This is a genomic window from Streptomyces griseochromogenes (genome assembly GCF_001542625.1).
GTDB lineage: Bacteria > Actinomycetota > Actinomycetes > Streptomycetales > Streptomycetaceae > Streptomyces > Streptomyces griseochromogenes.
Genome location: NZ_CP016279.1, coordinates 10,103,958 through 10,159,574 on the forward strand (window position 1 = coordinate 10,103,958; position 55,617 = coordinate 10,159,574).

52 protein-coding genes and 2 pseudogenes (2 of these 54 running past the window's edge) are annotated in these 55,617 nt (G+C 70.5%); 26 read left to right on the forward strand and 28 right to left on the reverse strand.

All coding sequences use genetic code 11. From position 1 onward, the window contains the following. Positions 1 to 545, reverse strand: the beginning of a protein-coding gene (locus AVL59_RS44030) for an MFS transporter (RefSeq protein WP_067315612.1). It extends 664 nt beyond the left edge of the window; only the first 545 of its 1,209 coding nucleotides appear in the window; the start codon lies at positions 543 to 545; its stop codon lies beyond the left edge, outside the window. Between the two features lie 125 nt (positions 546 to 670). Between AVL59_RS44030 and AVL59_RS44035 the strand changes: the two genes are divergently transcribed. Both AVL59_RS44035 and AVL59_RS44040 read left to right on the forward strand, forming a co-directional pair. Next, positions 671 to 1,684: an ArsR/SmtB family transcription factor gene (locus tag AVL59_RS44035; RefSeq protein WP_067318488.1), complete on the forward strand. Its 1,014-nt coding sequence runs from the start codon at positions 671 to 673 to the stop codon at positions 1,682 to 1,684. Further along, positions 1,681 to 2,187 (forward strand): glutathione peroxidase, encoded by a 507-nt coding sequence (locus AVL59_RS44040; RefSeq protein ID WP_067315615.1) that lies wholly within the window; start codon positions 1,681 to 1,683, stop codon positions 2,185 to 2,187. Before AVL59_RS44035 ends, AVL59_RS44040 begins: the two co-directional genes overlap by 4 nt. Positions 2,188 to 2,317: 130 nt before the next feature. Here AVL59_RS44040 and AVL59_RS44045 read toward each other — a convergent pair whose 3' ends face one another. The 3 genes and pseudogenes from AVL59_RS44045 to AVL59_RS44055 form a co-directional block, all read right to left on the reverse strand. Further along, complete coding sequence (locus AVL59_RS44045; protein ID WP_067315618.1) at positions 2,318 to 2,509, reverse strand: DUF397 domain-containing protein; 192 nt, start codon at positions 2,507 to 2,509, stop codon at positions 2,318 to 2,320. A 191-nt stretch (positions 2,510 to 2,700) separates the two neighbouring features. Beyond that, positions 2,701 to 3,559: pseudogene (locus tag AVL59_RS44050) on the reverse strand (helix-turn-helix domain-containing protein). A 240-nt stretch (positions 3,560 to 3,799) separates the two neighbouring features. Then, positions 3,800 to 4,555 carry a GOLPH3/VPS74 family protein gene (locus tag AVL59_RS44055; protein ID WP_067315620.1) on the reverse strand — a complete coding sequence of 252 codons (756 nt, stop codon included), beginning with the start codon at positions 4,553 to 4,555 and terminating at the stop codon, positions 3,800 to 3,802. A 181-nt stretch (positions 4,556 to 4,736) separates the two neighbouring features. Between AVL59_RS44055 and AVL59_RS44060 the strand changes: the two genes are divergently transcribed. Together AVL59_RS44060 and AVL59_RS44065 are read left to right on the forward strand one after the other, a co-directional pair. Then, on the forward strand, positions 4,737 to 7,187 hold the full coding sequence (locus AVL59_RS44060) for a D-alanyl-D-alanine carboxypeptidase (RefSeq protein ID WP_067318490.1): 2,451 nt from the start codon (positions 4,737 to 4,739) through the stop codon (positions 7,185 to 7,187). A 185-nt stretch (positions 7,188 to 7,372) separates the two neighbouring features. Then, on the forward strand, positions 7,373 to 9,334 hold the full coding sequence (locus tag AVL59_RS44065) for an MFS transporter (protein WP_208870550.1): 1,962 nt from the start codon (positions 7,373 to 7,375) through the stop codon (positions 9,332 to 9,334). Between the two features lie 3 nt (positions 9,335 to 9,337). Here the strand turns inward: AVL59_RS44065 and AVL59_RS44070 are convergent, their stop codons facing one another. Then, complete coding sequence (locus AVL59_RS44070) at positions 9,338 to 10,177, reverse strand: hypothetical protein (RefSeq protein WP_067315623.1); 840 nt, start codon at positions 10,175 to 10,177, stop codon at positions 9,338 to 9,340. A 72-nt stretch (positions 10,178 to 10,249) separates the two neighbouring features. Between AVL59_RS44070 and AVL59_RS44075 the strand changes: the two genes are divergently transcribed. The 3 genes from AVL59_RS44075 (at position 10,250) to AVL59_RS44085 (ending at position 13,180) form a co-directional block, all read left to right on the forward strand. After that, on the forward strand, positions 10,250 to 11,038 hold the full coding sequence (locus AVL59_RS44075) for an SDR family oxidoreductase (RefSeq protein ID WP_067315625.1): 789 nt from the start codon (positions 10,250 to 10,252) through the stop codon (positions 11,036 to 11,038). A 103-nt stretch (positions 11,039 to 11,141) separates the two neighbouring features. Next, positions 11,142 to 12,707, forward strand: a complete 1,566-nt coding sequence (locus AVL59_RS44080) for a sodium:solute symporter family protein (protein WP_067318494.1) — start codon at positions 11,142 to 11,144, stop codon at positions 12,705 to 12,707. A 110-nt stretch (positions 12,708 to 12,817) separates the two neighbouring features. After that, entirely contained in the window at positions 12,818 to 13,180 is a 363-nt protein-coding gene (locus tag AVL59_RS44085; protein WP_067315627.1) for a hypothetical protein, read from the forward strand. A gap of 13 nt (positions 13,181 to 13,193) precedes the next feature. Here AVL59_RS44085 and AVL59_RS44090 read toward each other — a convergent pair whose 3' ends face one another. Together AVL59_RS44090 and AVL59_RS44095 are read right to left on the reverse strand one after the other, a co-directional pair. Then, positions 13,194 to 14,309 (reverse strand): ADP-ribosylglycohydrolase family protein, encoded by a 1,116-nt coding sequence (locus AVL59_RS44090; protein WP_067315630.1) that lies wholly within the window; start codon positions 14,307 to 14,309, stop codon positions 13,194 to 13,196. A 95-nt stretch (positions 14,310 to 14,404) separates the two neighbouring features. Next, entirely contained in the window at positions 14,405 to 15,145 is a 741-nt protein-coding gene (locus AVL59_RS44095) for a TetR/AcrR family transcriptional regulator (protein WP_067315632.1), read from the reverse strand. A gap of 105 nt (positions 15,146 to 15,250) precedes the next feature. Here AVL59_RS44095 and AVL59_RS44100 point away from each other — a divergent pair, with 105 nt between their 5' ends. Further along, positions 15,251 to 16,276 (forward strand): alpha/beta fold hydrolase, encoded by a 1,026-nt coding sequence (locus AVL59_RS44100; RefSeq protein WP_067315634.1) that lies wholly within the window; start codon positions 15,251 to 15,253, stop codon positions 16,274 to 16,276. A gap of 18 nt (positions 16,277 to 16,294) precedes the next feature. On the opposite strand, the gene AVL59_RS44105 is transcribed toward AVL59_RS44100, so the two are convergent. Next, the gene (locus tag AVL59_RS44105; protein ID WP_067315637.1) at positions 16,295 to 16,795 is read right to left on the reverse strand and encodes a MarR family winged helix-turn-helix transcriptional regulator; all 501 of its coding nucleotides are present in this window, start codon (positions 16,793 to 16,795) and stop codon (positions 16,295 to 16,297) included. A 95-nt stretch (positions 16,796 to 16,890) separates the two neighbouring features. Here AVL59_RS44105 and AVL59_RS44110 point away from each other — a divergent pair, with 95 nt between their 5' ends. Next, positions 16,891 to 17,343: an SgcJ/EcaC family oxidoreductase gene (locus AVL59_RS44110; protein WP_067315640.1), complete on the forward strand. Its 453-nt coding sequence runs from the start codon at positions 16,891 to 16,893 to the stop codon at positions 17,341 to 17,343. Between the two features lie 170 nt (positions 17,344 to 17,513). On the opposite strand, the gene AVL59_RS44115 is transcribed toward AVL59_RS44110, so the two are convergent. Next, positions 17,514 to 18,296, reverse strand: a complete 783-nt coding sequence (locus tag AVL59_RS44115) for a DNA-binding protein (protein WP_067315643.1) — start codon at positions 18,294 to 18,296, stop codon at positions 17,514 to 17,516. 227 nt (positions 18,297 to 18,523) lie between these two features. After that, positions 18,524 to 18,703 carry an ATP-binding protein gene (locus AVL59_RS44120; RefSeq protein WP_208870551.1) on the reverse strand — a complete coding sequence of 60 codons (180 nt, stop codon included), beginning with the start codon at positions 18,701 to 18,703 and terminating at the stop codon, positions 18,524 to 18,526. A gap of 263 nt (positions 18,704 to 18,966) precedes the next feature. On the opposite strand from AVL59_RS44120, the gene haaT reads away from it, so the two are divergent. The 4 genes from haaT (at position 18,967) to haaN (ending at position 23,818) form a co-directional block, all read left to right on the forward strand. Next, positions 18,967 to 21,744 (forward strand): cyclophane-containing RiPP biosynthesis TPR protein HaaT, encoded by a 2,778-nt coding sequence (gene haaT, locus AVL59_RS44125; RefSeq protein ID WP_067315646.1) that lies wholly within the window; start codon positions 18,967 to 18,969, stop codon positions 21,742 to 21,744. Between the two features lie 125 nt (positions 21,745 to 21,869). Then, the gene (gene haaA, locus AVL59_RS52895; RefSeq protein WP_067315648.1) at positions 21,870 to 22,073 is read left to right on the forward strand and encodes a HaaA family cyclophane-containing RiPP peptide; all 204 of its coding nucleotides are present in this window, start codon (positions 21,870 to 21,872) and stop codon (positions 22,071 to 22,073) included. 13 nt (positions 22,074 to 22,086) lie between these two features. After that, complete coding sequence (locus tag AVL59_RS44135; RefSeq protein WP_067315651.1) at positions 22,087 to 23,247, forward strand: FxsB family cyclophane-forming radical SAM/SPASM peptide maturase; 1,161 nt, start codon at positions 22,087 to 22,089, stop codon at positions 23,245 to 23,247. Between the two features lie 91 nt (positions 23,248 to 23,338). Continuing rightward, positions 23,339 to 23,818 carry a cyclophane-containing RiPP N-acetyltransferase HaaN gene (haaN, locus tag AVL59_RS44140; RefSeq protein WP_067315653.1) on the forward strand — a complete coding sequence of 160 codons (480 nt, stop codon included), beginning with the start codon at positions 23,339 to 23,341 and terminating at the stop codon, positions 23,816 to 23,818. A gap of 12 nt (positions 23,819 to 23,830) precedes the next feature. Here the strand turns inward: haaN and AVL59_RS44145 are convergent, their stop codons facing one another. Then, complete coding sequence (locus AVL59_RS44145; protein ID WP_237281818.1) at positions 23,831 to 24,238, reverse strand: ATP-binding protein; 408 nt, start codon at positions 24,236 to 24,238, stop codon at positions 23,831 to 23,833. Between the two features lie 113 nt (positions 24,239 to 24,351). On the opposite strand from AVL59_RS44145, the gene AVL59_RS44150 reads away from it, so the two are divergent. Together AVL59_RS44150 and AVL59_RS44155 are read left to right on the forward strand one after the other, a co-directional pair. Beyond that, positions 24,352 to 25,164 carry a helix-turn-helix domain-containing protein gene (locus AVL59_RS44150; protein WP_067318496.1) on the forward strand — a complete coding sequence of 271 codons (813 nt, stop codon included), beginning with the start codon at positions 24,352 to 24,354 and terminating at the stop codon, positions 25,162 to 25,164. Then, positions 25,161 to 25,346 (forward strand): DUF397 domain-containing protein, encoded by a 186-nt coding sequence (locus AVL59_RS44155; protein WP_067315658.1) that lies wholly within the window; start codon positions 25,161 to 25,163, stop codon positions 25,344 to 25,346. Before AVL59_RS44150 ends, AVL59_RS44155 begins: the two co-directional genes overlap by 4 nt. On the opposite strand, the gene AVL59_RS44160 is transcribed toward AVL59_RS44155, so the two are convergent. Further along, complete coding sequence (locus AVL59_RS44160; RefSeq protein ID WP_079147284.1) at positions 25,324 to 27,723, reverse strand: tetratricopeptide repeat protein; 2,400 nt, start codon at positions 27,721 to 27,723, stop codon at positions 25,324 to 25,326. The genes AVL59_RS44155 and AVL59_RS44160 overlap by 23 nt on opposite strands. A gap of 87 nt (positions 27,724 to 27,810) precedes the next feature. Here AVL59_RS44160 and AVL59_RS44165 point away from each other — a divergent pair, with 87 nt between their 5' ends. Then, on the forward strand, positions 27,811 to 28,326 hold the full coding sequence (locus tag AVL59_RS44165; RefSeq protein ID WP_067315661.1) for a DUF2165 domain-containing protein: 516 nt from the start codon (positions 27,811 to 27,813) through the stop codon (positions 28,324 to 28,326). On the opposite strand, the gene AVL59_RS44170 is transcribed toward AVL59_RS44165, so the two are convergent. The 3 genes from AVL59_RS44170 to AVL59_RS44180 form a co-directional block, all read right to left on the reverse strand. Continuing rightward, positions 28,319 to 28,885, reverse strand: coding sequence for a hypothetical protein (locus AVL59_RS44170; RefSeq protein WP_067315664.1), 567 nt, complete (start codon positions 28,883 to 28,885; stop codon positions 28,319 to 28,321). The two genes, AVL59_RS44165 and AVL59_RS44170, sit on opposite strands and share 8 nt — an antisense overlap. Positions 28,886 to 28,954: 69 nt before the next feature. Beyond that, on the reverse strand, positions 28,955 to 31,540 hold the full coding sequence (locus tag AVL59_RS44175; protein ID WP_067315667.1) for a bifunctional FO biosynthesis protein CofGH: 2,586 nt from the start codon (positions 31,538 to 31,540) through the stop codon (positions 28,955 to 28,957). Positions 31,541 to 31,582: 42 nt separating this feature from the next. After that, positions 31,583 to 32,443, reverse strand: a complete 861-nt coding sequence (locus tag AVL59_RS44180) for an LLM class F420-dependent oxidoreductase (RefSeq protein ID WP_067315669.1) — start codon at positions 32,441 to 32,443, stop codon at positions 31,583 to 31,585. 158 nt (positions 32,444 to 32,601) lie between these two features. On the opposite strand from AVL59_RS44180, the gene AVL59_RS44185 reads away from it, so the two are divergent. Next, positions 32,602 to 33,993 (forward strand): CehA/McbA family metallohydrolase, encoded by a 1,392-nt coding sequence (locus tag AVL59_RS44185; RefSeq protein ID WP_079147285.1) that lies wholly within the window; start codon positions 32,602 to 32,604, stop codon positions 33,991 to 33,993. Here the strand turns inward: AVL59_RS44185 and AVL59_RS44190 are convergent. Continuing rightward, positions 33,986 to 34,498 (reverse strand): PadR family transcriptional regulator, encoded by a 513-nt coding sequence (locus tag AVL59_RS44190; RefSeq protein WP_067315673.1) that lies wholly within the window; start codon positions 34,496 to 34,498, stop codon positions 33,986 to 33,988. The two genes, AVL59_RS44185 and AVL59_RS44190, sit on opposite strands and share 8 nt — an antisense overlap. Before the next feature lie 100 nt (positions 34,499 to 34,598). On the opposite strand from AVL59_RS44190, the gene AVL59_RS44195 reads away from it, so the two are divergent. After that, the gene (locus AVL59_RS44195) at positions 34,599 to 35,159 is read left to right on the forward strand and encodes a DUF3159 domain-containing protein (protein ID WP_067315676.1); all 561 of its coding nucleotides are present in this window, start codon (positions 34,599 to 34,601) and stop codon (positions 35,157 to 35,159) included. After that, positions 35,156 to 36,463 carry a carotenoid oxygenase family protein gene (locus AVL59_RS44200; RefSeq protein WP_067315679.1) on the forward strand — a complete coding sequence of 436 codons (1,308 nt, stop codon included), beginning with the start codon at positions 35,156 to 35,158 and terminating at the stop codon, positions 36,461 to 36,463. Before AVL59_RS44195 ends, AVL59_RS44200 begins: the two co-directional genes overlap by 4 nt. Here AVL59_RS44200 and AVL59_RS44205 read toward each other — a convergent pair. From AVL59_RS44205 to AVL59_RS44220, 4 genes are read right to left on the reverse strand one after another with little or no spacing between them, the layout of a single operon-like run. Next, complete coding sequence (locus tag AVL59_RS44205; RefSeq protein ID WP_067315681.1) at positions 36,460 to 36,864, reverse strand: hypothetical protein; 405 nt, start codon at positions 36,862 to 36,864, stop codon at positions 36,460 to 36,462. The genes AVL59_RS44200 and AVL59_RS44205 overlap by 4 nt on opposite strands. Before the next feature lie 22 nt (positions 36,865 to 36,886). Continuing rightward, positions 36,887 to 37,357: a protease inhibitor I42 family protein gene (locus tag AVL59_RS44210; protein ID WP_067315684.1), complete on the reverse strand. Its 471-nt coding sequence runs from the start codon at positions 37,355 to 37,357 to the stop codon at positions 36,887 to 36,889. Positions 37,358 to 37,369: 12 nt separating this feature from the next. After that, complete coding sequence (locus AVL59_RS44215; RefSeq protein WP_067315686.1) at positions 37,370 to 38,962, reverse strand: peptidoglycan-binding protein; 1,593 nt, start codon at positions 38,960 to 38,962, stop codon at positions 37,370 to 37,372. Positions 38,963 to 38,975: 13 nt separating this feature from the next. Further along, positions 38,976 to 39,356, reverse strand: coding sequence for a hypothetical protein (locus AVL59_RS44220; RefSeq protein ID WP_067318500.1), 381 nt, complete (start codon positions 39,354 to 39,356; stop codon positions 38,976 to 38,978). Positions 39,357 to 39,515: 159 nt separating this feature from the next. Between AVL59_RS44220 and AVL59_RS44225 the strand changes: the two genes are divergently transcribed. Next, complete coding sequence (locus AVL59_RS44225; RefSeq protein WP_067315689.1) at positions 39,516 to 39,911, forward strand: nitroreductase family deazaflavin-dependent oxidoreductase; 396 nt, start codon at positions 39,516 to 39,518, stop codon at positions 39,909 to 39,911. 49 nt (positions 39,912 to 39,960) lie between these two features. On the opposite strand, the gene AVL59_RS44230 is transcribed toward AVL59_RS44225, so the two are convergent. The 6 genes from AVL59_RS44230 to AVL59_RS44255 all read right to left on the reverse strand — a co-directional run bounded on the left by AVL59_RS44230 (position 39,961) and on the right by AVL59_RS44255 (position 47,414). Next, positions 39,961 to 41,412, reverse strand: coding sequence for an aldehyde dehydrogenase family protein (locus AVL59_RS44230; protein ID WP_237281819.1), 1,452 nt, complete (start codon positions 41,410 to 41,412; stop codon positions 39,961 to 39,963). Further along, positions 41,409 to 43,139, reverse strand: coding sequence for an N-acyl-D-amino-acid deacylase family protein (locus AVL59_RS44235; protein ID WP_067315691.1), 1,731 nt, complete (start codon positions 43,137 to 43,139; stop codon positions 41,409 to 41,411). Before AVL59_RS44235 ends, AVL59_RS44230 begins: the two co-directional genes overlap by 4 nt. 94 nt (positions 43,140 to 43,233) lie before the next feature. Beyond that, complete coding sequence (locus AVL59_RS44240; protein WP_079147286.1) at positions 43,234 to 44,352, reverse strand: LLM class flavin-dependent oxidoreductase; 1,119 nt, start codon at positions 44,350 to 44,352, stop codon at positions 43,234 to 43,236. Positions 44,353 to 44,451: 99 nt separating this feature from the next. After that, a complete protein-coding gene (locus tag AVL59_RS44245; protein WP_067315697.1) occupies positions 44,452 to 45,222 on the reverse strand; it encodes an SDR family NAD(P)-dependent oxidoreductase in 771 nt (256 codons plus the stop codon). A gap of 9 nt (positions 45,223 to 45,231) precedes the next feature. Then, entirely contained in the window at positions 45,232 to 46,158 is a 927-nt protein-coding gene (locus AVL59_RS44250; RefSeq protein WP_067315700.1) for an LLM class F420-dependent oxidoreductase, read from the reverse strand. After that, the gene (locus AVL59_RS44255) at positions 46,155 to 47,414 is read right to left on the reverse strand and encodes an amidohydrolase family protein (protein WP_067315703.1); all 1,260 of its coding nucleotides are present in this window, start codon (positions 47,412 to 47,414) and stop codon (positions 46,155 to 46,157) included. The genes AVL59_RS44250 and AVL59_RS44255 overlap by 4 nt, the downstream gene beginning before the upstream one ends. Positions 47,415 to 47,603: 189 nt before the next feature. On the opposite strand from AVL59_RS44255, the pseudogene afsR reads away from it, so the two are divergent. Then, positions 47,604 to 50,575: pseudogene (gene afsR / locus AVL59_RS44260) on the forward strand (SARP-family global regulator AfsR). Positions 50,576 to 50,789: 214 nt separating this feature from the next. Then, positions 50,790 to 51,014: a hypothetical protein gene (locus tag AVL59_RS44265; protein ID WP_067007106.1), complete on the forward strand. Its 225-nt coding sequence runs from the start codon at positions 50,790 to 50,792 to the stop codon at positions 51,012 to 51,014. Between the two features lie 100 nt (positions 51,015 to 51,114). On the opposite strand, the gene AVL59_RS56245 is transcribed toward AVL59_RS44265, so the two are convergent. Continuing rightward, a complete protein-coding gene (locus AVL59_RS56245; RefSeq protein ID WP_067315705.1) occupies positions 51,115 to 51,732 on the reverse strand; it encodes an ATP-binding protein in 618 nt (205 codons plus the stop codon). Between the two features lie 119 nt (positions 51,733 to 51,851). Between AVL59_RS56245 and AVL59_RS44275 the strand changes: the two genes are divergently transcribed. The 4 genes from AVL59_RS44275 (at position 51,852) to AVL59_RS44290 (ending at position 54,093) form a co-directional block, all read left to right on the forward strand. Next, entirely contained in the window at positions 51,852 to 52,706 is an 855-nt protein-coding gene (locus tag AVL59_RS44275) for a helix-turn-helix domain-containing protein (RefSeq protein WP_107407411.1), read from the forward strand. Then, positions 52,684 to 52,890, forward strand: coding sequence for a DUF397 domain-containing protein (locus AVL59_RS44280; RefSeq protein WP_067315707.1), 207 nt, complete (start codon positions 52,684 to 52,686; stop codon positions 52,888 to 52,890). The genes AVL59_RS44275 and AVL59_RS44280 overlap by 23 nt, the downstream gene beginning before the upstream one ends. Positions 52,891 to 53,018: 128 nt before the next feature. Further along, entirely contained in the window at positions 53,019 to 53,723 is a 705-nt protein-coding gene (locus AVL59_RS44285) for a DUF4232 domain-containing protein (RefSeq protein ID WP_067315709.1), read from the forward strand. Positions 53,724 to 53,835: 112 nt separating this feature from the next. Continuing rightward, positions 53,836 to 54,093 carry a DUF3592 domain-containing protein gene (locus tag AVL59_RS44290; RefSeq protein WP_159400215.1) on the forward strand — a complete coding sequence of 86 codons (258 nt, stop codon included), beginning with the start codon at positions 53,836 to 53,838 and terminating at the stop codon, positions 54,091 to 54,093. 6 nt (positions 54,094 to 54,099) lie between these two features. Here the strand turns inward: AVL59_RS44290 and AVL59_RS44295 are convergent, their stop codons facing one another. Next, positions 54,100 to 55,617: the 3' portion of a FadD3 family acyl-CoA ligase gene (locus AVL59_RS44295; protein WP_067315715.1), read on the reverse strand. Its footprint extends 90 nt past the window's final position; the window shows 1,518 of its 1,608 coding nt (coding positions 91-1,608); its start codon lies off the right edge, out of view; it ends in the stop codon at positions 54,100 to 54,102.

The following is a 55,617-nucleotide window of genomic DNA, read 5'->3' on the forward strand; positions in this document are numbered from 1 at the left end:
TACAGGGCTGCCGCGAGGAGCAGACAGGCCCGCGGCGACAGGGCGGTCAGCAGGGCGCCGCCGGTGGCATACCCGGTGATCTGCGCCAGACCGCTCATCATGTTGAACAGCGAACGCCCGAGCAGATAGCCGTCCTTGGCGAGGATCTCGTTCAGCAGGCCCCAGCGGATGCCGCCGCCGAGTGAGGCGACCAGGCCCAGCGGCAGGACGACGGTGAAGAGGGCGCCGGTCGCGAGGCCGGGCAGCGCCTGCGCCGCCGTACCGGCCGCGAAGGTCAGTGAGACGGCCACGAGGGCCGTGCGAGGGGGCAGTCGGTCGGCGCCGGAGAGCAGGAAGGTCGCGCCCAGCATCTGGGCCAGCGACGGGCCGAACATGCTCACCGCCGACAGCAGCGGGGAGCCGGTCGCCCGGTACACGAGCGTTCCGAGGGCGAGTCCGCCGACCGTCTGGGCCGCGGTCTGCACGGCCGCGCCGAGGAACAGCGGGGTGAACTCCGGGACGCGGAACAGGGATCGGTAGCCGGGCGTGGATCGGTGACTGGGCATGCCCCGGAGTCTCGGACGGGCCCGGCAGGCCCCGTTATCGTTTCGCCGTCGTGCGAAAGGTCGCGGAAGCGGTCGATGAAGAGATCACCGAAGAGATCGCGGAAGGGCCGCGGGAGGAGGGTGCCGTGGGCTGGTGGCAGCTGAACGCGGACACCCTGGCCCGCAGCCGGTTCGTCCTCTCCCCGCTCGCCGAGACCTTCGCGAGCCTGAAACTGCTGCACTCGGGGCAGGGCGCGCATCCCGGTGAGCGGGAGTGGCTGCGCGCGCATCTGCCCGGCTACCGGGCACGACTCGCGGCCGACCCGGTGACGGCCCGCCTGGTGCGGGCGGGACTCGGCCGGGACTGGATCGCCGACTTCCTCACGCCCACGCCCCGCGCCGGGGAGGGCTTCGCCGACGAGGTCGCCCGGGTGCGCGCGGTGGGACCCGCCGCCGCCCGTGCCCATCTGCGCCTCTCCCTCGCCGGACCGCTCCCGGCCGCGCTGGACCGGGACGACCTGCCCGAGCGCGCGGCCGCACTGCTGGAGTGGGTGTGGCAGGAGACGGTGCGGCCGTACTGGGAGCGGCGCCGGCGGGTGCTGGAGGCCGATGTGATGGCGCGGACCGCCCAGGTGAGCCGGGGCGGCTGGGCGAGCGTGCTGGACTCTCTGCGGCCGGGTGGGACGCGGTGGCTCGGGGACAACCGCTTCCAGGTCAATCTGCACGAGTATCCGCCCCGCGAGATCTCGGGCGCCGAGCTGCTCCTGGTGCCGGTGACCCCGCAGCGGACGGGGTGGGTGGCCTGGGAGGAGGGGGAGCGGTACGCCGTGGTCTATGCCTGCGACGGCGTCCTCGCGGGTGAGGGTGAGCGTGCCGTGCCCGAGAGTCTGGGCGCGCTGCTCGGGCCCGCCCGGGCCGCGGTCCTCGTGCTCCTCGGCTCTCCCATGAACACCACCCAGCTGACCGCGATCACCGGGCAGGGGCTGGGCTCGGTGGGCCGGCATCTGAAGGTGCTGCGGGAGGCGGGGCTGGTGCGGCGATGGCGCGCGGGGCGGTCGGTGCTCTACGCCCGGACGGCGGCGGGCCAGGTGCTGCTGGAGGCCGGAAAGGGGCCCGTGGCCCTGGGCCGTAACCCGCCGGGGCTAGCATCCGCACCATGACGACTCATGACCACAACGGCTCTGTACTGAACACCGAGATCGGGGCCCTCAAGGGCGGCTCCGCGAACCTGCCGCAGTACGCGGGCAAGGCCGTGCTCATCGTGAACGTGGCCTCCAAGTGCGGCCTGACCCCCCAGTACTCGGGTCTGGAGCGGCTGCAGGAGCGATTCGCCGGGCAGGGCTTCACCGTGCTCGGGGTGCCCTGCAACCAGTTCCTCGGGCAGGAGCCCGGCACCGCCGAGGAGATCGCCGAGTTCTGCTCGGCGACCTACGGTGTGACCTTCCCGCTGACCGAGAAGGTCGAGGTGAACGGAGAGGGCCGGCACGCGCTGTACGAGCGTCTGACCGGCTTCGCCGACGCCGCGGGCCACAGCGGTGACATCCGCTGGAACTTCGAGAAGTTCCTGATCGGGCGGGACGGCGAGGTCGTCGCCCGCTTCTCGCCGCAGACCGAGCCGGAGTCCGCCGAGGTCGTCGCCGCGATCGAGAAGCAGCTGGCCTAGCCGATCGCCCCGTAGGAAGAGAGCCGAGCCCCCTCGGCAAGGACGGCGACTCGTCGAGAGGGCTCTGCGGGGGTGGTGCTTGTGCAGTTGTCGTCGGACGGGCCTACGAGGGAGCGTCAGAGAAGGCTCCCTACGCCTTGACCGAGGCCACGAAGGCGTTCCACGCGTCGGCGGGGAAGGCCAGGGCCGGACCCTCGATGACCTTGGAGTCGCGTACGGCGAGTTCCGCGGTGGTGGGCGACTTGACCTCGACGCAGGCGCCGTTGCCCGCGGAATAGGAGGACTTCATCCACGTCTCCGAAGCGCCCTGAATCAGTGCCATGTCCACTCCTGTTGCGAGTTGCTGGTGGTGCGGTTCACGCCAACCTTGTTGTCTGATTGGCGTGATCGACGCTACCGGGCAACCGCCCTTGCTGGAGTAGTCGTTCACTCAAGCGGATGGCATATTCCGGGTGGGCCTTCCGTTGAAGCGGAACAACGGTGTACGATCCGGCGCTTCCTGTGGAGCCGGGTTCAATCGGCGTAGGTTTTCGCCACATCGGAAATGTATTGCCGGGATTGCTCCACATTGAGGGACTGCGCCCGCAGATGCTCGTACATCACGGCGTACTTCTGGACGTCCTGCGCCTTCTCCAGGTACAGATCGCTGGTGACGCCCTCCAGGTAGACCACACTGGAGTCGGCCGCGTCGGTGAACTCCAGGATCGCGTACTGCCCGTTGAGCCCCGGGTGCGCGCCCACCTCGAACGGCAGCACCTGCACGGTGACGTGCGGCAGCTGGGACATCTCGATCAGATGCTCCAGCTGCTCCCGCATCACCAGCCTGCTGCCGACGACCCGGCGCAGCGCCGCCTCGTCCAGCACCACCCACAGCCGCAGGGGGGGTGCCCTCGGCGGTGATACGTTCCTGTCGGCGCATGCGCACCTGCACGCGCTTCTCGATCTCCGCCGTCGACGTCTCCGGCAACGCGCCCTGCACCAGGGCCTCCGCGTAGGCGCGGGTCTGCAGCAGTCCCGTCACCAGCTGGGGCTCGTACACCCGCAGCGACTCGGCGTCCGTCTCCAGGCCGATGTAGACGCTGTAGGGGATGTCCCCGAACGTGTGCCACCAGCCCTGCTGACGCGAGTCCCGGGCCATTTCCATCAGCGAGTCGACGATCCGCTGGTCCTCGACCTCGTACACCCCGCACAGGTCGCGCACATCGCGCTGACTGATACTTCTGCGGCCGTTCTCCAGCCGACTGATCTTCGACTGCGACACGAGCAGCCGCTCCGCCACTTCTTCGGCCGTCATGCCCTTGAGCTCGCGGAGCCTGCGCAGCTCCTGGCCCAGCCGGCGTCGCCTGACGGTGGGATTGACATTGGACGCCACGGGACGTGCACCTCCGGCTGCCTGCCTGTACCTGACACTTTGTGTATCTGCCGTTGAGCAGACTGCCACCAAGGTGGTTTCTACCGCTGGGAAACCGTGGATATGCGGCGCGTACGCGTCAGTTCGGGCACGGATTTGCGGGTCCGGACGCGGTCGAGCGGGGCGGTGGGACCACGAGGGTCTCACCGCCCCGCTCGAACCAGCGGCTCCCGTACCGGGTCTTGCTGCCGACGGTGCGGCTCAGTGGGCCACGGCGCGCGCCATGGACCCTCGGCGCGGCTGCATCGGAACCCCGCGTGCGGGTTCCGCCGTGGCCCTGACAGCGGGCCCCGCCTGGCGGCCGGCCGTGGCCGGACCGCGCCGCGGCTGGGCCGCCGCGCCGTTCTGTACGTCCATCACGGCATGCGCGACCAGCCCGCCCATGGGGTCGTGCCGGATCAGATCCCGCAACCGGGACCGGGACGAGCGCCCCTCGTTCCCCGGATACAGGTGCTTGCCGAGGCCGACGGCGTGTGCCAGGGCGGCGAGCGCCGCGGTCCGCGGGTCCGGCGGTACGCCGGTGCGGATCGCGGAATCCAGCCGGGACCGGATCTCCCGGCTGATGGCGGTGTCCGTCGCCTGGTAACGAGTCGTCGGCAATACTCCGCACATCTGCCCCGGCACGGCGGCAACCATGCCGCACCGTTCGAGATGCGAGAGGTAGACCTGACGCAGCCCCAGTCGGGGCCCGCCGATCCAATGGACCGCCCGTACGGGAGCGCCGCGCCTTCGCAGCAACTCCAGCGCACAGTCCAAAGTCGGATCTCCAGTCGGCCGTGGTACCACCACGGCGATACGATCCCCGTCTGGGGCTATCCGTCCGGCCAGCGCCAGCTCCACTAGCTGCGCTCCGGCCAGACCGAGGTCGAGCGACTGCGGCTGTGCAGTGGTACCCGTGGCCGGGTCCAATGCCAGCAGCAGAAGCTCCTCCGGAAGTGTTCTGCGGCTCCTGCCCATCCATGCCTCCCCGCGTGGATGAATGACAGGGTGACCCCTCTCACATTGGTCTGTCGAGGGTGCGTGACCGGTTCGTGAGGGAACCGGTAGGTATGTCGTTCTCGTCTAGCACAGGGGCCAAGCCCTCACACAGGACACTGGTACATGGTTCGGACAGGGCGCGCGCGTGGGCGTGCGGCGCATGGAGGAGGCATCGGTGGCGGGCGAGTCCCCCGACAGGTCGAAGCAGCACGAGTCGTCGGCGGAACCGACGCCGGGGAGCGCGGGTTCGGTTCCCGAGACTCTCGATCCGCGTCTGACCGTCTCCCGCGAAAAGGATTCCTCGGGCGCCGCGGTGGACACGGCGACGAAGGTCCTGTCGGTACGGGACGTGAAGGAAGCCGCCAAGTCCGCCAAGGGCGAGGACGAGGACGCCGACCTCCGCGAGGCGGTCTCGGCATGGGTCCGCTCGGCGGACGACCCGGAGCAGCCTAAACCCGAAGCCGACGCAACTGCAAAGAAGCCGGCGAAGCCCGAGGCCTCCGAGCCGCAGACCGACTCCGCGGCCGACGAGCCGAAGAAGAAGGCGGAGACCGAGCCCGAGCCCGAGCCCGCGGCGGAGCCCGAGCCGAAGGAGAAGGCCGATGCGAAGGCCGAGTCCAAGTCGGAGGGGAACACCGACGCGTCGGCCGGCACCGACGCGGAGTCGAAGACGGGCGCGGACACGAACGCGGACGCAAAGGCGGACGCGGACGCGGTTGCAAAGGCTCCCGCCGAGGACGAGACGAAGACCACCGACGCGGACAAGGCCGAGCCGACGGCCGCCGACGCGGACGAGTCACATGCCGCCGACGCGGACGAGCCGTCGGCCGCCGACGGCGAGGACGCGGCCGAGGACGAGTCCCGCACGGGTCGTACGGGCGGGAACAAGGCCGAGGCCGAGAGCGAGGCCGAGGCGGAAGCCGCCGACGGCGAGGACGGCCCGCAGAGCCCCGTGGCCGGGGACGAGACCCCCGCCCGCGGGAACAAGGCCGAGGGCGAGGGCGAGGCGAAGGGTGCCGACGGGGACAAGCCGTCGGCCGCCGGCGGCGGGAAAGGCATACAGGGGCCACCCGCACCCGACGACGAGACTCGTAGGGGTGGTGCGGGTGGGAACAAGACCGACGCCAAGGCCAAGCCCCCCGTCGACCAGCCCACCACCGTCATCAAGGCCGTAACGCCCAAGCCGCCCAAAGCCCCGCAGGGGAAGATCGACCAGCCCACCACCACCCTCAAGGCGGCCGGCAGCAAGTTCGTCCCGCTGAAGAACCCGGACGTCACCACCGCCGTCCCCCAGATCGGCCCCGAGCGCACCACCCAGCAGCCCCTTCCGCCCAAGCCCCCGCTGGACCTGCTGGCCGAGCTGACGAACACGCCTCCGCCCCCGGAGACCGTGGTCCGCACGTTCGTCCGCCGGGTCAAGATCTGGACCCCCCTGGTCCTCCTCCTGGCGGTCGTCTTCGCGGTCGTACAGACCTTCCGCCCGCTGCCGTCGCCCGCTCTCGCGCTGACCGCCAAGGACAGCTACACGTTCGGCGGCGACAAGCTGCAGCTGCCCTGGCCGGCCGAGGGCCAGGGCTGGATCGACGGCGACGGCATCGGCAACATGGGCAACTTCGGCAAGCAGTCGCCCGTGGCCATCGGCTCGGTCGCCAAGACCATGACCTCGTTCATCATCCTCAGGGACCACCCCCTCAAGCCGGGGGAGGAAGGCCCCAAGATCAAGATCGACGCGACGGCCGAGAAGGAGGGTGGCTACAGCAAGAGCGGCGAGTCCACCGTCAACACCCTCAAGGCCGGCCAGTTCGTCACCGAGAAGCAGGCCCTGTCGGCCGTCATGATCCCCTCCGCCAACAACATCGCGCGTCTGCTCGCGCGCTGGGACATGGGCTCGGAGGCGGCGTTCGTCAAGAAGATGAACGACACCGCCAAGGAGCTGGGGATGACCAACACGACGTACACCGATCCCTCGGGCCTGAAGGAGACCACCATCTCCACCGCCGAGGACCAGGTGAAGCTCGGCCGCCTGGTCGTGAAGAACCCGGCCCTGGTCGCCATCACCAGCGCGGCCAGCTGGACCGACCCCACCGGCCACAACTATCCCAACTGGAACAAGCTGCCGTTCCAGATGGGCGCGATCGGCATCAAGACCGGCAGCACCACCGCGGCCGGCGGCAACCTGCTCTTCGCCTCTCGCAAGACGGTCGGCGGGCAGACCGTGACGATCGTCGGCGCGATCCTCGGCCAGCACAAGGGAACGTCGATCCTCGACACGGTCAACGCGGTCAGCAGGACCGCGCTGACCGCCGCCCAGGACGCGCTGACCTCGTCGAAGATCCTGAAGAAGGGGGACGTGGTCGGCTACGTGGACGACCAGCTCGGCGGCCAGACCCCGATCGCGATCACCAAGGACGTCACCATGCCCGGCTGGGCGGGCCTGAAGGTCAAGCTGTCCTTCGCCTCCGGCACCGTCCCGCACACCGCGAAGGCCGGCACCAAGGTCGGCACGCTCACCGTGGGTGACGGTTCGGCCGGTGCCGTGAAGGTGCCGGTGGCCCTCCAGCAGGATCTGGCCGAGCCCGGCTTCACGGACAAGCTGACCCGCCTCGGCTGAACCGGGCGCCCGGTTCAGCACCAGCGCACCCCGCCGACGGAGCCCCGCGGCGGGGTGCGTGCTAGCGTCACGAATCGGGGCAGGTCGCCGGTCACGGGACAGGGCCGCGAACTGGACGGGAAGCGGCCGGGAACACCGAGGGAAGCGGCCGAGAACAGAAGACGGGACACGGGGAGTGCCTTCAGGTGGCCACAACCGAGCCGACACGCGCCGACGACGCCGATCCGGACCCGGGATCCGGCCCGCGAATATGCCTGTCCGCGGCTGACACGGACGGTCATCAAGAGGAGGACCGCCCGGACGGCCGTGACGACAGTCACACGGACGACCACGCCGGCGACCGCGCCGACGGTCGGGACGACAGCCGTACCGACGGCCGTCCCGGCGCACGTCCGGACGGCAGACTCGCCCGCCTTCTCGCCGCCGCCGAACCCCTGCGGCAGCGGCTCCTGCTGCACCCCGCGCTGTCCATCACCGCCCTCGCGGGCGTCCTGCACATCATCTGGCTCTTCACACTCGCGAACAGCGGTGGCGATCTCGCGGCCCAGGACGCCTGGGCGGAGTTCGTCGGCCGGCACCCGGACTCGGCGTACAACCTCGCCTGGTACGGGGGCATGCACCCGGTCTCGTACAGCGTGGTGTCGCCGTATCTGATGTCGGTGCTCGGCGTCCGTACGACGATGATGATCGCCGGAACGGTCTCGGCGGGCCTGCTGACGATGGTCCTCATCCGCAGCCGGGCGGTGAAGAACCCGCTGTGGGCCGCGCTCGCCGGGGTCTTCGCGCTGATCTGCAACGCGCTGTCCGGACGGGTGACCTTCGGGCTCGGCACGCTGTTCGCGCTCGGCGCGGTCGCGGCCGTCTTCTGCTGGCCCTACCGGTGGCGGTACAAACGCTGGGCGAAGGCCCTGGTCGCCGGCCCGCTCGCGGCGCTGGCCACGATGGCCTCGCCGGTCGCGGGGCTGTTCGTGGGCCTGATCGCGGTCGCGCTGTTCCTGCAGAAGCGGCGGCCGGGCGCATGGGCGCTGGGGCTCGCCCCCACGGCGGTGGTCGCCGTCTCGGCGTGGCTGTTCCCCTTCTCCGGCACCCAGCCGATGAAGTTCGCCTCGGTGATACTGCCCCTGCTGTACGGCCTGCTGTGCCTGTTCCTCGTCCCCAAGGAGTGGATCACCGTACGGCTGACGGCCGCCGTATACAGCCTCGGCACGGTCCTGGTGTGGCTGATCAACTCGCAGATCGGCTCGAACATCTCGCGGCTGCCGATGCTGTTCGCGGGTGCGACGCTGATCGCCGCGCTGCCGTACACGGTGCCGCGCTCGCGCAAGTGGTACGTGACCGTGCTGGCGTTCCTGGGCTTCGCCGGCTGGATCGGCTTCAAGTCGGTCGACGACATCGTGATCACCACCCCGACCGCGTCCTGGGCCCGTGAGCTGGCCCCGCTGGTCAACCAGCTCCAGCGGGTCGGCGCGGAGAAGGGCAGGGTCGAGGTCGTCCCGGCGAGCTCGCACCGCGAGGCCTCCGCGCTCGCGCCGTACGTCAACCTGGCCCGCGGCTGGAACCGGCAGGCCGACATGGAGCGCAACCCGCTCTTCTACGACGACACGCTCAACTCGGCGAACTACCACGAGTGGCTCCAGCGGTGGGCCGTGCACTTCGTCGTGCTGCCGAAGGACAACCCGGACGGGGACGGCGGCGAGCGCGAGCGGGCGCTGCTGCGGCGCGGGATGCCGTACCTGACGCAGATCTGGGGCGATGCCAACTGGCAGCTGTTCAAGGTGACCGACCCGGCGCCGATGGCCGAGCCCCACGCGGTGGTGGACCGGGCCGAGCAGGGCGAGATGACGCTGGAGGTGCGCAGGGCCGGGCGGATCCTGATCAAGATCCCGTACTCGCCGTGGCTGAGCATCGTCGACGCGCACGGCAAGAGCCTCAAGGCGCCGCAGGAGACGGAGGCGTCCAAGCACCGGGCCGAGGGCATGCCGAAGACGTACGACAACGTCAACGGCTGTCTGATGCAGACGCCGGAGGACGAGAAGGGGGACAAGTGGACGATGCTGCTGGCGCCCAGGGCCGGGACGTACCACTTGGCCGCGCCGTACCAGCTGCCCAGGGGTACGCCCTGCCCGGACGAACTCAAGACGCCCTGACCCTCAGCGGAGCCGGTCCACGTAGGTGTCGGTGCCCGGCACCGTGGGGATGAAGGGCGCCACCAGCTCCACCCGGCCCAGGCCTGCCTCCGCCACCTGCTCGTCCAGCCCCGTGAAGTGCCCCTCCCAGCACTCCCGGGGATCCGTCTCCAGAAACCACAGCAGGGTGAGCCGGGTGTCGACGCCCTCGACCTGTTTGACGTAGGTCATGCGGTCGCCGGGCAGGGGGGTCGGCCGGAAGACGGTCACCATGGCCGCCGGGGAACCCGCGAGGCGGCCGGGCAGATGGCGGGCGCCCAGCCACTCCAGCAGCCGCGCCCGCTGCTCCGCCGAGTCCGCGTCGATCACCTCCACCACCAGCCCCGCATACGGATGGTCGAGGGCGTGGAAGTCGCGGGGGCCCGCCGCGCCGTCCCGGTAGACCGTCGTCTCGCGGTCCTGGAACGCCGTGAAGACATGGGTGCGGTCCTGGTAGACGCGGGCGTCGCGGTTGAGGCGCCTGTTGATGGCGACGGTCCACTTCATGTGGTCGTCGTAGCGGCCGTCGGTGATCCAGTACGTGGAGATGTAGCAGCCGGCCGTGACCGGCTGGGCGACGGCCGACTTCTCGGGGTAGCGCAGGAGCTGCAGATCGCGGGTGGCGACCCAGCGGCGGCCCGCGTACATCCAGGGCATGGCCATCGCGCCGGCGTAGTAGTGGTCGTCCTCGTACCAGCGGTTGTAGGCGTACTCGTGGCCGGGACGGGGTTCGACCATGGTGATCAGGGCGTGCCCGAACGGGACCGTGTACGGCCCTACGGCGGCCAGTTCGGCGTACAGCTCGCTGCGGGTGTCGTCGCTCATGCGGTTCCCCTTTCCTGCGGCCGCCCATACTCTGACGCCTCGTCAGAAAAGGCCAGAGTGCGGGAGGTCGCCATGTCACTGCTCGCGGGCAAGACCGTCGTCGTCTCCGGGGTCGGGGCCGGGCTCGGCCACCAGGTCGCGGCGGCCGTCGTACGGGACGGCGGGAACGCGGTGCTGGGGGCGCGCACCGAGGCGAACCTCGCCAAGAGCGCGTCCGAGATCGATCCGCACGGGAAGCACACGGCGTACCGGGCGACCGACATCACCGACGAAGGGCAGTGCGAGGCGCTCGCGCGACTGGCGCGGGAGCGGTTCGGGGCGATCCACGCCGTGGTGCACGTGGCGGCCTGGGACTCCCACTTCGGCGGGGTCGAGGACGCGGACTTCGCGACCTGGCAGTCGGTCATCGACGTGAACCTGCTGGGGACGCTGCGGATGACCAGGGCCTGCCTGCCCGCACTGAAGGCGGGCGGGGGCGGGTCGGTGGTGTTCATCGGGACACAGTCGGCCGTCGCCGCGCCCTCTCAGGTCAAACAGGCCGCGTACGCCGCCTCGAAGGGGGCGCTGACCAGCGCGATGTACTCGCTGGCGCGGGAGCTCGGGCCGTACCGGATCCGGGTCAACACGGTGCTGCCGGGCTGGATGTGGGGGCCGCCGGTGCAGGCGTACGTCCAGTTCGCCGCAGAGACGGAGGGGGTGGCGGAAGCGGAGGTGCTGGGGCGGCTCGCGGAGCGGATGGCGCTGCCGGAGCTGGCGACGGACGGGGATGTGGCCGATGCGGCGGCGTTCCTCGCCTCCGACCGGGCTCGGTCCATCACGGGACAGTCGCTGCTGGTCAACGCGGGGGAACTGATGCGCTGATGTTCATGTAGATGAACGAGGGTCACCACTCAGAACATTTTTACCTGGACTTGACCTTCATCTTGCTTGTCGTGTTCACGTGGCCGGTCTCACGATCGGGCACATGAACAGTCTCGACTGGGCCGTGCTGATCGGCTACTTCGGTGTGATGGTCGCGATCGGCCTCTGGTCGCACAAGCGCGTGGACAACGTCAGCGACTTCTTCACGGCCGGCGGCAAGATGCCCTGGTGGCTGTCCGGCATCTCGCACCACATGTCGGGCTACAGCGCGGTGATGTTCACGGGCTACGCGGGGATCGCCTACACCTACGGCGTCACCTCCTTCATCACCTGGTCCTTTCCGATCGCGCTCGGCATCGCCATCGGCTCGAAGCTGTTCGCGCCGCGCATCAACCGGCTGCGGTCCAGGCTCCATGTGGCCTCCCCGCTGGAGTATCTGAAGAACCGCTACAACCTCTCCACACAGCAGGCGCTCGCCTGGTCGGGCATGCTGCTGAAGATCGTGGACGTCGGAGCCAAGTGGGCGGCGATCGCGACCCTGTTGTCGGTGTTCACGGGTGTGACGCTGAACCAGGGCATCCTCATCACGGGCGCGATCACCGCCGTCTACTGCACGATCGGCGGTCTGTGGGCGGACGCGCTGACCGAACTCGGCCAGTTCGTCATCCAGTTGCTGGCCGGTGTCTCGATGTTCGTCGCGGTCGTGATGAAGCTGCACGACAAGAACATCGGCTTCTTCGGCGCCTGGGACGAGCCCGTACTGCACGGCCACGGCAAGCCGCTGGTCGGCCCGTACGGAACGGTCTTCCTGCTCGCGTTCCTCTTCATCAAGCTCTTCGAGTACAACGGCGGCATGCTCAACCAGGCCCAGCGCTACATGGCGACGGGCAGCGCGCACGAGGCCGAGCGCTCGGCACGTCTGTCGGCGATCCTGTGGCTGGTCTGGCCGGTGGTCCTCTTCTTCCCCATGTGGATGTCCCCGCTCCTCGTCCACGCCAAGAAGCCCGACGGCTCCGACTCCTACGCCCTGATGACCGAACATCTGCTGCCGCACGGGCTGCTGGGCCTGGTCGTCGTCGGGTTCTTCTCGCACACGATGGCCATGTGCTCCTCCGACGCGAACGCGATCGCCGCGGTCTTCACCCGTGACGTGGCGCCGGTGCTGTCGCAGAAGGCCCGCAGCTGGGGCGAGCGTTCGGGCCTGATCGCGGCCCGTGTGACGACGGTCGTCTTCCTCTGTCTGTCGATGGCGGTGGCGACACAGGTCAACTCCCCCGCCTTCAAGGACATCATCACGGTCGTGATCAAGTGGGTCGCGGGCCTGATGGGCCCGATCGCGATCCCGATGATGCTCGGTCTGCTCCGCCCGTTCCGCCGGTCGGGACCGACGGCGGCTCTCACCAGCTGGGCGGCGGGCCTGCTGGCCTTCTGGCTGGTCAACTACCCCATCAACTGGAACGTCGACGGCGGAGTGCCCCTCCAGTACCAGGTCTCCGTACCGCTGGCGGTCTCCCTGGTCCTCTACATCCTGATCGGCTGGCTGAAGCCGGAGGACACCCCCGAACGCCTGGCGGTCATCGACAAGGTCAACACGGACGGGGACGGCGTGAGCGCGGTCCCGGTACCGGCCGCGGCGGGCGACGACATCGTGGGGGCGCCCAACCAGTGACTGTAGCCTGCCAAGGGGGCCTCCGGCGGCGGCTCGTCGTCCCCCGTCCCCGGGGTGACCGGCAAGGCGTTCGCGGCCTCGTCCGCGGCACCTGGAAGGTCACGTCCACGATGCCGGGCGGCAGCACCGTCTCGTTCTCCGCGATCGTCGACGACGGTGTCTGGACGCTGAACCGGGCCGGTGGGAAACCGGAGAAGGGTACCTGGTCGCTCCAGGGCGGGCGGCTGACGCTGAGCGTGCCCGAGGACTTCGCGGGTGGCGGCTCCGGACAGCACACCGCCTCCGCGGCCGACGTTCCGGCGGCGGTCGGCGACCACGTGTCCCTGGTGCTGCCCTGGCAGCCGCCCGGGATGACGGCCGGCGCCTCCGGCGAGCATCTGGAGGTGAACTACATCGAGCACACCGGGGTGCTGGAGATCCGCCACGTCGAGGACAACGGCGGTACGACCGTGCACCTGTGCCGCAGGGCGTGAGCGCACCCGCGGCTCAGGCCCGCGGATAGCGGGCGAGCCACCCCGGTGACGCCCCGGCGGGCCCGTGCAGTGCGGGCCCCTGGGTCATCTCCATCGCGAAGTCGTCGGCGAGTTCCAGAATCGTCGGCCGGCCCTCCAGCTCGACCAGCCACCCGGGCGGAAGCGCCGTCTCGCCGTGCAGCGCGCCGAGCAGCCCTCCGGTCAGCGCACCCGCCGCTGCCGAGGGCCCGCTCTGGTTGACCGCGAGGCACAGGCCGTGGCGTACGTCCTCGCCCACCAGCGCGCAGTACACGGACGCGGCCAGCAGGCCGTCCGCGGTGCCGTCGCCGGCCAGTTCCTCCACCCGGGCCGGGCCGGGCAGCCCCTGCCGTACCGCGCCGAGCGCGTGCTGGAGGGCGTCGGAGACCGGCTGGTGGCCGGGGCGGGCGGCGAGCAGGGCGAGGGACCGCTGCACGGCCCCGTCCAGGCTCTCGCCGCGCGCGAGGCCGTGCATGATCACGGCGTACGCGCCCGCCGAAAGGTAGGCGATGGGGTGCCCGTGCGTCTGGGCCGCGCACTCAACGGCCAGCTGGATCACCAGCTGGGGCTCCCAGCCGACCAGCAGGCCGAAGGGAGCGGAACGGGCTACGGCCTCCGGACCCAGCTCACCCGGATTCTTCGGGGTCTCCAGCGTGCCCATGGTGTCGTCGCCGAGGCCGATGAGCAGCGCCCGGGTCGGATCCCGGCGGGCGTAGAGCCACTCCTCCCGCGCCAGCCACCCGTCGTCCTTGCGGCGCTCGTCGGGCCCCCAGTCCCGCTGGGTGGCCGCCCAGCGCAGATACGCCCGGTGCAGATCGGTCGGCGGATGCCAGGCGCCGGTGTCCCGGCGCACCTGGGCCCGGATCAGCCCGTCCACCGTGAAGAGGGTGAGCTGGGTGTGGTGGGTGACCGTACCGCGTCCTCCGTGCCCGTAGGCCAGGTCGAGCAGGCCCTCCCCGCCGTACACGGAGCGGATCTCGTCGAGGGCGAGCGCATCGGCCGGTCCGCCGAGCGCGTCGCCGACGGCGACGCCGAGCAGGGTGCCGCGCACCCGGCTGCGGAAGTCCTGCTGCTCGGCGCGGCCCCAGACCGCACCGGACGTGGCACCCACCCAGACCTCCTCACGGCACCGTCCGTACGTACGACGCTGAGCACTGTAATCGACCGGGGACGGTCGGTTCACGGGGGCAAATCGGCCCTGCCCGGTCATTCCCGCACAGCTATGAGCGCTTCGACTCCGTCCAGGATCCGGTCGAGGCCGAAGTCGAGCGGGTCGACGCCGGCCGGCTCGAAGGCGCCCTCGGCGATCGCCTTGGTGAGGGCCGGGAAACGGTCCGCGTGGCGGGCGAGCAGTTCGCCGGTGAGGCGGTTCCACTCCCGGTCCCGCTCCTCGTCGTGGTCGGACACCTGCTGGGCGAGGTTGCGCACGTGTCCGACGAGGAGCAGGAAGATCCGATGCCGCTGGGCGGCGCCGAGGCCGGTCGGCTCCAGGACGGCGAGCGCCGCATCGAGCCAGCCCAGCTGCCGCGGCCCCATGATCTGGCGGCGCATCGCGGTGGCGGTGAGCAGCCAGGGATGGGCGGCGTAGACGCGCGCGCACTGCCGTGTCCACTCCTGCGCGCCCGCCCGCCAGTCCCCCTCCGGCACCTCCGACAGATCCGGGCCCTCGGCGAGCACGGCCTCCACCATCAGTTCGACGAGTTCGCCCTTCCCGGGGACGTACCGGTACAGCGCCATGGCGGACACCCCGAATCCGCCGGCCACCTTGCTCATGGAAACGGCGTCCAGCCCTTCCCCGTCGGCCAGTTCGACGGCGGCCGCGGCGATCTGCCGCGGGGACAGCTTCGGCTTGGGCCCCCGGGTGGGCTGATCCTGCTCGCCCCACAGCAGCGCGAGGCTCGCCCGTGGATCGCGCGGCTTGTCCTGCTCCTTGTTCCGGGCGGCCATGCGGTTCCTCCCCTTCGGTCCGGACGAAGCCCGTTGACTCCGCCCACCAACTGTATATACCGTAAACACAACTGCTGACGGCATAAACAGTTTAGGGGGAACACCATGCTGCTCACCTACCGGGCCCTCAAGCGCGCGTCGCTCGCGAAGAAACTGCGCATCACCGCACCGAACGGCATCGACGAGGGGTCGTACGTCCGTATCGGCGGCATCGACCAGTGGATCTCGATCCGCGGCGAGGACCTGTCGAACCCCGTGGTCCTGGAGATCCACGGCGGCCCCGGCGCCTCCAACCTGATCTTCGCCCCGCGTACCCGCGCCTGGGAGCGGCACTTCACGATCGTGCGCTGGGACATGCGGGGCGCGGGCAGGACGTTCGCGGCGGGCGGCCCGGCCGGCCAGGGCGAGATGGCGCTCGACCGCCTCTACACCGACGCCCTGGAGGTGACGGAACACGTCCGCGCCCGCCTCGGCGTCGCCAAGCTCCTCCTCGTCGCCAACAGCTTCGGCACGGTCACCGGTCTGCGGCTGGCCCGCAATCACCCCGAGCTGTACTCGGCGTACGTCGGCACCGACCAGAACATCATCGGCGGCGGCCGCGACACCTCGTCGTACGAGGCGCTGCTGGCCCGCCTGGAGAAGGCGGGCAAGAAGAAGGAGCTGGCGAAGGTGGTGGCGATGGGCCCGGACCGCACGGCCTGGTCCGCACACGAGTGGTCGGAGCACGCGAAGATCGTCGTCACGACCGACCCGCTGACCTACGACACCATGAAGACGGTGGTGATCCGCTCGCTCTGGTTCTCCCCGTTCCACAACCTGCGCGGGCTGCGCTCGTACCTGAAGGGCATGAACTTCTCCGAGCAGCTGGGCCCACAGGCGATGACGGTCGACGAACGGGCCGAGGGCACGTCCTTCCGCCTCCCCTTCTTCCTCTTCCAGGGCGACAGCGACGTCCTGACCCCACCGGAGCCGGCCCGCCGCTTCCACGAGGAGGTCACGGCCCCCGTGAAGGACTTCGCCCTCATCAGGGAGGCGAGCCACTTCGCGTCCTTCCGGCACCCGGACCAGTTCCTGGACCTGATGCTGAGCAAGGTGCGGCCCGTGGTGACGGGGGACGCGGCGGTGCGCTGAAGCACCGTGACGCAGGGGTCAGCCGCCGTCCTCGGGCCGGGCGGCCCTCCTGCGCCTGGGCGCCACCGACTTGCGGATCTCCTCGGTGGCCGCACGGAACGCGGGCGCGGCGTGCTCGAAGTAGTCGAAGAGCACAGCACGCTGCTCAGGGGTGTAGCGGGCGAGGATCTCGGCGATGTGGCGGCGGGCGGGGCCCACCACCTCCTCGATCCGGCCGAGCGCGTCCGGGACCGGCTCGACGATCACCCGTCGGCGGTCCCTGGGGTCCGCGGTGCGGCGCGCGTACCCGGCCCGCTCCAGGCGGTCGATCAGGCGCGTGGTCGCACCGGTGGTCAGCCCGGTCCTGGTGGCCAGTTCACCCGAGGTGAGCCCGCCTTCCGCCGCGATCAGGCTGAGCGCGTACCACTCCGACGTGTGCAGACCGGCGGCCTCCGCGCTGGCCAGGCCCTGGAGGCCCACCGCGTCCAGGTACTGGCGGAAGATCACGTGCTCGTCCCCGCCACCCACAGGGGTTGCCATCACCGGAGTTCCCTCCTAAATTTATCTGCACGGATGCAGATACTGCTTTCGTTCAGAATCTGCATGCAGTCTAGCGAGCAGAGGAGACCTCCACCATGTCGAACGCCACCCACGACGTCGCCGCCATCACCTCCGTACTGAACGACCTGGTCGCCGCATGGGAGCGGCACGACGCCGACGCCTACGGCGAACTGTTCACCCCGGACGCCACCTACATCACCTACGTCGGCACCTACTACCAGGGGCGCCAGGACATCGTGGACAGCCACCGCACCCTGTTCACGGGCTTCCTCAAGGGCAGCAGGCTCGCCGACGAGGTCCTCGACATCCGTTTCCACGGAACGGACACGGCCGTGGTCAACGGGCGCGGCGACACCTACACGGGCAAGCGACCGCACAAGCTCACCAAGATCCAGACGTACACCCTGGTCCGCGGGAGCGACGACACGTGGCGCATCGCGGCCTTCCACAACACCAAGCGCAAGCCGCTGATGGAGTCGATCTCCTACCGGTTCGCGCCGGGACTCGTCCCGGCGGCCGAGAGGTGAGCGCAGTCCAGCTCCGCCTCGGCTCCGTCACGGATCCCGCGGATCTCCGCGATGGCCGCTGCGGGGTCCTGCCCCCTGCATCAACGATCCGCTCCAGTTCCCTCAGCCGGGCAGCACGCTCCGGAGGGATCAGAGGTCTGGAGAGGTCGCTGCCATGGATCTCCTCGGGCTCATGCCGCCTCCGCGCAAGTACGGCAGTCGCGGCAGCGGCCCGGGTGAGGGGCCCGGAAGGCTCGCTCGCAGCCGTCACAGGTCTGGAGTGGGGACGGGCGGTACAGCGCCGGGCGGGGTGGCGCGGCCGGGAGGCGGGGCGGCAGTTGGGCGGTGAGGCGGTGCTGCAGGAAAGCCGCCGGGTGCTTGATCGGGTCCTGGGGCAGGCCGGTCGTCAGGGTGCGCACTACGGCCGTGGGTGGCACGCCTCGCTCCAGCCACTCGGAGACGGCCGGAGCCAGGCGGATCACGTCCCGCTCGGTGAGGAGAAGGCGGGAGTCGTGAGCACGGAGGCCGGCTAGCAGTTCAGTGGCCTTGCCCTTGCCGGATGGTGCGGGAGCCTTCGGTACAGCCTCGGGCTTGGGGGTGGCCGGTGCCGCGGCGGCCACCACGGCCCTGGGCCTGTTGTACGAGATCGTCCGGGTCGTCACTTGCCCCGATTGAAGACGCTCCCTGGGGCGCGCGAGGTATCCGTGTTCCTCCAGCTCACGAAGGGCCGCCGCGATCCGGATCTCGCCCTCGGGAAACTTCGCCGCCAGCACCTTGATGCCGATCGGAGTGCCCTTCGGCAACGACTGGATGTGCAGCGCCAGCCCGATGGCCACCAGCGACAGCTCGGAGTGCTGGGCGAGGTGATTGCCGACCACGGTGAAGTTGTCGTGGTGAGGTTCGTTCACGTGGGTGACGCCGGAGGAATGCCGGGTCTTGGCGCGCGCGGGCGCGCTAGGCTGCTTGTCAGTCACAGGGAAGCTTTCCTCTTCCTCGGTGATCAGGCCCTCGCACTGGGATGCCAGTCCCGGCGAGGGCCGATGCATGTCTGGGGGTTGCTTTCGCCGACGTTGCACCACAACTACCCCGCCACGCCAGTTGCGTTGGGCATATTCACTCCGGCGGGTGATCGACGGGGGCGGTGGGGGTGGGGTTGGTTCTTTCCCCGGTTCTTTGGTCTTTGGCGTCGGGAGCCACCGGGTCACGCCCCGCCACGTCCCGGTGCGAGTTCGGCCCAGACGGTCTTGGCGTGGGCGGGGGCTTCGTCCACACCCCAGCGGTGGGCGTAGGCCGCGACGATCAGTAGTCCCCGGCCGGTCTCCGAGTCCTGAGCCGCCGGGTCCGGGGTACGCGGGATCCGGTCGCACCGGGCGTCGGTCACCTCTATACCCGGCCGTGCAGTTCCCTCACAGCCTTCGCAGGCGCCGGTCGGTCAGCGAGGGCAACCGTCGTCAGCCTCAGGAATCCGCCGCGAATGGCCGATACGAGACGGAACGTGGCGTGGAGCCGCCCTTGACCCGGGTCCGTAACGGCTGATCCGCTTACTTTGCGAGGGACGTCGGGATTCGGGGGTTGCCACGTGTTTCAGGTGTGCCTGCATGCACTCCATCTGTCCCTTTGGGCCATCGTCATGGAGCCTCGGACATGAGGATGCGGCGCGGTGCACCGATCGCTGCCGTCGCGGGTGTCGGCGCCGTCACGGCGATGCTCGCGGGTCTCGTGACGAACACGGCCTCAGCCCAGTCGCGTTGGCCTGGCTGGCTGCGCTGGTTGCAGGTTCATCCCTGGCTGTCGTTCGTCATGCTGGGGGCGGCTACCGCCGGGCTGACGGCATTGCTCGCCCTGTTGGACGGTCACCGAACGGAGGTCCAGGGCCATGATCCGACGTCACGTCGGGTTGACGCGGCGGACCCGCCCGGTGCTGCTCTGGTGCTTCGGTCGCTGCCGCGCGATACCACGGCGTTCACCAACCGGACCGCCGAGCTGAACTCGCTGGTGCGCTCGGTACGTGTCGCGCAGGAGAACGGTGAGGCCCTGCCGGTCCATGTGATCGACGGCATGCCCGGCGTCGGCAAGACCGCCTTGGCGGTACACGCCGGACACATCCTGTCCGACCGTTTCCCGGACGGGCAGCTCTTCCTGAACCTCAATGGGCACACTCATGGCCGTAACCCCGTGCAGGCGGGCGAGGCACTGGCCGCGCTGCTCGCGGCCACCGGGGTGCCGACGCATCAGATACCCGTCAGCGACGACGTCGGAGCCGTCACCGAGGCCCGGGCCGCCATGTGGCGCAGCAGGCTCGCCGACAAGAAGGCATTGCTGATCCTCGACAACGCGGCCAGCTACCAGCAGTTGGAACCTCTGCTCCCGGGTGGGGACGAGTGCCTGGTGCTGGTGACCAGTCGAAAGCGGCTGGCTGCCCATGAAGAGGTGGTCCTGCCAGTGGACGCACTGCCGCCGGAGCACGCGGCGGACCTGTTCGTACGGCTCAGCGGTCGGCCGGCGGACGAGCTCGACCACGGTGTGCTGAACGAGCTGGTGCGGCTCTGCGGATACCTGCCACTGGGCGTGTCACTGCTCGCGGCGCGGCTCCGACACCATCCCTCATGGAAAGCCGAAGACCTGCACGAGCGGCTGGTGGCGGAGCAGGACCGCCTGGGAGAGCTGCGCGCAGGGGAGCGCGCCATCACCGCGACCTTCGATCTCTCCTACCGGGATCTCACCCCGGAGCGGCAGCGAGTCTTCCGACAGCTCGGCCTCTACCCGGGCACCGATCTCGACGCGTACGTCGGTGCGGCCCTTGGCGAGGTCTCGGTCGTTGTGGCCCGCCGACACCTCGACGGGCTCTATGACGACCACCTGATCGACGAGCATCCTGGTAGTCGTTACCGGCTTCATGACCTACTGCGCGACTACGCCCGCGGTCTCGCCTCCGAGGGGGACAGCATGGACCACGTACAGTCCGTCCAGCGCTTGTGCATGTACTACCTCTCCGCTCTCGCCGACGCGAACGGGCACATCGTCCGCAGCGGCGCCTCGGTGCCGCCTCCTCCTGACGCCCCTCGACAGGTGGAGACTCCTGTCCTGCAGTCGAGAGCGGACGCTTTGAACTGGCTGGAGAACGAGCGTGCCAACATCCTGGCCTGCATCCGGCGGGCGAACAGCCTCTCCCTGTACGACGCCGTGATGCGAATGGCTGTGGCCATGGCACCCTTTCTCCGCCAGGCCGGCCCCTGGGACCAGGCAGTCGGGCTCCACAGGACCGCCGCCGGGGCCGCACGCCAAGTCGGCGACCGGCAGGCACTGGCCCATGCCCTTGCCGAGCTGGGGGTCGTACGGCGCTTCATGGCCGCATACCCCGAAGCCGTCGAGACCCTGAACGAAGCGGTGACGCAATACGACGCCGTCGGCGACCGACGCGGCAAGGCGGACGCCCTGAACCAGCTGGGCATCGTGTGGTACCTGACCGCCGACAACGCCGACGCGGCCCGCGCCCAAACCGAGGCCCTGACTCTCTACCGGGAGCTGGACTACCGGCTCGGCCAGGCCAACGCACTCGCCGACCTCGGCATGGTGTGGCGCCAGATGAGCCGGTTCGACGCCGCGACGGAGGCGCAGAGTGAGGCCCTGTCGATCTACCGAGAGCTTGGCGACCGGTACGGGGAGGCGAACTCCCTGCGGGACCTGGGCGTCGTCCACTGCCTCACGGGCGCCTACGACCTGGCCGCGCGGCACCATCATGAGGCGTTCGACATCTACGCCGAGCTGGACGACCGCGAACACCAGGCGTATGCCCTCAACGAGTCGGGGGCGGTTCGGCGGCTCACCGGAGACATCGAGGGAGCGCGGGCAGCGCACAGCCAAGCCTTGACGCACTTCACCGAACTCGGCGACCGGTTCGGCAGGGCGAACAGCGTGCGTCTTCTGGGCGTGGTGGAGCGTGTGTCCGGGGATGCCCATGCGGCGTCCCGGCTACAGGAAGAGGCCCTGGACACTTACCGCGAACTCGGCAGCCGCGGGGGTGAGGCTGCCTCGCTGAGTGAACTGGGCGCGACCCGCGGCGTGCTCGGCGAGCGAGCCGGTGCCATAGAGGCGTTCGAGCGAAGCCTGGAGATCCAACGCGCCCTCGGCGACCGGTGCGGAGAGGCGGAGCTCCTGAATCACTGGGGCAAGTTGCTCGTTTCCAGCGACCCGGCAGACGCACGCGAGCACTTCCAGCAGGCACTTCGCCTCGCGCAGGACATCCACTGCCCCTTGGAAGAAGCGCGGGCCCTGGAAGGTATCGGCCGCTGCGACCTGGTGGTCGACGGACCAGTTCGGGCAGAGGACCTGCTGCGTACCGCGGTCATCTTGTACCGGCGACTGGGTGCGAATTCGGCAGCCGACGACGTCGAACGGCTGCTGGTGTCGCAGCGGGGTTGAGCTCAGCAGTGGCCGAATTCCCCATCAGTGTACGGATGTTGAGGGTGCTACGTTGCCTTTGGTCTGTTACTTCAACCCCGTCGCACCGTGCCGGGACTCGGCACGTTTCTCACGAGGAGTGTTGAATGCCGTCACCCACGTCCGTCAGGGAGCCTCGCGACATGATGCCTCTCAGCCCGGCATCCGCGGAGCCGACGGCCTCGGGTACCGCGGTCCTGGACCGTGTGGCCGCGCGCGTCCGGCAGCGGCTGGAAACCGAGCAGGCCGCGACGAACCGGGTCGGCGACGGCACCCACGCAGCCTCGCTCATCTGGCCCTGGCCGCTGTGAGCTCGTCCGCTCGATGACGCACCCCGGAGCCCAAGCTCCTTTCCGGACGTTCATCCTCAAGGTCGCCAACCGCTGCAACATCGACTGCGACTACTGCTTCGTCTTCAACTCCAAGGACCAGGCGGCACGGCGTCTGCCCGCCCGGATGGACCTGGACGTGGCCCGGGCAGCTGCTCGTCGGGTCGGTGAACACGCCGCAGCACACGATCTGCAGGCCGTCCATGTCGTAGTGCACGGCGGAGAGCCGTTGCTGGTCGGCGTCCGACACCTGGCCGACCTCTTGGGCGCCGTCCGGGAAGGGGTACCAAGCGGGACGCAGGTCCGATTCGAGCTCCAGACCAACGGGACCCTGCTGTCCGGCGGCTGGCTGAACCTCTTCGAACGGTACGGGGTGGCGGTGGGCGTCAGCCTCGACGGGCCGCCGAGCGCGAACGACCGGCATCGGCTCACCCACGCCGGGCGGTCGAGCGCCGCCTCCGTCGTGCGCGGCATCGAGTTGCTGCGGTCCCGGCCGCACCTGTTCGCGGGGCTGCTGGCCGTCGTGGACCTGGCCAACGACCCCGTGGAGGTTCACAACTACCTGGCGGCGTTCGAACCGCCCGTGATCGACTTCGGCCTGCCGCACGCGACCCACGACGACCCGCCCAGCCGCGGCTGCCCGAGCGTGCCCGAGTACGGGTTATGGATGAGCAGGGTCTACGACGCCTGGCTCGCTCGGCCCGAGTACCGGCACAGCATCCGGATGCTGGAGGACATCGTGGCCCTCAGCTCCGGCGTGCGCGGCTCGGTGGAGACGCTCGGCCTGGCTCCTCCGACGAGCATCGTGATCGAGTCCGACGGTTCGATCGAGGCCGTGGACACCCTGCGGTCGGTCGAGGAGGGCGCCACTTGGCTCGGCCTTGACGTCTTCCACCACTCCTTCGACGAGGCGCTGCCGCATCCGAAACTGCTGCATCGCCAGTACGGCAAGGACACGCTCGCGGAGAAGTGCCGCGGTTGCCCGCTCGTGGACGTGTGCGGCGGGGGCTACCTCCCGCACCGCTTCAGCGCCGCCGTCGGCTACCGGAATCCGTCGGTCTACTGCGCGGACCTGGAGTACCTCATCCGGCATGTCCAGGGCTCGCTGCGGCAGCATGGCTGGAGCCCGCACACGCAGGCCACTTCGTCTCCGTAGGCGCGTGTGCGTACCGCCGCGGGGGAATGACGCGTTGGAGCGAACAAGTGCAACAGCGACCGAAGCGACCAAGGAACAACAGGAGGCGCGGATGACCGTGACGATCCGTCCCGCGGAGAAGCGGGACATCCCCGCCGTGGCCCAGCTGATCGAGGAGATTGAGCGCTTCTACGGGGCGAATGACGCTGATATCCAGCCGCTTGAAGAGCGCCGCTCCCAGGTGGAAGAGGCCCTCTTCGGTGCGCCGCCGCTGGCTTCCGCCCTGCTCGTTGCGGACGAGACCGGGGACATCGTCGGCCTGGCCGCCTACTCCTTCCTCTGGCCTGCCGCCGGCTCCTCGCACTCCCTGTTCCTCAAGGAGCTCTACGTCCGCGACGCCCTGCGCCGGCAGGGCATCGGTGTCCGCCTCATGGACGAACTCCGCGCCCTGGCCGCCACGCGCCGCGGGTGCAGCCGAGTGGAATGGATGACCGACCGCGACAACCCGGGCGCGCGGGCCTTCTACAAGTCGCTCGGGTTCGCCGAGTCCAACGGGAAGATCGTCTACCAGGTCGACAGCAGCACGGCCTGAGCAGCCGCGACGTCACGCCCCGCCACGTCCCGGTGCGAGTTCGGCCCAGACGGTCTTGGCGTGGGCGGGGGCTTCGTCCACACCCCAGCGGTGGGCGTAGGCCGCGACGATCAGTAGTCCCCGGCCGGTCTCCGAGTCCTGAGCCGCCGGGTCCGGGGTACGCGGGATCCGGTCGCACCGGGCGTCGGTCACCTCGATACGGAGCGTGCCGTCGTCGTGCAGTTTCAGGCCGAGCCTGAAGTCCCTTCCCCTGACCCTTCCGTGCAGTACGGCGTTGGCGGCCAGCTCCGCCACCACCTGCACCGCCTCCTCGAACGGCACGCCCCAGTCGGCCAGATGGCGCTCCGTGAGGAGGCGGGCGAGACGGGCGCCTCTGCGGGTTGCCGACAGCTGGATGCGGAGGTGGTTTTTTTCGTTCACGTCACCCAGCGTGGTCATTCCTCCCTACTCTGAACAGCGACGACCACGGTACGCAGCGTGACTGTCCGGGTGGTTTGTGCCGCCGTACGGCTCGTACGTCAGGAGGGGTGAGGGTGGAGGACGAGGAGGCCGAGGCCGTACTCAGGGCGGTCGGGCGGCAGATCAAGGCCTGGCGGGAGTCCGCCGGGATGAAGCAGGCGGAACTCGGGGCCGCCATCGGGTACGGCGAGGAGATGGTCTCGTCGGTGGAGCGCGGGCGCAGGGTCCCCAAGCCCGACTTTCTCGACAAGGCCGATGAAGTGCTGGGCGCGGGCGGGAAGTTGTCCGCCATGAAGGAGGACGTGGAGAAGGCTCGGTATCCGAAGAACGTTCGGGATCTGGCCAGGCTGGAGGACGAGGCCGTTGAGATGGGGGCTTACGTCAGCTCTCACATCCACGGCTTGTTGCAAACGGCTGAATATGCACAGGCGGTGTACACGCTGCGGCGTCCGGCATATACGGAAGAGGAGATCGAACGGCTCGTCGCAGCGCGCATGGCACGAAAGTCTGTCTTCAACAGGGTGCCGCGTCCGCTGATCACGTTCGTTCAGGAAGAGGTGACACTGCGAAGGCCTGTCGGAGGCAGGGAGGTCCTGCGACGACAGCTTGAACACCTCGTGGACGTCGGCCGGTTGCCACATGTGGAGATCCAGGTGATGCCTACGGACCGGCAGGATCACGCCGGACTGAGCGGACCCATCAGGCTGCTGAAGCTCCAGAACGGTAAGACCCTGGGACACTTGGAAGTGCAGTTGCACAGCCGAGTGATCAGCGACCCCCGGGAAGTACAGATCCTCGATATGCGCTATGGAATGATCCGAGCACAGGCTCTCTCGCCCCGGGAGTCGATGGCGTTCATCGAGAAAGTGCTGGGAGACGAAGCATGACCACCTCCACGCTGACGTGGTTCAAGAGCAGCTACAGCAGCGCTGACGGTCCCGACTGCGTCGAAGTAGCCATAACCCCCGCCATCATCCACATCCGCGACTCCAAGAACACGGAGGGCGCCCGACTCTCCGTCACCGGCGCCACCTGGACGGAGTTCCTCAGCTTCGCGGCGGAGAGCTGAGCGCCAGGAGCACCTCCGTGCGGCGGTCCATGGCCCACGGATAGTCGGGGACGAGTTCCAACGCGCGGTCCAGAGCCGCGAGTGCCTCGCCGTGGCGGCCCAGGTTGGCCAGGGAGGCGCCTCGGCTGGCGTGGGCCGAGGCGTAGTCGGGGTTGATGCGAAGGGCACGGTCGTATTCGGCGAGTGCCTCCTCGTCGCGGCCCGCGTTCCTGAGCGCGTCGCCCCGTACACAGGCGATCCAGGGTGAGTCCGGGAGGAGTCGCAGCGCCCGGTCCAGATCCGCGAGCTGCCGGTCGTGTTCGCCTCGGTCGCGCCAGACCCGGGACCTGCTCGTCAGGGCCCATACGTCCTCGGGATCGAGGTCCAGGGCGCGGTCCAGGTCGGAGTGCGCTCGGTCGAGGCGGCCCAGGGCGTACTGCGTGACGCCCCGGGACGCCCACGCCCCGCCATAGCCCGGCTGCAGGGCCACGGCACGGTCCAGGTCCCCGAGCGCCGCGCCGTAGAGGCCCTGCTCCCGTCGGTACTCGCCGCGCGCGTAGAGGACCCTGGCGTTGTCCGGCGAGAGTTCCTCGGCGCGGTCCAGGTCCGCGACCGCGGACTCGTGGTCGCGGAGGTCGGCGCGGACCAGCGCGCGCCAGTAGTACGCGTGCCAGCTGTCCGCGTCGGCCTCCATGGCGTGTTCGCACTCCGCGACAGCACCCTCGTAGTCGGAGCGCCGCCTCAGCTCCCGGGCGCGCATCACCCGCGCGAGCACCTGTGCCGACGTGTCGAGACAGCCCCGGTGCAGGAGCAGCCCGAGCGCCTCGAAGATCCCCTCCTCCAGTGCGCCGAGCAGGTCACGTCCCCACGCGCGCACGGCCTCGCTGTCCGCGTCCTCGCCCGCCTCCACCAGGGTCTGCACCCACCGGCGGGCCACCACCTCGCCCTCGGTGCAGGCGCCGGTCACGTCGCCCAGCAGCAAGGGCAGTGCCTCCCGGGCCGGTAGCGCGCACAGCATGTGGTACGACTCCTCCAGCCGCAGCTCCCGCCATTGCGCGTCCGCCCACAGCTCGTCGGCGGGACGGCCCGCCGCCGTCTCCTCCTGCCACCGCCCGAACTCCTCCGCCAGCCGCCGCTGCCGCCGCGCCCAGCCCCGCGGCGACCGCCGGCGCTGCAGGCGGAGCATCGAGGCGCGTACGACGTCGTGGTACTGCGCCCGGTCGGAGCGCTCGCCGACGAACGGCAGGCCGCGCAGCCAGTCGTACAGGGCCTCGGTCTCGTCCTCCGGACGCTCCGCCACCGCCCGGAAGACGTCGGCGTCCAGTCTCCGGGGCAGTGCACAGGCCAGTGCCACGCCCCGCCGGACGGGATCCGGCTCCCACTTCAGGAAGCGTTCGACGGCCGTGGCGCTGGGGTCGCCGATGTCGTCCGGGTCGGTGGGACGTTGCTCGGCCAGGGTGGACACCAGCAGCGGGAGTCCGCCCGTCAGGCGCAGTACCTCCGCGACGACCGGCTCGGCCACCACTCCCCGGTCCGCCAGCAGACCCCGTGCCTCCGCCTCCGTGAACGGCCCGAGCGGGACGTCCGTCATGAAGTCCGCGAAGCCGGCCCAGCGGGCGGTGTCGAAGGGGCGCTGGCCGGCGGTCACCACGACCACGTTGGCGGGCAGCGTGCCGTGCCGGTCGGTCGTCATCGTCTCGTACAGCCAGGCATCGGCGAAGGGCGCGATCCGCTCGTACGTGTCGAAGAAGAGGACGATCCACGGCACCGTGGAGGCCAGGTCCGCCAGTTCGTCCAGCAGTTTGGGGGTCAGCACCTGTTCCGGTGACAGCACGAGTTGCACGTCGTCCTGGCTGGCGAAGCGGGCGCTGAGGCCGCGTCTCAACCTGTCGGCGTACTGGGCGAACTGGGTCGCGTCGACCGCGCCCACGAACGGCCCGGCGCCCGGTATCAGGCCCAGGCCCGCGAGCCCGGCCCGGACCGCGGTGGCCGTCACCGGTGAGGGGCCCTCCGGCTCCAGCCCCGCCACCACCGCCTCCGCCTCGTGGCGCCGCTCCCGCCAGGCGGCCAGCGCACGGTCGAACTTCTTCACCTCATGGCCCTGCCCGGCGAATTCGCGGCTCATCGCGGCCATCGCCTCCGGCACGCTCCCCACGCCCTCGTCGACGTACGCCGTGAGCGCGCCCCGTTCCCGGGCGATCTGCTCCAGCTCCCGGACCAGGAACGTCTTTCCGACACCGGCGTTGCCGTGGATGTGGAAGAGGAAGCGGTGGCGTTCGTCCTCGGGCGGAAGGTCCAAGTTCTGCCGGAAGGCGGCCCGTTCGTCGCCGCGCCCGACGAACCCCGCCCGCCTGCGCCGCCCGATCAGCTCCTGCATCGACCGCCGTGCCCGCGCCATCCCTACGCCCTTCCCCCGAGGTCAGCCTCCACATTCTGGCGCAATGCCCACGCGAGAAGTCGGTCTGCGACAGGAGAGAATTCAGCCATGACCACCACCCCCACCCGTAACTCAAGCCTCAGGCTTGCCGCCGGTGTGCTCACCGGCATACTCGCCCTCTACATCGCACTCGTCGCCCTCGGGAACATCACCGACTTCGGGACGAACCAGCAGTTCGTCCGGCATGTGCTGGCGATGGACACGACGTTCAAGGACGACGACCTGATGTGGCGGGCCATTACCAGTACCGCGCTTCAGGACACCGCCTACGTCGCGATCATCGTGTGGGAGACGGTGGCGGCCCTGGTCCTGATCTGGGGGACGTATCTCTGGGCGCGGGGGAAAGACGATCTCGCCCGGCGCTTCTCCACCTATGGCCTGCTGATGCTGCTGCTGCTCTTCGGCGCCGGTTTCATCGCGATCGGCGGTGAGTGGTTCTCGATGTGGCAGTCGAAGACATGGAACGGGCTGGACGCGGCGACCCGGGTGTTCCTGCTCAGCGGGGTGGCGTTGATCGTCAACCAGCTGCCGGGGCAGCGCGCGCAGGAGGATCCGGCTAGTTGACGACCGTGACCCTGGTTCCCTGATCGCCGAAGGCCCACAGGGCGGCGCCGTCTTCCTTGTGCATGCGGATGCCGCCCAGCTTCTGGCCGTTCGCCGGTGGCGGCGAGGCGCCGTCCAGGGCGTTGGAGAAGGCTATGTTCACGCCGGATGCCTTGGTGAAGTACATGACGTGCTCGATCTGGACGCCGTCCGAGCCCTTGATGGACTGGATGCGCAGGGTGACCGAGTAGCGACCGGGCTGCGGGCCCACCGTGCCCGGCCACACCGTGAACGTACGGTTCGCCTTGCCGGTCGCGTCCACCAGCCATACGCGCTTCTCGCCGAGCGAGTAGACGACCCGCCGGCCCGTGCCGGACTCCTGCGGGAGCGCGGGCGGCCCCGACGGCTTCTTCGGCTCGGCGGGCCCGTGGGCGCCCGCCGACGCCGAAGCGCTGGGTTTGGCCGTCGCGGCCGTGGGATGCGGCCCGTGGTTCGCCTGGACGGCGAGGGCGACGACGGCCGCGGTCGCCCCGGCGGTCAGACCGGAGACCCAGGCCCACGAGGGCAGTCGGGCAGCCACGGGTACGCATCTCCTCCGCTACGGGTCCCCTCTCAGCACGAGGGTCGGATCATCGTACTCAGTCCGGGCTCAGTCCAGGACAGGCAGCAGGTCGGGCAGGTGCCCGTCGGAGGCCTCCGCCGCCCGCTGCCGTTCCCCGGACACCTCGCCGTACAGGGTCGTACGCGGTTTCGCCGGGCGGCCGGCCGCCTCCGCGACCGCCACCAGGTCCCGGATCGATTTGTACGAGCCGTAGGACGAGCCCGCCATCCGGGAGATCGTCTCCTCCATCAGCGTGCCGCCCAGGTCGTTCGCCCCGGAGCGGAGCATCTCCGCCGCACCCTCGACGCCAAGTTTGACCCAGCTTGTCTGGATGTTGGGGATGTAAGGGTGCAGGAGGAGGCGGGCCATCGCCGTCACGGCCCTGTTGTCCCGCGTGGTCGGGCCGGGGCGTGCGATGCCCGCCAGGTACACCGGCGCGTTCGTGTGGATGAAGGGGAGCGTCACGAACTCCGTGAAGCCGCCCGTGCGCCGCTGGATCTCCGCCAGCGTGCGCAGATGGCCGAGCCAGTGGCGGGGCTGGTCGACATGGCCGTACATCATCGTGGAGGAGGAGCGGATGCCCAGCTCGTGGGCGGTGGTGATCACCTCGATCCACGTCGCCGTGGGCAGCTTGCCCTTGGTCAGCACCCAGCGGACCTCGTCGTCCAGGATCTCCGCCGCCGTACCGGGGATGGAGTCCAGCCCCGCTTCCTTGGCGGCGGACAGCCACTCCCGGATCGACATGCCGGTGCGGGTCGCGCCGTTGACGACCTCCATCGGTGAGAAGGCGTGGACGTGCATGCCGGGGACCCGCTCCTTCACCGCCTTCGCGATGTCGAAGTACGCCGTGCCCGGCAGGTCGGGGTGGATCCCGCCCTGCATGCAGACCTCGACCGCGCCCACGTCCCAGGCCTGCTGGGCGCGGTCCGCGACCTGGTCCAGGGAGAGGGTGTACGCGTCCGCGTCGGTGCGGCGCTGGGCGAAGGCGCAGAAACGGCAGCCCGTGTAGCAGACATTGGTGAAGTTGATGTTGCGCGTGACGATGTAGGTGACGTCGTCGCCCACCGCCGACCTGCGCACGTCGTCCGCCACCCGGCACAGCGCGTCCAGCGCCGGGCCGTCCGCGTGCAGCAGGGCCAGGGCCTCGGCGTCCGTGAGCCGGGTGGGGTCGTCGGCCGCCGTGCGCAGCGCCTGGCGCACGTCCGTGTCGATGCGCTCGGGCACCATGCCGGGGGCGGCCGCCTCGCGCAGCGCCTCCCAGTCGCCGTAGACCTCGTCGAAGTCGTCGCGCCGGTCGGCGGTACGGCCCTCGGTGTCGATCGTGCGGTGCAGGTCCGTGCGGCCGCTGGGTACGAAGGCCTCCTCCGGCTCCTGCCACGGGTGTCCCTCGACCACCGCGTCCGGGAGGGCGAGGCCGGTCTCCGGGTCGGCCAGCGCGGCGACGTGCGGGCGCAGCCGCGGATCCAGCCAGGGCTCGCCGCGGCGGACGAACTCCGGGTAGACGCAGAGACGTTCACGCAGCTCGAAGCCCGCGGCGGCCGACTTCGCGGCCAGCTCCTCGATCTGCGGCCAGGGGCGTTCCGGGTTGACGTGGTCGATGGTCAGGGGCGACACCCCGCCCCAGTCGTCGATCCCGGCGCCGATCAGCCGCTCGTACTCGGAGTCGACGAGGTTCGGCGGGGCCTGGAGGCAGCCGCCCGGGCCCATGATGAGCCGGGCGACGGCCACCGTGGCGACCAGGTCGTCCAGTTCGGCGTCCGGCATGCCGCGCATCGCCGTGTCCGGCTTGGCCCGGAAGTTCTGGATGATCAGCTCCTGGATGCCGTGGTAGGCCCGGGAGACCTTGCGCAGGGCGAAGAGGGACTCCGCGCGCTCCTCGTACGTCTCGCCGATGCCGATCAGCAGGCCGGAGGTGAAGGGGACGGAGGAACGGCCCGCGTCCTCCAACACCCGCAGGCGTACGGCCGGTTCCTTGTCCGGGGAGCCGTGGTGCGGGCCGCCGGGCTCGGACCAGAGCCGGGTCGCGGTCGTCTCCAGCATCATGCCCATGGAGGGTGCGACCGGCTTCAGGCGCTGGAAGTCCGTCCAGGTCATGACGCCCGGGTTGAGGTGGGGCAGCAGGCCCGTCTCCTCCAGGATGCGGACGGAGACGGCACGGACGTAGGCGATGGTGTCGTCGTAGCCGTGCGCGTCCAGCCACTCGCGCGCCTCGGGCCAGCGGTCCTCGGGCTTGTCACCGAGGGTGATCAGGGCTTCCTTGCAGCCCAGGGCGGCGCCCTTGCGGGCGATGTCGAGCACCTCGTCGGGGGACATGAACATCCCGTGGCCCGCCCGGCGCAGCTTGCCGGGGACGGTGACGAAGGTGCAGTAGTGGCACTTGTCCCGGCACAGCCGGGTGAGGGGGATGAAGACGCTCTTCGAGTAGGTGATGACACCGGGTCTGCCCGCCGCCTCCAGGCCGGCGTCCCGCACCCGGGCGGCGGATGCGGCGAGGTCGGTCAGGGCCTCGCCGCGGGCCTGCAGGAGCACCGCCGCCTCGGTGACGTCGAGGGCGACACCGTCGCGGGCACGTTTGAGGGCGCGACGCATGGAGTTCTCGGTGGGGCCGGTTCCGGAGGTCGCGGAAGTCGTCATCTCTTGAGCATACGTTCGGGCTGATCACGGCAGCCCCGCGCACTATGCCGCGCCATCGGCCGGAAAAGTGCCGTACTCGTCCAGCAGCCGCAGCACCTCCGCCTCCCCCGCCGACGGCAGTTGGAGCACGACCTCCTCGATGCCCAGCCGGGCGTAGTGGGCGAGCTTGCCGGGGGTGGGCAGGACGGCGTACGGGACCACCTGAAGGGCGGACGGGTCGCGGCCCGCGTCCGCCCAGACGGAGCGCAGCACGGGCAGCGACTCGGTGAGCCCGCGTCCGCCGATCGGCAGCCAGCCGTCCGCGTACTCGCAGATGTGTGCGAACAGTTTGGGCCCGGCCGCCCCGCCGATGAGGGTGCGGGGGCCGACGACCGGCCCGCGCGGCTTCCGCACCGGCTTGGGGAAGGCGAGGCTCGGCCGCACGGCCCCGAACTCCCCGTCGTACCCGACCGGCTCCTCGGACCACAGCGCCCGCATGAGGCCCATCCGGTCCCGGACCAGTTCCCGGCGGGTGCGCCACTCCACTCCGTGGTCGGCGGCCTCCTCGACGTTCCAGCCGTAGCCGAGGCCGAGGGTGAAGCGGCCGCCGGAGAGGTGGTCGAGAGTGGCGATCTGCTTGGCCAGGGCGATCGGGTCGTGCTGGGCGGCCAGCGTGATGCCGGTGCCGAGCGCCAGCCGCCGGGTGACGGCCGCGGCTTGGCCCAGGGCGACGAAGGGGTCGAGGGTGCGGGTGTATTCACGCGGCAGGTCGCCGCCCGAGGGGTAGGGCGTGGTTCGCTCGACGGGGATGTGGGTGTGCTCGGGGAGGTACAGGCCCGCGAAGCCCCGGGCTTCCAGTTCGCGGGCCAGGCGCGTGGGGGTGATGGTCTCGTCCGTGAGGAAGATCGTTACGGCGATGCGCATGGGTGTTCTGTACCCGGAGCCGCCCCAACTGTCCATACCGGCCGGTCGGGATTTGGGCGCGTGTCGTGGGGGCTGGTTGATCGTCCTTGGCGGGTGCGGCGCCGTCGTGGCTTGTCGCGCAGTTCCCCGCGCCCCTGAGGTCGGCTTACGTTGGGCGTGTGACGACGTTGCGCGGCACTGTTGCTCCCGGCTCACCGGATTACGTCCGCCTGCCCTTCGAAGTGGCCCACGGAATCCGCGAGTTGCACGTCTCGTACACCTACGACAGACCCGCCGTACCACCCGGGACCCCTGGCAACGCGCTCGACATCGGGCTCTTCGACGAGCGTGGTGTCGAACTGGGCGGGCGGGGGTTTCGGGGGTGGTCGGGTGGGGCTCGTACGGAGTTCTTCGTGCGGGCCGACGAGGCGACGCCCGGGTATCTCCCGGGCCCGCTGCACCCCGGGACCTGGCACATCGTGCTCAGTCCGTACACGGTCGCGCCGCAGGGGCTGACGTACGAGGTGACGGTCAGCCTCACCGAGGGTGAGTCCGGCCCGGCACCTCGGCCGGTGTATCCCCCCGCCCGGGCGGGGGGGCGGGGCCGGGCCTGGTACCGGGGCGACTGCCATCTGCACTCCTGGCACTCCGACGGGCGCCGCACCCCGGGCGAGATCGCGGCGCTGGCCCGTGCGGCCGGCCTGGACTTCATCAACAGCTCCGAGCACAACACGACCTCCTCGCACGCCCACTGGGCGGAGGTGGCGGGCGAGGACCTGCTCGTGCTGCTGGGCGAGGAGGTCACCACGCGCAACGGGCATGTGCTGGCCCTCGGGACCGAGCCGGGCACCTTCGTCGACTGGCGGTACCGGGCGCGTGACGGCCGCTTCGGGCACTTCGCGCGGCGGATCCGGGAGGCCGGGGGGCTGGTCGTACCGGCCCATCCGTACGCCGACTGCGTCGGGTGCGCCTGGAAGTTCGGGTTCGGGCAGGCCGACGCGGTCGAGGTGTGGAACGGGCCGTACACGCCCGACGACGAGGTCGCGCTGGCCGCCTGGGACGCCCGGCTCGTGGCATCCGTCAGGGAGAACCGGGAGTGGCTGCCGGCGATGGGCAACAGCGACGCGCACCGCGACCCGGACGTGATCGGCCTGCCCCAGACGGTCGTCCTCGCCGATGACCTCAGCCGTGCGGCGATCCAGGAGGGCATCCGCGCGGGCCGCTCCTACCTGGCCGAGTCGCGGTACGTGAGCCTGGCCTTCACCGCGAGCTGCGAGGACGGTCGGCGGGCGGGGATCGGCGAGCGGCTGGCGGTGAGCGACGACACTTCGGTCACGGTGCGGCTGGAGGTGTCCGGGGCGCCGCGCTGCTCGGTCCGTCTCGTCACCGACCAGGGCGTGCTCCTCACCGGCGGCCCGTTGCCGGTGTCGGGCCAGGGGGTCGTCGAGTGGCGTACGACCCCGGCGTACGCGGCCTATGTGCGGGCGGAAGTGCGCCACGAGACGGCCCTCGGCCCGGTGCCGGGCGTGATGGCCGCGCTCACCAACCCCGTGTTCCTCGGCGTCACTTGATCTGAGTCGCCGCCCACTCGGCCCATTCCCGGCGCATCGCGTTGAAGCGCAGGCCGTACTCCAGGACGATCCGGCCGTAGACCGAGAGGTCGTCGTCGTCCCAGTCGATGGCCGCGTCGAGCTGCTTCAGCTGCTCGTGCTCCGCCTCGGACATCTCGATCAGCTGGGCCAGATAGGCGCGGGCCCGCTCGGGCGGCAGCACGCCGAGGAAGAAGACGCGCAGCAGGAGGTCGCTGCGGATGTTGCGCTGGGGCCTGGTCTCGGTCAGCCAGTGGCGCAGCTCGGTCAGGCCCTCGTCGGCGAGGGCGTACTCCTTGCGGCCGCGCGGGCCCTCGGCGGCGACCGTGATCAGTCCGGAGCCCGCCAGCTTGGTCAGTTCGGTGTAGATCTGGCTCTGCGTCGCCGGCCAGACGTTGGCCAGTGAGGTCTCGAAACGCTTCAGCAGGTCGTACCCGCTGGCGGGGTGTTCCGAGAGCAGGCCGAGCAGTGCGTGTTTGAGGCTCATGTCCCCCACCCTACCTTCCACATTCCACTATTGACATGTCGAGCCTCGACCTTCTACTTTTGACATGTCGGAACAGACACCTGAGACCGGGGGAAACCCAATGTCGTACCTGCGCACCTTCCTGCCCTGGATCGTCTTCGCCGTCATCCCCTCGGGGCAGTGGCAGTGGGGGGCCCTGGCCGCCCTGGTGATCGCCGTGGCGACCATCGCCCAGCAGCGGCGGTCCGGCGCCGGATTCGACGCCCTCCTCATCGAAGCCGGCTCGGCGGTCTTCTTCGCCGTCCTCGCGGCCGTGGCCTTCGCCGACCCGCACTCGGGAGTGCACGCCTACTCCGCGGCCCTCTCCTCGGGCACCCTCGCGGTCGTCGCCGGAGTCTCGCTGGCCGTCCGGCGGCCGTTCACCCTGGGCATCGCCAAGCGCACCACCCCGCGCGAGTACTGGGACCTGAAGCCGTTCATCCGGATCAACGTCGTCATCACGGCCGTCTGGACCGCCGCCTTCGTCCTGACCGCCGTCGTCCTCGCCGTACTGGCCCACTCCGGGCACGCCCACTCGACGCCCGCGACCGTCGTCCAGATCGCCGGCTTCGCCGTCCCGATGGTCTTCACCGTGCGCTACGTCGCCCACGTCCAGGCCAAGGCCGGGCAGGCGGCCCGATGAGCCCCCGGCACCTCCTGGGCAACTACGCCCCGGTCACCGAGGAACTCACCGCGCACGACCTGCCGGTGACCGGCACCCTCCCGCCCGAGCCGGCCGGCTGGTACCTGCGCAACGGCCCGAACCCGGCGGACGCCGCCTCCGGACACTGGTTCTTCGGCGACGGCATGGTGCACGGCGTCCGGCTGGAAGGCGGCCGGGCCGTCTCCTACCGCAACCGCTGGGTGCGCACGTCCCGGTTCACCGACGGAGCGCTGATGTACGGCGACCAGGGCGACCGGGACCTCACCGCGGGCCCCGCCAACACCCACGTCGTCCGGCACGCCGGCCGCACCCTCGCCCTGGTCGAGACCGCCCTGCCCTATGAACTGACCGGCGACCTCGACACCTTGGGCCCCTACGACTTCGGCGGCCGGCTGCACACCGCGATGACGGCCCACCCGAAGACCTGCCCGGCCACCGGCGAACTGCACTTCTTCGGCTACGGCATGCTGGAGCCCGACCACCTCACCTACCACCGGGCCGACGCCACGGGCGAGCTGGTGATCAGCAGGCCCGTGGAGGTGCCCGGGCCGACGATGCTGCACGACTTCGCGCTCACCGCCGGCCACGTCGTCTTCATGGACCTGCCCGTCGTCTTCGACGTCGAACTCGCCCTGACCGGCGGGACCATGCCCTACAGCTGGGACGACGGATACGGTGCCCGGCTCGGCGTCCTGCGCCGCGACGACCCGCTGGGCGAGGTCCGCTGGTTCACGGTGGACCCCTGCTACGTCTTCCACTCGCTCAACGCCTACGACGCGCCGGACGGCACGATCGTGCTGCACGTCATGCGCTACCCGGAGATGTACCGGCGCACCGCCGACGGCGGCACCGCGCCGCAGCGGGCCGTGCTGTGGAAGTGGACCCTCGACCCGGTGCGCGGGACGGTGCGCGAGGAGCAGGTCGACGACCGGCCGGGCGAGTTCCCCCGCGTCGACGACCGGCTGACCGGCCTCGGCTCCCGCCACGGACACATGACGTCCGGCACCTCACTGGTGCGCTACGACCTGACGACCGGCTCCGCCACCGCGCACGACTTCGGCCCCGGCCGCACGCCCGGCGAGGCCGTGTTCGCCCCCGCCGACGATCTGCCCGGCGGCCCCGGCTGGCTGCTCACGTACGTCCATGACGCCGCCACCGACCGCAGCGACCTGGTCGTCCTGGACGCCGGCGACCTCGCCGCCGAGCCGGTCGCCACGGTCCATCTGCCGGCCCGGGTCCCCTTCGGCTTCCACGGCAACTGGCTCGCCGACCGGGACTCCTAGGGGGTGCCGTCGCCGTGGACCCGGGCGGTCCGGCGCAGTCCGGCGATCTCGGCGACCGTCTCCAGCCAGCGGGCGACGCTCCCCTCGGCCTCCGGCCCCTCGGCGACCTGCGCGGCGGTCTCCAGCCAGTCGCGCAGCAGCGCGGACGCCTCGCGGGAGGGCAGCGGCTCGGGCAGCACGGCGGCGTAGCGCAGGCCGCCGGAGCGGACGATCTTCGCGACGAACGACAGCGAGCGCGGCACCACCCCGAGCCGGTCGAGGGTGATCGCGGCCGCGATGGCGCCGTCGCCGAACAGGGCCGTGCGGAAGGCGCCGTGGGTGAGGCCGTAACGCAGGAGGACGGGGACGTCGGTGGCGTCGAGGAGGTCGTCGTCGGTGCGGGTGGTGGGCGTGGGTGGCATACGGGCCTCGCTCGGGTCCGGGTCAGCGGACCCTGATGGTGTAGAGGAAGTACTCGGCGTCCTGGCCGGGGGTGCCGGTGGCGGTGGGGACGGGGCTCGCCGAAGCCTTGGCCTGGGCGGCGCTGCTGCACCTGGCCATCGGGCAGTGCAGCAGCTTCACCGTCGTGCTGCCCTTCTTGCGCGCCGTGAAGTCGAAGTACTCGACGCCCTCACCGCCACCGGTGACGCCCTTGGGACTGGCGTGGCTGTCCTCGCGCTTGCCGTTGTACCGCAGGACGCGCCCGCTCGGCCACGGGTCGGCGAGGTACCAGTGCTCCCCCAGGGCGGGGCTGGCCGGGACCGAGAGGGTGAACTTGGCGCCCTTGCGGACCTTGACGGAGCGCTCCTGGACGCCGTACTCGTGGTGCCCCGAACCACCGAGGAGGCCGCAGCCGGTCAGGGCGAGGGGAAGAAGGGCCGAGGCCGCCAGCAGGCGGGCTGTTGATATGCGCACGGTCAGTCCTGGTCAGTTCTGGTCGATGTAGACGCGGTTGACGTTGTCGAAGCGGTTGTCGCAGGCGCCGCTGAGATCGCCCTTGACGAAGTCGTCCTCGCTGACCCAGGTGGTGGTGCCCCAGGGGTTGTAGACCTGGAGCTTGTCGCCCTCCTGGCCGACGATCATCATGCCGTGGCCGACCCAGTCGCCGTTGTCCTCGTGCCCCTCGACGTTGATGGGGACGGGCTTGCCCTCGGCGACGGACTTCTCGATGTCGGTCAGCACGTCCCGGCGGTCGTCGGCGCCGTGCATGTCGTGCGACGCGTAGTGGTCGCCGGTGTGCGGGCTCAGCTCCTTGTCGGAGATCTCGACCTGGCCGTCGGAGTCCATGCCGTCCGGGGTGTCGCTCCAGAAGTGGGTGTAGTCCCCGTCGCCCTCCTCGTGCATCCGGTACTGCTCGTCGTGCAGCCGCTTGCGGAAGTGCGCGGGGTCGTCGTCCTGGCCGGTCGGGCCGCCGGTCAGCTCGAGGGCGTAGACCGGGTCGACCATGGCCCGCGCCGTGACGGTCGAGGACGGCACGCACGTCGCGGCGTCCTGCGACCACCGCTGGTTGCCGAACGTCTGGTCGTCGGTGTTGTGGTTGGAGCCGTTGTCGTTCCTGCCCTCGTCGTTCAGGCTGTCCGTCTGCGTGGTGATCGGCGCCAGATGGTCCTCCAGCCACGCCGGGTCCTTGCCGTGGATCTTCCCGGCGAACTTCTCGACGTCGTCGGCGGAGTAGCCCGAGGCGAGGGCCTTCAGGATGTACGCCTTCTCCTGCGGGGTGGAGGCGTTCGCCAGCAGTGTGTCCATGCGGGCCCGGTCGGCGGCCGGCAGACGGTCCATGGCACGGCCGGATCGTTCGAGATCGTTGGCGCTGAGGATCTCGTTCATCTCGGGGTCGCCGTCGGGGTTGCTGGTGTCGGCCAGCGCCAGGCGGTCGGCGGCGGTGAGCCCGTCGGCGTCGAGCTTTCCGGCCCGCGCCTTCGACGCCCACTTGTTCAGGTCCCGGGCCGCCGCGCGGGCGGCGTCGTCGGCGGCGACGGCGGCCTTGAGCCGCAGGTCGACGCCCGCGGAGGCGACGGAACGGGCCTTGAGCCGGGCCGTCTCCTCGTCGTCGTCCTCGTACCAGTCGTCGAAGAAGCCGTCCTTGCCGCCGAGCATGGTGCGCGCCTGGTGCAGCTTGGCCCGGCCCCCGCGGTCCTGGTCCTGCGCGCCCTTGACCGAGTCGGCGAGGCTCAGCAGCGCCTTGGCGCCGCCCTCGAACGCGTCGGCCAGGTGCTGGGCGTCCCGGGAGGCGGCGGCCACCACGGCGGAGGCGAGGACGCTCGTGTCTCCGACCCACACCTCGGGCAGGCCCTTGCGGGCCACCTTGTCGACCCGGTCGCGCACATCGGTGGCGTCGTCGCACTGGCCGCGGTAGCGCTTGGCCAGCGACTCCAGCGTCGCGTGGTCACCGGCCGGCGCGGACACCGCCAGGGCGTCGTCGATCGCGTCGATCAGGTCGTTCTTGCTGTCGGCCGAGGAGATGGTGTCGCACAGGCCCGTCAGCTTCTTGCGGCGGTCGGTGGTGTCCTCCGTCGTCATGGCGCGCCGCCCCTCAGTAACCGGCCAGCGCCGACGGGCGGTCGGCGTGGGCGGGCATCGTGGTGAGGTGGCTGTCCCCGGCCGGCACCCGCACACTGCGCACGCTGGTGTCGACGAGCCCGTCGCTGCCGCCGTACGCGCCCTTGGAGCCCCGCACCTTGTCCGCGAGCTCGTGCAGCGCCGCCTGAAGCGTCTTGGCCTCCGCCTCCCAGGCGGCGGCGTACGCGTTGAACGCCGCGGCGGAGTCCGGGCCGCCCAGCGCGTCGTCCGTGTAGCAGAGACCGGGCTCGATCGCCTTGCGTATCCTGCCCGTGTCGTCGCCCGCGCCGTCCAGTTCCTTCGCCTGGCCGGACATGCCGGACTTGACCGTGAAGCCGTCCGAAGACGCGCCCATCATGCTCCCCCGTCGCATTCGATCATGACCGCCGGGGAGGCTAACACGCGTCAGTCGTACGCTCGTCCGTGAAGCACACGGCCCCCACAGGGCTGCCACACCATCCACCCGAGGCATGCGGCCCTGAGCCGCCGGCGGAAGATCAGGAGAGCCCCAGGCATGTCACGCAAGGCCGGTCTCAAGCAGCGGATCGTCACCCGCTTCCAGCGCCACCTCGCCAACCCGCTCAACCGGCGCCTGCCGTTCCAGACCGTCCTGGAGACCACCGGCCGCACCTCGGGCCTGCCCCGGCCGACGCCGGTGGGCGGTCGCCGGGTCGGGGACTCCTTCTGGATCGTCTCGGAGTTCGGGTTCAAGTCCCAGTACGTGCGCAACATCCAGGCCGACCCGGACGTCCGCGTCCGCATCGGCGGCCGCTGGCACCACGGCACCGCCCACCTCCTGCCGGAGGACGACGCCGTGGCCCGCCTGCGCGCCCTGCCCCGCTTCAACAGCGCGGCCGTGCGGGCCTTCGGCACCGATCTGCTGACGGTACGGGTGGACCTGACGGACTGAGAAAAGGCGTTGGACGATCGCCTGCCCGGGCCGACGCTCCGAGGCCCGCTCATCCCGGCCAGACGATCGCCTGCACCTCGCTGTACGCATGCAGGGCGTAGGAGCCGACGTCCCGGCCGACCCCGCTCTTCTTGAAGCCGCCGAAGGGCGCCTCCATGTTGCGGCCGACCGTGTTGACACCCACGCCGCCGGCCCGCAGCCGCCGGGCCACGCGGAAGGCACGGGCCACATCGCCCGACCAGACGTAGTCGATCAGGCCGTAGTCGGAGTCGTTGGCGAGGGCCACGCCCTCGTCCTCCTCGTCGAAGGGAATCACCGACACCACCGGTCCGAAGATCTCCTCCCGCGCCACCCGCATGTCGTTCGCGCAGTCGGCCAGCAGGGCCGGTGCGACATAGAACCCCCGCTCCAGAGGCGGACGTTCGCCACCGAAGACCACCGTCGCACCCTCCTTGCGCCCCAGCTCGACGTACGACTCCACCCGCGCCCGGTGCTCGCCGGAGATCACCGGCCCCACGACCGTGTCCGGCTCCCTCGGATCGCCGACCTTCAGCCGGCGGGCGTAGCCGGCGAGCTGCTCCACCAGTCGCTCGTACACCCCCCTCTGCGCCAGCACCCGCGTCGGCGCCGTACAGATCTGCCCGCTGTAGAAGGAGAACGTGGTCCCGATCCCCGCCACCGCCGACGCGAGGTCCGCGTCGTCGAGGACGAGGGCCGCCCCCTTCCCGCCCAGCTCCATCAGCTGGCGCTTCATGTCCCGCCCGCACACCTCGGCGATGCGCTGCCCGACGGCCGTCGAACCGGTGAAGCTCACCATGTCGACGTCGGGCGAGGCGACGGCCGCCTCACCGACGTCCGTGGCACGCCCGGAGACCACGTTCACCACACCCGCCGGTGCGCCCGCCTCCTGAAGCGCCTCGGCCATCCGGTATACGGACAGCGGGTCCTGCGGGGCCGGTTTCACGACCACCGTGTTGCCCATCGCCAGCGCCGGGGCGATCTTGCCGGCCGGGTTGGCCCACGGGTTGTTGTACGAGGTGATGCAGGTGACGACCCCGACGGGCTGGCGCACGGCCAGCGCCCCCATCACCCCCGCCCTCCCCATCGGCCCGGCCTCGTTGATCTGCGGCGCAATCGCCCACTCGGCCGCCTCCACGGCGGCGTACCGGCGGAACCGGGCGGCGGCCACCCCGACCTGCATGGCCCGGGCCGTCCCCGTCGTCGCCCCGGTCTCGGCCCGCGCCAGCTCGGCGTACGGCAGGAGCCGGCCGCGGATGATCTCCGCGGCCCGCCCGAGTACCGCGGCCCGCTCCTCGGGCCTGGTCCGCGACCATGCCCCGAACGCCTCCCGGGCCGCCGCACAGGCCGCCCGCACCTGCGCCACGGAGGCCTCCGGCGCCTGCCCGACCGTCTCCTCGGTGGCCGGGTCGATCACCGGGTAGTACCCGGAGTCGGGCTCGACCCACGCGCCCCCGACGAACAGCCGCTGCCCGTCCCTCACCTGGTGCTCACCGTCCCGGTGTCCCGCCCGGACCGCAGCACCCTGCCGGGTACGGACCCGCTGACCACGTCGTCCCGGATCGCCTCGACCCCGTTGACCCACACGGCCCGCACCCCGAGCGCCCTGGAGTCCAGCCTCGGGCTGTCGCCCGGCAGGTCGTGCACCAAGGTGGCCCGGCCGGCGTCGATCCGCTCCGGGTCGAACAGCACCAGGTCGGCATGCCAGCCCTCTTTCACCCGCCCCCGCTCCCGCAGCCCGAACAGCCGCGCCGGGTCGTCGGTCAGCATCTTCACCGCCTGCTCCAGGCCGACCAGCTTCCGGCCGCGCAGACAGTCCCCGAGGAACCGGGTGGTGTACGGCGCCCCGCACATCCGGTCCAGGTGCGCGCCCGCGTCCGAGCCCCCGAGCAGCACGTCCTCGTGCTGCCAGGTCTCGGCCCGCAGGGCCCAGGAGGCGGGGTCGTTGTCGGTGGGCATGGGCCAAAGGACCGTACGCAGCTCGTCGTTGGTACAGATCTCCACCAGACAGCTGAAGGGGTCCTGCCCGCGCTCGGCGGCGACGTCCCGCACGACCCGCCCCGTCAGCCCTCGGTTGGCCTCGCTGTAGGTGTCCCCGATCACGTACCGCCCGAAGTCGGCGAGCCGCCGGAAGACGCCCGCCTCCTTCGACCGGGCCCGCCGCAGCATCTCGCTCCTGACCTCGGGGTCACCGAGCCTGACGATCCGCTCGGGCACGGGCAGCCCGAGGATCGGCCCCCACCCCGGGATGAGGTTCAGGGCGCAGAAGGTGCCCAGGGACATGTTCATCGGGGTGAGGATCGGCATGGTGAGCGCCACCACGCGCCCGCCCGCCTTCCGCGCCCGCTCACTGACGCTCAGCTGCCGGGGCACCCGCTCGGGCACGGCCGCGTCGACGGTGAGGACGTTCCAGTTCAAGGGCCGTCCCGCGACCGCGCTCATCTCCACGAACAGATCGATCTCGGCATCGCTGAACTGGTCCAGACACCCGGCGACGATCGCCTCGATCTGCGTACCCTCGTGCTCCCCGACGGCCCGGGACAGGGCCAGCAGTTCCTCCGGCGTCGCATGCCGGGAGGCCACCGGCTGCCCGTCCCCGTCGGAGTGCGTACTGGACTGGGTGGTGGACAGCCCCCAGGCCCCCGCGTCCATGGCCTCGTGAAACACCCGGAGCATCTCCTGGAGCTGCTCCTCGTTCGGCTGCCCGCCGATGGCCCGCGGCCCCATCACATACCGCCGCAGCGCACAGTGCCCCACCATGAACCCGGCATTGACCGCGATCCGCCCCTCCAAGGCGTCCAGGTACTCCCCGAAGGAATGCCAGCTCCACGGCGCCCCCCGCTCCAGCGCCACCAGGGACATGCCCTCCACCTTGGACATCATCCGCCGGGTGTAGTCGGCGTCCTCGGGCCGGTCCGGATGGAGCGGCGCCAGCGTGAACCCGCAGTTCCCGGCGGCCACGGTCGTCACTCCGTGGTTGAGCGAGGGCGTGGCGTACGGGTCCCAGAAGAGCTGGGCGTCGTAGTGGGTGTGGGGGTCGACGAAGCCGGGGGCGAGGACGAGGCCGGAGGCGTCCTCGGTGGTGAGGGCGTCCTCGGTGATCGTCCCGATGGCGGCGATACGGCCGCCCCGTATGCCGACGTCGGCGGTGTAGGCGGGCGCGCCGGTCCCGTCGACGACGGTCGCGCCCTTGATGAGGTGATCGAACACGGGTTGCCTCCTCAACTCCGTTGCGATGACCGGCCTGAAGGGGCGCGGGGAACTGCGCGACCAGCCACGCACGACCCGCACCCGCCGACGGCGCTCACACGGCGGCCCGGAACCGCGAAGTCCGATGCACAGGATCCGTATCGATCTTCGGAATCACCTGCTCCCCGATGAGCCGAATCGTCTGCAGCGTCTCCTCCTTCGGCACCCCCACCGGCAGCCCGAAGCTCAGCTGATCGGCACCGGCCTGCTCCCACCGCTTGCACTGCCGCAGCACCTCGTCCGGATCGCCGCAGATCAGCAGCTCTTCCTCCACGAGCAGTTCGACGAACTCCGGCGTGTACCGGGGCAGGGTCTCCGGCCAGACGGGGAACCCTTCGGGCCGGGGAAACGTGTCGTGGTACCGGAAGACCAGCGAGGGCAGATAGTGCAGCCCGCCGTTCACGGCGATCTCGATCGCCTCCGCGTGCGTCGGCGCGCAGATGGCCGTGGTCGTCACCATCACGTTGTCGTTCACGAAGTCCCCGACGGGCTCGGCGTTCACGACCGCCGTCTTGTACTGCTCCAGCACCCACTCCATGTCGGAGACCTTCTGGATGCTGAAGCCGAGCACGCCGAGGCCCTTCTTCGCGGCCATGGCGTACGACGGCGGCGACCCGGCCGCGTACCACATCGCCGGGTGCGACTTCCCGTACGGCTTCGGGAGCACCTTCCTCGGCGGCAGCTGCCAGTGCTTGCCCTGGAAGCCGGCGTACTCGTCCTGGAGCCACATCTTCGGGAACTCGGCGATGGTCTCCTCCCAGATCTCCTTCGTGTGGTTCATGTCGGTGATGCCGGGCAGGAAGCCGAGGATCTCGTGGCTGCCCGCTCCCCGTCCGCTGCCGAACTCGAAGCGCCCCTCGCTGAGGTGGTCCAGCATGGCGACCTTCTCGGCGACCTTCACCGGATGGTTGACCTGGGCGAGCGGGTTGAAGATGCCGGAGCCCAGGTGGATCCGCTCGGTCGCGTGGGCGAGGTAGCCGAGGAAGACGTCGTTGGCGGACAGGTGCGAGTACTCCTCCAGGAAGTGGTGTTCGGAGGCCCAGGCGTACTTGAAGCCGGACTTGTCCGCCTGGATGACGTACTCGGTCTCCTCCATCAGCGCCTTGTGCTCGGCGAGCGGGTCGGTCTCGGCGCGCTTGCCCACGTACCCCTGTACAAAGAGCCCGAATTCCACGGCGGTTCACCGTCCTCAAGGTATCTGACGTATCGTCAGTTCTTCTCTGTCGGCCGACTGTCGCACCGGCCGCAATGACCGTCAATACCTGACGGTGAGTCAGATGACGCTGACCCCGGCCAGCCATCCCCCGTCGATCACGAACGGCTGCCCGGTGATGTACGAGGAGTCCTCCGAGGTCAGGAAGAGGGCCAGCCGGGCCACCTCCTCCGGCTGTCCGACCCGCCCGAGCGGCACGAGCTTGCGGTACAGCTCGTCCAGGGCCCGGCTCATCTCCTCCGGGTCGGCGTCCGGGTCGAGGCGGGCCGGGTTGGACATCGCGGTGTCGATGGCGCCGGGGCAGACGGCGTTGACCCGGATCCGCCGGCCCGCCAGCTCCAGCGCGGCCACCCGGGTCAGCCCGAGCACGGCGTGCTTGGTGGCCGCGTACGTCCCCACGGCGGCCATCCCGGTGAGCGCGGTGTAGGAGGCGGTGTTGACGATGGTCCCGCCGTCCGCCATCTGAGGCGCGACGGTCTTCATCCCCAGGAAGCAGCCGACCTGGTTCACCTGCACGACCTGCATGAACTCTTCGAGAGGCGTGTCCACCAGCGCGTTGAAGCGCAGGATGCCGGCGTTGTTGACCAGCCCGTCGATACGCCCGTACGCCTGCCTGACGGCGCCGACGGCCTCCCGCCAGCCGTCCTCGGTGCCCACGTCGAGATGGACGTAGAGGGCCCCTATCTCCTCGGCCAGGGCCTGCCCCTGCTCGTCCAGCACATCCGCGACGGCGACCCGCGCGCCCTCCGCCCGGAAGAGCCGCGCCTCCTGTTCGCCCTGTCCGCGCGCCGCCCCGGTGATGAGGACGACCCGTCCGTCCAGCTTGCCCATGTCCGCTCCTCAGTCCAGCCGGGGCGCGATCTCGGCCCCGAACGCGTCGATCTGGTCGATGAGTTCGACACGGCTCCGGCTGCGGAACCGCACCTGGATCTGGTGCACGCCCATCGCGCGGTACGCCCGCAGCGACTCGGCGATCTCCTCCGGCGCCCCGGCGAGGGTGCGCCGCCCGATGTGCCAGTCGGCCCGGCCGACGTACAGGGGCTCGGTGATGGCGCCGATGGTGCAGGGCGCCTCGATGCCGTGCTCCTCGCGCAGCTGCCGCAGCCGCGCGATCTGGGCGGGCAGGCGGTCCCGCGGGTCCCCCTGCGGCAGCCAGCCGTCGCCCTTCAGCGCGGCCCGGCGGACGGCGGCGGGCGAGGAGCCCCCGATCCAGACCGGGACGCGTTCCTGCGCGGGCCGGGGCCGCTGCCCCAGGTCGGCGAAGTCGTACAGCTTGCCGTGGTGCTCGGGGAACTCCTCCGGCCCGAGGGCGGCCCGCAGCGCGTCGATCGCCTCGTCCAGCACGGCCCCGCGCCGCTCGAAGTCGACCTGGAGGACCTCGAACTCCTCGCGCACGTGCCCCGCCCCCACGCCGAGGATCAGCCGCCCCGCGGAGAGGTGATCGAGGGTGGCGTACTGCTTCGCGCTGAGCAGGGGATGCCGCAGGCCCACGACGGCCACGTGGCTGAGCAGCCGGACGCGCTCGGTGACGGCGGCGAGATGGGCGAGGGTGGCGACCGGGTCGTACCAGACGGTGCTCATCGCCGGGGCCAGCCTGCGCGGGACCGCCACATGGTCGCAGCAGGCGAGGTAGTCGAACCCGGCACGGTCCACGGCCCGGGCGATCTCGACCAGGTCGGCGGCACCGGCGGCGGCCTCCCAGCCCTCCGCGTAGAGGGTGCTCTGCGACTGCACGGGCAGCTGGATGCCGTAGGCCAGGCGGCTCATCGGGCCCCCTGCCAGAGACCGTCCTCGGTCAGCCCCAGCAGCTCGATCGCGTTGCCCCGTACGATCCGCTCCACCACGTCCCCCGGCAGATGCCCCATCTGAGCCTCGCCGACCTGGCGGGACTCGGGCCAGGTGGAGTCGGAGTGGGGGTAGTCGGTCTCGTACAGGACGTTGCCCACGCCGATGGAGTCGAGGTTCCTGAGCCCGAAGGCGTCGTCGAAGAAGCAGCCGTGGACATGCCCGGCGAAGAGTTCGGACGGCGGCCGGTGGACCTTGTCGGCGACCCCGCCCCAGCCCCGGTTCTCCTCCCAGACCACGTCCGCGCGTTCCAGGATGTACGGAATCCAGCCGATCTGCCCCTCGGCGTACATGATCCGCAGGTTCGGGAAGCGCTCGAACTTCCCGCTCATCAGCCAGTCCACCATCGAGAAGCAGCAGTTGGCGAAGGTGATGGTGGAGCCGACCGCGGGCGGGGCGTCGGCGGAGGTGGAGGGCATACGGCTGCTGGAGCCGATGTGCATGGCGACGACCGTCCCGGTCTCGTCACAGGCCGCGAGGAACGGGTCCCAGGCGTCGGTGTGGACGGACGGCAGGCCCAGGTGCGGGGGTATCTCGGAGAAGGCGACGGCGCGGACACCGCGTCGGGCGTTGCGCCGGACCTCCTGGGCGGCCAGCTCGGCGTCCCACAGGGGGATGAGGGTGAGCGGTATGAGCCGCCCGTGCGCCTCGGGCCCGCACCACTCCTCCACCATCCAGTCGTTGTAGGCGCGGACGCAGAGCAGGGCGAGGTCCTTGTCCGCCGCTTCCGTGAAGGTCTGGCCGCAGAAGCGGGGGAAGGTGGGGAAGCAGAGGGCGGACTGGACGTGGTTGACGTCCATGTCGGCGAGGCGCCGCGGGACGTCGTACGAGCCGGCCCGCATCTGCTCGTAGGTGATGACTTCGAGCTTGATGTCGTCCCTGCTGTATCCGACGGCGGTGTCGAGCCGGGTCAGGGGCCGGTGCAGGTCCTCGTACACCCACCAGTCGCCGAGGGGACCCTCCTGGCTCCCGGGGTCGCCCATGACGGGCTTGAACCGTCCGCCCAGGAAGGTCATTTCCTTCAAGGGCGCTCGGACGATCCGCGGGCCGGTGTCCAGGTACCTCTTCGGGAGCCGGTCCTGCCAGACGTGCGCGGGCTCCACCGTGTGGTCGTCGACGGAGATGATCCGGGGGAAGTCGTTTCGGGGCTCGCTCCGGGAGTCGCTCTGCGTGTCCATGGCGCTCACGGTAGCGCCGATCTGACGAACCGTCAGCTATGGTTGTCGGTCGACTCCGTGCGAAGAGCGTGTGAGGACCTTGTGTGCTGAGGTGTACCGGTCTGTGATCGGCGTCTCCCACGGCTGACGCAACTGCCCGGAACAAGGCAAACTGACGGGGTTGTTCGTGATGCCTAGGGGGGCGAACGCATGGACGGTGGACCGCGAGTACCTGAGCAGCGGCGTCCCGGCTCCGCGGCCATCGCGGAGCCGGCGGCGTTGCGCTTCAGCGTGCTCGGTCCGGTGCGGGCCTGGCGCGGCGAGGAGACGCTGAACACCGGCTCCCCGCAGCAGCGTGCCCTGCTGGCCGCCTTGCTGCTGCGCGAGGGCCGTACGGCGACGGCGGCGGAACTCATCGACGCGCTGTGGGGCACCGAGCCGCCGTCCCAGGCGCTGGCGGCGGTGCGCACCTACGCGTCCCGGCTGCGCAAGGTGCTGGACCCAGGGGTCCTGGTCAGCGAGTCGGGCGGTTACGCGGTGCGCTCGCCGGGCGAGGGCGCGCTGGACCTCGCCCTGGCCCAGGATCTGGCGGCGGAGGCGGAGAAGGCGCGCGGCGCGGGGGATCTGTGCCACGCGCGGGAAGTGCTGAACCGGGTCCTGGGCCTGTGGGACGGGGAGCCCCTGGCCGGCGTCCCCGGTCCCTACGCGGAGACCCAGCGGGTGCGCCTGGAGGAGTGGCGCCTGGGGTTGCTGGAGTCCCGCCTGGACATGGACCTGGAGCAGGGCTGCCACGCGGAGGCGGTCTCGGAGCTGACGGCCCTGACGGCCGCGCACCCCTGCGCGAGCGCCTGCGCGAACTCCTGATGCTCGCCCTGTACCGCAGCGGCCGCCAGGCGGAGGCGCTGGCCGTGTACGCGGACACCCGGCGCCTGCTGGCCGAGGAGCTGGGCGTGGACCCGCGCCCTGGCCTCAGGGAACTCCAGCAGCGCATCCTCCAGGCGGACCCGGCACTGGCGGAACCCTCCGCTCCGGTCGCGGAGCCGACGGTGGTGCAGGTCCGCCCCGCCCAGCTTCCGGCTTCCGTCCCCGACTTCACCGGGCGCTCGGCCTTCGTCTCCGAGCTGAGCGAGGTACTGGCGTCGGCGTCCGAGGCGTCGGCCCAGGGCCGGGTGATGGCGGTCTCGGCACTCGCCGGGATCGGGGGTGTCGGGAAGACGACGCTGGCCGTGCATGTGGCACACCGGGCGCGGCCGTCGTTCCCCGACGGCCAGCTCTACGTCGACCTCCAGGGCGCGGGCCCCCGCCCCGCGGAACCGGAGACGGTCCTCGGCTCCTTCCTCCGCGCCCTCGGCACGGCGGACTCGGCGATCCCGGACTCCCTGGAGGAGCGCGCGGCCCTGTACCGCTCGGTCCTGGACGGCCGCAGGGTGCTGGTGCTGCTGGACAACGCGAAGGACGCGGCGCAGGTACGCCCGTTGCTCCCGGGGACAGAGGGCTGCGCGGCGCTGGTGACCTCCCGGGTCCGGATGGTGGACCTGGCCGGGGCCCACCTGGTCGACCTGGACGTGATGTCCCCGGACGAAGCCCTCGCCCTGTTCACGAAGATCGTGGGCGAGGAGCGGGTGGCGGCGGAGCGGGAGGCGGCGCTGGACGTGGTGGCCGCGTGCGGCTTCCTCCCCCTGGCGATCAGGATCGCGGCGTCGCGTCTTGCGGCCCGACGGACCTGGACCGTGTCCGTGCTGGCCGCGAAGCTGGCGGACGAGCGCCGCCGCCTGGACGAACTCCAGGCCGGCGACCTGGCGGTCAAGGCCACCTTCGAACTCGGCTACGGCCAGCTGGAGCCGCCCCAGGCCCGCGCGTTCAGGTTGCTGGGGCTGGCGGACGGCCCGGACATGTCGCTGGCCGCGGCAGCAGCGGTACTGGATCTTCCGCCCGAGGAGACGGAGGACCTGCTGGAGGCCTTGGTCGACACGTCCCTGCTGGAGTCTGCGGCGCCGGGCCGCTACCGCTTCCATGACCTGGTCCGGCTCTACGCGCGTGCCTGCGCGGAGAGGGACGAGCAGCGGCCGAGTGAGCGAGAGGCTGCCATGTCCCGGTTGCTGGACTTCTATCTGGCTACGGCGGCGGGGGTCTACGCGATCGAGCGGCCGGGGGACCGACTGGTGGATCACCTGGAGAAGACCGGTGTCTCCGGCCTGGTCTTCGCCGACCGCCACGCCGCCCGGGACTGGCTCTACGCCGAGGCGGTACCGCTTCTGGCCTGCGTACGGCAGTCCTCCAGCGGGACTTCGCTGTGGCGCGCCGTCGACCTGCTGTGGGCGGCGGTCGACCTCGCGGAGTCGGGCGCCAACTTCAAGGAGTACGAGGCAGCCGGCACAGCCTTGCGCGAAGCCTCCCACGCCGCGTCCGACGTACGGGCCGAAGGCCGAGCCCTGCTGGTACTGGCCAACGCACGCAACTGGTCCGGGCAGTTCGTCCAGGCGTACGAAGAGGCCCGGCAGGCCCTCGCCCTGTCGGAGGCAGCCGCCGATCCGCTGCCGCGCTGCTGGGCCGCGAACATCCTCGGAGTCTTCGCGTACTACCAGGGCCGCTATGCCGAGGGCGAGGAGTTCCTGGAGCGTGCCATCGCGGACTTCCGCGCCTGCGGCGACCTGCCCGGCGCGGCGGCGGCGCTGTGCAACCTCTCACGTCTGCATCTCCAGACGGGCCGGGCCGACAGCGCGGTTCACCTCGCGCGGCAGGGCACCGAGATGTACGAGGAACTGGGACACTCCCTGAAGGCGGCCAACGGCCACTACGCCCTGGGGCTGGCCCTCGGCAAGAGCGGTCAACTGGCCGATGCCAGCTCGCATCTGGGTCAGGCCCTGCTCGTCTTCCGCGCCAGCAGACAGCGCCTGTGGGAGGGAATGACCCTCTTCCGGCTCGCCGAAGCGGACCTGCTCGCCCAGCGTCCGGCCCAGGCCGCCGCCAACGCCGAGATGGCCCTGACACCGCTCAAGGAAATCGGCGGCGAGTGGCGGCGCGGCAACGTGCTGACCGTACTCGGGAAGGCACTGAACGGGATCGGACACACGGGCAGGGCCCAGGTCTGCTGGCGCGAGGCGCTGGAGATCTACCAACGGCTGAACTCCCCGGAGGCCGCGGAGGTTCAGGCGCTCCTGGCACCCGCCGCCGCGGCCTGACCTGGGCGCTGTCACAGCGTTCATCGATCGTTTATCGCCCCCCGGCAGTCTCATGACTGCCGGGCCGTCGTGTCGGGGGGCAGACGGACCAGCCAGTGAGACCGTCTCACTCGCGATCTAGAGTGGGCGACTCCAGCGGCCCATCCGGACGCACTCGGGGGAGTGACCGGATGGGCCCGCCACAGCTGTACGCAATCTCCAAGGGGAGCACCTGATGAGCGACATCACCAAGGACGAGCCGGTCGTCAAGCCGGACAACACGCACATCACCGATGCCAAGGCCGGCACCGAGGTCAAGCCGCTCAACACGCACATCACCGACGCCGAGGCCGGCACCGGCGTCAAGCCGCTCAACACCCACATCACCGACGCCAAGGCAGTGGCCGCCGACGGCACGGTGACTCCGGACAACACGCACATCACGTCCGAGCCCGCCTGATCCGAAGACCGACGGGGGAACCGGCCGCGACGGCACCGAGGGGGAGCCGTCGCGGCCGACGTGTGTCCGGAGCCGGAAGCCCGAGGCCGCGGCCTGCCGCTCACTCCGCCCCCGCCAGCTCGCACCACACCGTCTTGCCGTCCACCCCCTGCTCCACGCCCCAGCGCAGCGCGACCGCGTCCAGCAGAGCGAGCCCGCGCCCCTGCTCATCGTCGAGGGTGCCGGGCAGGGACACGGGGAGTGCCTGTCCGGCCGGGTCCGTGACCTCGACGCGGATGCGGCGGCCGTCCGTCCGGGCCACCCGCACACGGACCGGGGTCCCCTCCCCCACATGCCGGATGACGTTGGTGACGAGTTCGGTGAGGCAGAGCTGGACGTCGGAGCATGGTGCGTCCAAGTAGCGGCGGAGGGTGCGACGGAGGCCCTGGAGTGCCCTCGGTACGGCGGGGAGTTCGACGTCCAGCGGCGGCCGGCTCGGTGTCTCGGTGAGACCTCGCAGCACCGTCACGAGCCTACGCGCCGTAGCGGCATTGCAGTTACCGAGCGCCACCAGACCGGCCGGGGGCCGGTACGCGCCGGCGAAGCTCGACAGGTCCACCCGGAGTGACGGCAGGACGATGCCGTGGCCGGACAGGGCGGCGCGCAGGTCATCCACGCAGAGGGTGATGTCGTAGACGGAGTTGCCCGAGGTGGCGGAGGCGGGGTTCGAGGACGACACGGTTGCGTACGCCTTCCTGTGCTGTCTGTGATGAAACAGTCACAGAGTGGCGCCTTTGTCGGTACCTTCTGAAGAGGTTTTGGCTACGCAGCGCAACTGGCAAACGGCGGTGATGAGTTGTGCCTCCCAAGAAGGATCCTGACGCGTCGGTGAGCGTTCCCTGCTTCTACGGCGCGGAGTTGCGCTACAGGAGGGAGCAGGCGGGGCTCACGCTGGAGCAGTTGGTGGAGGGGAGCTACCGGGGACTGTCGTTCCTCAGCCAGATCGAGCGCGGGGAACGGGGAATGCCGGTGGATCTGGCCCGGCACGTGGATCAGAAGCTGGGTACGGACGGGTTTTTCGAGCGGCGGTGTGAAGACGTCGCCAAGGCGCGGAACGTGGGGCATCCGCTGTACTACGCGGATGTGCCGGACCTGGAGAAACAGGCGGTGACGCTGGAGGAGTGGGCGCCCAACGCCTTCCCCGGCCTCCTGCAGACCGAGGCGTGTATGCGGGGGCTCATGCGGTACGGGGCACCGCTGGCCTCACCGGAGACGGTCGAGAAGAATGTCCGTGCACGTTTGGCGCGTGCCAAGCTCTGGGGGCGCGAGGACCGACCCACCTACTGGGGAATCCTGCGAGAGTCGCTCATCCGAAACACACCGCTTCCACCAGCGGTGATGGCCGAGCAACTGGAGCACATTCTCAACGTGATCCAGTCCACGCAGAGCGTTCTGCAGATCGTTCCGGAAACCAGCCCCTGGCACCCGCTCATGCACGGCATGGCCAAGATCATGACTTTTGCCGACGCTCCGCCGCTGGTGTGGACGGAAGGCGACTTCGACGGGCAGATCGTGGACTTTCCGGCCCTCGTGCAGGGCTACCGCAGGTCGTACGATCTGCTCAGGGCCGCCGCACTACCGCTTGAGGCGTCCCTGGCCTTGGTCGAAGAAGCAGCGAGGAACTACAGAGATGAAGCTCGGCAAGGGGATTGACCTGAGTTCGGTCACCTGGCGCAAGAGCAGCTACAGCAACAACGATGGAGCCGACTGCGTCGAAGTAGCCGACGCCCTCCCCGGCGTCATCCCCGTCCGCGACTCGAAGAGGGCCCAGGACGACCCCGTACTCCTCTTCCGGACTCGCGCCTGGAGTGCCTTCCTCGGCTCGCTGAAGGGCTGACCCCACCGCCACAGACCATGATCACGGCCAGGTGACGCGGTCGTAAGCGTCTTGTGGTGAGCGGAACCGGAGTCATGGCCATGCCGTCCTCCCGCGTGACCACATTTTGTTGACGGGAGGGGAACCCCATGTCCGTGCGTGCCCGAATCTCCGCTGGTGCCGCTGTCTTCGCCCTGTCCGCTCTGGCCCTGACCGGCTGCGGCAACAGCGACGACGACAGCAGCAAGGGCGCCACCGACGGGACGTCCGCGAGCGCCTCCGCCACCTCCGGCTCGGACTCGGGCGCCCCGACGTCGAAGGAGACCGGCTCGGGCGGATCCGCCACGGCCGGCAAGTCCGGCGCCCCGGCCACCGGCGGCACCAACGGCGGCACCAACGGCGGCGGCGTCACGTCGGCGTGCACGACGAAGAACACCCGGATCAACTTCGTCCAGGCCGCGCAGCACGCCAGTCAGCAGGCACCGGCCCAGGGTTCCATCGAGGTCGTCAACACGTCCAAGTCGACCTGCACGATCGTCGGCGCGGTCACCCTGACGGCCAAGGACGACCAGGGCAAGGCCGACCCCGTCGAGACGGACAACTCGAAGAGCGGCACGGACGCCGTCGACGTCAAGCCCGGCGGCACGGCCAAGGCGTCGGTGGCCTACACCGACCTCAACTTCGAGGGCAGCCAGTCGGCCCGGGAGGTCTGTGCCGTGCAGGCGTCCACGGTCGAGATCGCCCTGCCCAAGGACGTCGGGCGCACCGTGAAGGTGACCAAGGACAGCGGCGCGCAGGGCACCTTCAACGTGTGCGGGAAGGACGTACAGGTCTCCGCCTTCAAGGCTTCCTGACCGCCCCTGTCGGGAGCCGGGGCGTCCGGTTCCGCAACCGGTCTCGGGAGTGCCGCGTCCCCTCATGTGCGGGGACGCGGAGTGCCGGACGAAGCGGAAAGGGCAGTCGACGGTGAGCGATGCGTGGGGCATGGCGATGTGCGGTGCGGTTGCCCTGCTGCTGCTCGGCCTCGCGGTGCGGGAGGCGGTCGTGGTGCGGCGGCTGAAGCGGGACGGTGTTCGCGCCCAGGGTGTCGTGGTCGACAACACCCGGGACGACTATTCCGACGGCTTCAACTGGGTGCCGGTCATCGCCTTCGTCGACCAGCAGGGACACCGCGTGGAGTTCTCGCCCAAGATGCGCGGGACCGGGATGAACCTGGCGCGGTGACGTTCCTCAGGGCCGGCGGCCCGCCCGCGCCCGCAGCTCCCCCTTGACCACCTTCCCGCTCGCGTTCCGGGGCAGCTCCGTCACGAACTCCACCGCCCTCGGCACCTTGTAGTTCGCCATCTCGCGGCGTGCCCAGGCGATGAGGTCGTCGGCGGTCAGGACCGCGCCCGGCCTGCGCACCACGTACGCCTTGCCGACCTCGCCGAGGCGCGCGTCGGGTATGCCGATCACGGCGACGTCGGCCACGTCCGGGTGCACACCGAGGAGTTGCTCCATCTCCGCCGGGTAGGCGTTGAAGCCGCCGACTATGAACATGTCCTTGATGCGGTCCGTGATGCGCAGGTTGCCCGCCTCGTCCAGCACGCCCACGTCGCCCGTGCTCAGCCAGCCGTCCGAGGAGATCGCCTCCCGCGTCGCCGCCGGGTCCTCGTAGTAGCCGCGCATGACGTTGAAGCCCCGGACCAGCACCTCCCCGGGGGTGCCGGGCGGCACCCGTGAGCCCTCGGTGTCGACCAGCCTCACCTCCGTGCCGGGGATCGCCCGGCCGGACGTGGAGGCGATCACCGACGGGTCGTCGCCGCGACGGCACATCGTGACGATGCCGCTCGCCTCCGAGAGGCCGTACGCCGTCAGGACCGTCTCCACGCCGAGTTCGCCGCGCAGGCGCTCCACCAGCCGCAGCGGCACCACCGCCGCACCCGTCACCACCAGGCGCAGTGCCGACAGATCGTGGGAGTCCCGGGACGGGTGGTCCAGGAGTGACTGGTGGAGGGTCGGCGGGCCCGGCAGGACCGAGATCCGTTCCGCCGCGATGTTCGCCAGCGCCGTGTCCACGTTGAACACCGGCTGCGGGATCATCGTCGCCCCTCGCATCAGGCAGGCGATCACCCCGGCCTTGTAGCCGAAGGTGTGGAAGAAGGGGTTGACGATCAGATAGCGGTCCGTGGTGCGCAGGCCCGCCAGGTCCGCCCAGATGCCGTACGCCGTCAGGGTCTGCTCGTGGGTGATCATCGCGCCCTTGGGGCGGCCCGTCGTCCCCGAGGTGAAGACGATGTCCGACAGACAGCCGCCGTCCAGCTCCCCCTCGCGGCGCCGTACGTCGGACTCCCCCACCCCTTCCCCGCCCGCCAGGAAGTCCTTCCAGGTGCGGAAGTCCTGGGGGGCGTCGTCCGAGAGGACCACCACGTGCTCCAGCGCCGGCAAGCCGGGGAGCGGGTGACCGGCGCCGTCCGGGGATCCCGCCGCCCGGCGCAGCGACGCCACGTACGACGTGCCCAGGAAGGTACCCGTCACGAACAGCAGCCTCGCCCCGCCGCGGCGCAGTACGTCCGTCGCCTCCGCCCCCTTGAAGCGGGTGTTCAGCGGCACCAGCACCGCCCCCGCCGACACCGCGCCCAGTGCCGCGACGATCCAGTCCAGGGAGTTGGGCGACCAGATCGCCACCCGGTCGCCCACCCGCACGCCGCTCGCGATGCAGGCGGCCGCCGCGCGCTCCACCCGCGCGCCCAGTTCCGCGTACGTGAT

What these genes read in the sequence shown, in the direction of transcription:
- AVL59_RS44040 (WP_067315615.1), top strand. Translation starts at nt 1,681, where the DNA reads ATGACGACTCATGACCACAACGGCTCTGTACTGAACACCGAGATCGGG.
- AVL59_RS44045 (WP_067315618.1), bottom strand. Translation starts at nt 2,509, where the DNA reads ATGGCACTGATTCAGGGCGCTTCGGAGACGTGGATGAAGTCCTCCTAT.
- AVL59_RS44055 (WP_067315620.1), bottom strand. Translation starts at nt 4,555, where the DNA reads ATGGGCAGGAGCCGCAGAACACTTCCGGAGGAGCTTCTGCTGCTGGCA.
- AVL59_RS44060 (WP_067318490.1), top strand. Translation starts at nt 4,737, where the DNA reads ATGGAGGAGGCATCGGTGGCGGGCGAGTCCCCCGACAGGTCGAAGCAG.
- AVL59_RS44070 (WP_067315623.1), bottom strand. Translation starts at nt 10,177, where the DNA reads ATGAGCGACGACACCCGCAGCGAGCTGTACGCCGAACTGGCCGCCGTA.
- AVL59_RS44075 (WP_067315625.1), top strand. Translation starts at nt 10,250, where the DNA reads ATGTCACTGCTCGCGGGCAAGACCGTCGTCGTCTCCGGGGTCGGGGCC.
- AVL59_RS44080 (WP_067318494.1), top strand. Translation starts at nt 11,142, where the DNA reads ATGAACAGTCTCGACTGGGCCGTGCTGATCGGCTACTTCGGTGTGATG.
- AVL59_RS44085 (WP_067315627.1), top strand. Translation starts at nt 12,818, where the DNA reads ATGCCGGGCGGCAGCACCGTCTCGTTCTCCGCGATCGTCGACGACGGT.
- AVL59_RS44095 (WP_067315632.1), bottom strand. Translation starts at nt 15,145, where the DNA reads ATGGCCGCCCGGAACAAGGAGCAGGACAAGCCGCGCGATCCACGGGCG.
- AVL59_RS44100 (WP_067315634.1), top strand. Translation starts at nt 15,251, where the DNA reads ATGCTGCTCACCTACCGGGCCCTCAAGCGCGCGTCGCTCGCGAAGAAA.
- AVL59_RS44105 (WP_067315637.1), bottom strand. Translation starts at nt 16,795, where the DNA reads ATGGCAACCCCTGTGGGTGGCGGGGACGAGCACGTGATCTTCCGCCAG.
- AVL59_RS44110 (WP_067315640.1), top strand. Translation starts at nt 16,891, where the DNA reads ATGTCGAACGCCACCCACGACGTCGCCGCCATCACCTCCGTACTGAAC.
- haaT (WP_067315646.1), top strand. Translation starts at nt 18,967, where the DNA reads ATGAGGATGCGGCGCGGTGCACCGATCGCTGCCGTCGCGGGTGTCGGC.
- haaA (WP_067315648.1), top strand. Translation starts at nt 21,870, where the DNA reads ATGCCGTCACCCACGTCCGTCAGGGAGCCTCGCGACATGATGCCTCTC.
- AVL59_RS44135 (WP_067315651.1), top strand. Translation starts at nt 22,087, where the DNA reads ATGACGCACCCCGGAGCCCAAGCTCCTTTCCGGACGTTCATCCTCAAG.
- haaN (WP_067315653.1), top strand. Translation starts at nt 23,339, where the DNA reads ATGACCGTGACGATCCGTCCCGCGGAGAAGCGGGACATCCCCGCCGTG.
- AVL59_RS44155 (WP_067315658.1), top strand. Translation starts at nt 25,161, where the DNA reads ATGACCACCTCCACGCTGACGTGGTTCAAGAGCAGCTACAGCAGCGCT.
- AVL59_RS44160 (WP_079147284.1), bottom strand. Translation starts at nt 27,723, where the DNA reads ATGGCGCGGGCACGGCGGTCGATGCAGGAGCTGATCGGGCGGCGCAGG.
- AVL59_RS44165 (WP_067315661.1), top strand. Translation starts at nt 27,811, where the DNA reads ATGACCACCACCCCCACCCGTAACTCAAGCCTCAGGCTTGCCGCCGGT.
- AVL59_RS44175 (WP_067315667.1), bottom strand. Translation starts at nt 31,540, where the DNA reads ATGACGACTTCCGCGACCTCCGGAACCGGCCCCACCGAGAACTCCATG.
- AVL59_RS44180 (WP_067315669.1), bottom strand. Translation starts at nt 32,443, where the DNA reads ATGCGCATCGCCGTAACGATCTTCCTCACGGACGAGACCATCACCCCC.
- AVL59_RS44190 (WP_067315673.1), bottom strand. Translation starts at nt 34,498, where the DNA reads ATGAGCCTCAAACACGCACTGCTCGGCCTGCTCTCGGAACACCCCGCC.
- AVL59_RS44195 (WP_067315676.1), top strand. Translation starts at nt 34,599, where the DNA reads ATGTCGTACCTGCGCACCTTCCTGCCCTGGATCGTCTTCGCCGTCATC.
- AVL59_RS44200 (WP_067315679.1), top strand. Translation starts at nt 35,156, where the DNA reads ATGAGCCCCCGGCACCTCCTGGGCAACTACGCCCCGGTCACCGAGGAA.
- AVL59_RS44205 (WP_067315681.1), bottom strand. Translation starts at nt 36,864, where the DNA reads ATGCCACCCACGCCCACCACCCGCACCGACGACGACCTCCTCGACGCC.
- AVL59_RS44215 (WP_067315686.1), bottom strand. Translation starts at nt 38,962, where the DNA reads ATGACGACGGAGGACACCACCGACCGCCGCAAGAAGCTGACGGGCCTG.
- AVL59_RS44220 (WP_067318500.1), bottom strand. Translation starts at nt 39,356, where the DNA reads ATGGGCGCGTCTTCGGACGGCTTCACGGTCAAGTCCGGCATGTCCGGC.
- AVL59_RS44225 (WP_067315689.1), top strand. Translation starts at nt 39,516, where the DNA reads ATGTCACGCAAGGCCGGTCTCAAGCAGCGGATCGTCACCCGCTTCCAG.
- AVL59_RS44245 (WP_067315697.1), bottom strand. Translation starts at nt 45,222, where the DNA reads ATGGGCAAGCTGGACGGACGGGTCGTCCTCATCACCGGGGCGGCGCGC.
- AVL59_RS44250 (WP_067315700.1), bottom strand. Translation starts at nt 46,158, where the DNA reads ATGAGCCGCCTGGCCTACGGCATCCAGCTGCCCGTGCAGTCGCAGAGC.
- AVL59_RS44255 (WP_067315703.1), bottom strand. Translation starts at nt 47,414, where the DNA reads ATGGACACGCAGAGCGACTCCCGGAGCGAGCCCCGAAACGACTTCCCC.
- AVL59_RS44265 (WP_067007106.1), top strand. Translation starts at nt 50,790, where the DNA reads ATGAGCGACATCACCAAGGACGAGCCGGTCGTCAAGCCGGACAACACG.
- AVL59_RS44280 (WP_067315707.1), top strand. Translation starts at nt 52,684, where the DNA reads ATGAAGCTCGGCAAGGGGATTGACCTGAGTTCGGTCACCTGGCGCAAG.
- AVL59_RS44285 (WP_067315709.1), top strand. Translation starts at nt 53,019, where the DNA reads ATGTCCGTGCGTGCCCGAATCTCCGCTGGTGCCGCTGTCTTCGCCCTG.